The sequence below is a fragment of the Bacillus sp. RC242 genome (genome assembly GCF_044908245.1).
In the GTDB taxonomy this organism is placed as follows: Bacteria; Bacillota; Bacilli; order Bacillales; family Bacillaceae_G; genus Bacillus_A; species Bacillus_A mycoides.
In genome coordinates, this window is sequence record NZ_JBIYCZ010000001.1 from 57,672 (window position 1) to 115,342 (window position 57,671).

General features: G+C 37.5%; 53 protein-coding genes (2 of these 53 cut by a window edge). 6 read left to right on the forward strand and 47 right to left on the reverse strand.

What is annotated here, in order from left to right:
* The 13 genes from ffh to ABH957_RS00380 form a co-directional block, all read right to left on the reverse strand.
* A protein-coding gene (gene ffh / locus ABH957_RS00320; RefSeq protein ID WP_002014519.1) for a signal recognition particle protein crosses the window boundary here: on the reverse strand, nt 1-518 show its start. It extends 832 nt beyond the left edge of the window; only the first 518 of its 1,350 coding nucleotides appear in the window; it begins with the start codon at nt 516-518; its stop codon lies beyond the left edge, outside the window.
* 12 nt (nt 519-530) lie between these two features.
* Nucleotides 531-863, reverse strand: a complete 333-nt coding sequence (locus ABH957_RS00325; protein ID WP_002033794.1) for a putative DNA-binding protein — start codon at nt 861-863, stop codon at nt 531-533.
* 132 nt (nt 864-995) lie between these two features.
* Nucleotides 996-1,985 carry a signal recognition particle-docking protein FtsY gene (ftsY, locus tag ABH957_RS00330; RefSeq protein WP_404457802.1) on the reverse strand — a complete coding sequence of 330 codons (990 nt, stop codon included), beginning with the start codon at nt 1,983-1,985 and terminating at the stop codon, nt 996-998.
* Between the two features lie 14 nt (nt 1,986-1,999).
* Nucleotides 2,000-5,569 (reverse strand): chromosome segregation protein SMC, encoded by a 3,570-nt coding sequence (gene smc, locus ABH957_RS00335; protein ID WP_404457799.1) that lies wholly within the window; start codon nt 5,567-5,569, stop codon nt 2,000-2,002.
* 148 nt (nt 5,570-5,717) lie between these two features.
* Nucleotides 5,718-6,455 (reverse strand): ribonuclease III, encoded by a 738-nt coding sequence (gene rncS, locus ABH957_RS00340; RefSeq protein WP_113936793.1) that lies wholly within the window; start codon nt 6,453-6,455, stop codon nt 5,718-5,720.
* A 58-nt stretch (nt 6,456-6,513) separates the two neighbouring features.
* Nucleotides 6,514-6,747 (reverse strand): acyl carrier protein, encoded by a 234-nt coding sequence (acpP, locus tag ABH957_RS00345; RefSeq protein WP_002014515.1) that lies wholly within the window; start codon nt 6,745-6,747, stop codon nt 6,514-6,516.
* Between the two features lie 69 nt (nt 6,748-6,816).
* The gene (fabG, locus tag ABH957_RS00350) at nt 6,817-7,557 is read right to left on the reverse strand and encodes a 3-oxoacyl-[acyl-carrier-protein] reductase (RefSeq protein WP_002014514.1); all 741 of its coding nucleotides are present in this window, start codon (nt 7,555-7,557) and stop codon (nt 6,817-6,819) included.
* Nucleotides 7,557-8,501, reverse strand: coding sequence for an ACP S-malonyltransferase (fabD, locus tag ABH957_RS00355; protein ID WP_404445060.1), 945 nt, complete (start codon nt 8,499-8,501; stop codon nt 7,557-7,559). The genes fabG and fabD overlap by 1 nt, the downstream gene beginning before the upstream one ends.
* Before the next feature lie 14 nt (nt 8,502-8,515).
* Nucleotides 8,516-9,508, reverse strand: a complete 993-nt coding sequence (plsX, locus tag ABH957_RS00360; protein ID WP_002128828.1) for a phosphate acyltransferase PlsX — start codon at nt 9,506-9,508, stop codon at nt 8,516-8,518.
* On the reverse strand, nt 9,505-10,098 hold the full coding sequence (fapR, locus tag ABH957_RS00365; RefSeq protein ID WP_000747354.1) for a transcription factor FapR: 594 nt from the start codon (nt 10,096-10,098) through the stop codon (nt 9,505-9,507). Before fapR ends, plsX begins: the two co-directional genes overlap by 4 nt.
* An 88-nt stretch (nt 10,099-10,186) precedes the next feature.
* Nucleotides 10,187-12,235, reverse strand: a complete 2,049-nt coding sequence (gene recG / locus ABH957_RS00370) for an ATP-dependent DNA helicase RecG (RefSeq protein ID WP_404491029.1) — start codon at nt 12,233-12,235, stop codon at nt 10,187-10,189.
* A gap of 424 nt (nt 12,236-12,659) precedes the next feature.
* Nucleotides 12,660-14,336 (reverse strand): DAK2 domain-containing protein, encoded by a 1,677-nt coding sequence (locus ABH957_RS00375; RefSeq protein WP_113936790.1) that lies wholly within the window; start codon nt 14,334-14,336, stop codon nt 12,660-12,662.
* A 22-nt stretch (nt 14,337-14,358) separates the two neighbouring features.
* Nucleotides 14,359-14,721 (reverse strand): Asp23/Gls24 family envelope stress response protein, encoded by a 363-nt coding sequence (locus tag ABH957_RS00380; RefSeq protein ID WP_002014507.1) that lies wholly within the window; start codon nt 14,719-14,721, stop codon nt 14,359-14,361.
* 378 nt (nt 14,722-15,099) lie between these two features.
* Here ABH957_RS00380 and rpmB point away from each other — a divergent pair, with 378 nt between their 5' ends.
* Entirely contained in the window at nt 15,100-15,288 is a 189-nt protein-coding gene (rpmB, locus tag ABH957_RS00385; protein ID WP_000124776.1) for a 50S ribosomal protein L28, read from the forward strand.
* A gap of 73 nt (nt 15,289-15,361) precedes the next feature.
* Here rpmB and spoVM read toward each other — a convergent pair whose 3' ends face one another.
* From spoVM to ABH957_RS00470, 17 genes are all read right to left on the reverse strand, one after another.
* A complete protein-coding gene (gene spoVM, locus ABH957_RS00390; RefSeq protein ID WP_001213599.1) occupies nt 15,362-15,442 on the reverse strand; it encodes a stage V sporulation protein SpoVM in 81 nt (26 codons plus the stop codon).
* Between the two features lie 66 nt (nt 15,443-15,508).
* Entirely contained in the window at nt 15,509-16,189 is a 681-nt protein-coding gene (locus tag ABH957_RS00395) for a thiamine diphosphokinase (RefSeq protein WP_002088210.1), read from the reverse strand.
* Between the two features lie 96 nt (nt 16,190-16,285).
* Complete coding sequence (rpe, locus tag ABH957_RS00400) at nt 16,286-16,930, reverse strand: ribulose-phosphate 3-epimerase (RefSeq protein WP_002014505.1); 645 nt, start codon at nt 16,928-16,930, stop codon at nt 16,286-16,288.
* A gap of 2 nt (nt 16,931-16,932) precedes the next feature.
* Complete coding sequence (rsgA, locus tag ABH957_RS00405) at nt 16,933-17,814, reverse strand: ribosome small subunit-dependent GTPase A (protein ID WP_404445049.1); 882 nt, start codon at nt 17,812-17,814, stop codon at nt 16,933-16,935.
* 270 nt (nt 17,815-18,084) lie between these two features.
* Nucleotides 18,085-20,058: a Stk1 family PASTA domain-containing Ser/Thr kinase gene (gene pknB / locus ABH957_RS00410; protein ID WP_404510587.1), complete on the reverse strand. Its 1,974-nt coding sequence runs from the start codon at nt 20,056-20,058 to the stop codon at nt 18,085-18,087.
* Nucleotides 20,059-20,066: 8 nt separating this feature from the next.
* Entirely contained in the window at nt 20,067-20,819 is a 753-nt protein-coding gene (locus ABH957_RS00415) for a Stp1/IreP family PP2C-type Ser/Thr phosphatase (protein WP_002137950.1), read from the reverse strand.
* A 4-nt stretch (nt 20,820-20,823) separates the two neighbouring features.
* The gene (gene rlmN / locus ABH957_RS00420; protein WP_002014500.1) at nt 20,824-21,912 is read right to left on the reverse strand and encodes a dual-specificity RNA methyltransferase RlmN; all 1,089 of its coding nucleotides are present in this window, start codon (nt 21,910-21,912) and stop codon (nt 20,824-20,826) included.
* Nucleotides 21,913-21,916: 4 nt separating this feature from the next.
* Entirely contained in the window at nt 21,917-23,251 is a 1,335-nt protein-coding gene (gene rsmB, locus ABH957_RS00425; RefSeq protein WP_404445039.1) for a 16S rRNA (cytosine(967)-C(5))-methyltransferase RsmB, read from the reverse strand.
* Nucleotides 23,248-24,192, reverse strand: a complete 945-nt coding sequence (gene fmt / locus ABH957_RS00430) for a methionyl-tRNA formyltransferase (RefSeq protein WP_404491031.1) — start codon at nt 24,190-24,192, stop codon at nt 23,248-23,250. Before fmt ends, rsmB begins: the two co-directional genes overlap by 4 nt.
* 22 nt (nt 24,193-24,214) lie before the next feature.
* The gene (gene def / locus ABH957_RS00435) at nt 24,215-24,685 is read right to left on the reverse strand and encodes a peptide deformylase (RefSeq protein ID WP_002014496.1); all 471 of its coding nucleotides are present in this window, start codon (nt 24,683-24,685) and stop codon (nt 24,215-24,217) included.
* Nucleotides 24,686-24,696: 11 nt separating this feature from the next.
* Complete coding sequence (gene priA / locus ABH957_RS00440; protein ID WP_002137952.1) at nt 24,697-27,102, reverse strand: primosomal protein N'; 2,406 nt, start codon at nt 27,100-27,102, stop codon at nt 24,697-24,699.
* The gene (coaBC, locus tag ABH957_RS00445) at nt 27,099-28,304 is read right to left on the reverse strand and encodes a bifunctional phosphopantothenoylcysteine decarboxylase/phosphopantothenate--cysteine ligase CoaBC (protein ID WP_404445033.1); all 1,206 of its coding nucleotides are present in this window, start codon (nt 28,302-28,304) and stop codon (nt 27,099-27,101) included. Before coaBC ends, priA begins: the two co-directional genes overlap by 4 nt.
* Nucleotides 28,305-28,500: 196 nt before the next feature.
* Nucleotides 28,501-28,713 (reverse strand): DNA-directed RNA polymerase subunit omega, encoded by a 213-nt coding sequence (gene rpoZ, locus ABH957_RS00450; protein ID WP_002014493.1) that lies wholly within the window; start codon nt 28,711-28,713, stop codon nt 28,501-28,503.
* 2 nt (nt 28,714-28,715) lie between these two features.
* Nucleotides 28,716-29,333: a guanylate kinase gene (gene gmk, locus ABH957_RS00455; protein WP_002014492.1), complete on the reverse strand. Its 618-nt coding sequence runs from the start codon at nt 29,331-29,333 to the stop codon at nt 28,716-28,718.
* A 13-nt stretch (nt 29,334-29,346) separates the two neighbouring features.
* A complete protein-coding gene (gene remA, locus ABH957_RS00460; RefSeq protein WP_001251456.1) occupies nt 29,347-29,610 on the reverse strand; it encodes an extracellular matrix/biofilm regulator RemA in 264 nt (87 codons plus the stop codon).
* A gap of 67 nt (nt 29,611-29,677) precedes the next feature.
* A complete protein-coding gene (locus ABH957_RS00465; RefSeq protein WP_002088227.1) occupies nt 29,678-30,553 on the reverse strand; it encodes a YicC/YloC family endoribonuclease in 876 nt (291 codons plus the stop codon).
* Nucleotides 30,554-30,652: 99 nt separating this feature from the next.
* Nucleotides 30,653-33,376 (reverse strand): calcium-translocating P-type ATPase, SERCA-type, encoded by a 2,724-nt coding sequence (locus ABH957_RS00470; protein ID WP_002066776.1) that lies wholly within the window; start codon nt 33,374-33,376, stop codon nt 30,653-30,655.
* 105 nt (nt 33,377-33,481) lie between these two features.
* Between ABH957_RS00470 and ABH957_RS00475 the strand changes: the two genes are divergently transcribed.
* Together ABH957_RS00475 and ABH957_RS00480 are read left to right on the forward strand one after the other, a co-directional pair.
* Nucleotides 33,482-35,191: an Rqc2 family fibronectin-binding protein gene (locus ABH957_RS00475; protein ID WP_404445025.1), complete on the forward strand. Its 1,710-nt coding sequence runs from the start codon at nt 33,482-33,484 to the stop codon at nt 35,189-35,191.
* Between the two features lie 370 nt (nt 35,192-35,561).
* Nucleotides 35,562-36,632 carry a M24 family metallopeptidase gene (locus ABH957_RS00480; RefSeq protein ID WP_002128840.1) on the forward strand — a complete coding sequence of 357 codons (1,071 nt, stop codon included), beginning with the start codon at nt 35,562-35,564 and terminating at the stop codon, nt 36,630-36,632.
* Between the two features lie 42 nt (nt 36,633-36,674).
* Here the strand turns inward: ABH957_RS00480 and ABH957_RS00485 are convergent, their stop codons facing one another.
* The 3 genes from ABH957_RS00485 to ABH957_RS00495 form a co-directional block, all read right to left on the reverse strand.
* Nucleotides 36,675-37,016, reverse strand: coding sequence for a YoqO family protein (locus tag ABH957_RS00485; RefSeq protein WP_404491032.1), 342 nt, complete (start codon nt 37,014-37,016; stop codon nt 36,675-36,677).
* Between the two features lie 152 nt (nt 37,017-37,168).
* Nucleotides 37,169-38,299, reverse strand: coding sequence for an RNA-guided endonuclease InsQ/TnpB family protein (locus ABH957_RS00490; protein ID WP_404491033.1), 1,131 nt, complete (start codon nt 38,297-38,299; stop codon nt 37,169-37,171).
* Nucleotides 38,300-39,007: 708 nt separating this feature from the next.
* Entirely contained in the window at nt 39,008-39,373 is a 366-nt protein-coding gene (locus ABH957_RS00495; protein ID WP_016120741.1) for a YoqO family protein, read from the reverse strand.
* Between the two features lie 166 nt (nt 39,374-39,539).
* Here ABH957_RS00495 and ABH957_RS00500 point away from each other — a divergent pair, with 166 nt between their 5' ends.
* From ABH957_RS00500 to ABH957_RS00510, 3 genes are all read left to right on the forward strand, one after another.
* Nucleotides 39,540-40,925, forward strand: a complete 1,386-nt coding sequence (locus ABH957_RS00500) for a hypothetical protein (protein WP_242307897.1) — start codon at nt 39,540-39,542, stop codon at nt 40,923-40,925.
* Nucleotides 40,926-41,089: 164 nt separating this feature from the next.
* A complete protein-coding gene (locus tag ABH957_RS00505) occupies nt 41,090-41,344 on the forward strand; it encodes a YbeF family protein (protein WP_002088235.1) in 255 nt (84 codons plus the stop codon).
* A gap of 22 nt (nt 41,345-41,366) precedes the next feature.
* On the forward strand, nt 41,367-42,044 hold the full coding sequence (locus tag ABH957_RS00510) for an HAD family hydrolase (RefSeq protein ID WP_404510589.1): 678 nt from the start codon (nt 41,367-41,369) through the stop codon (nt 42,042-42,044).
* Nucleotides 42,045-42,084: 40 nt separating this feature from the next.
* Here ABH957_RS00510 and pyrE read toward each other — a convergent pair whose 3' ends face one another.
* The 14 genes from pyrE to ileS2 form a co-directional block, all read right to left on the reverse strand.
* A complete protein-coding gene (pyrE, locus tag ABH957_RS00515) occupies nt 42,085-42,717 on the reverse strand; it encodes an orotate phosphoribosyltransferase (protein WP_404445011.1) in 633 nt (210 codons plus the stop codon).
* A complete protein-coding gene (gene pyrF, locus ABH957_RS00520; protein WP_000083510.1) occupies nt 42,714-43,430 on the reverse strand; it encodes an orotidine-5'-phosphate decarboxylase in 717 nt (238 codons plus the stop codon). Before pyrF ends, pyrE begins: the two co-directional genes overlap by 4 nt.
* Nucleotides 43,415-44,344, reverse strand: a complete 930-nt coding sequence (gene pyrD / locus ABH957_RS00525) for a dihydroorotate oxidase B catalytic subunit (protein WP_404510591.1) — start codon at nt 44,342-44,344, stop codon at nt 43,415-43,417. Before pyrD ends, pyrF begins: the two co-directional genes overlap by 16 nt.
* Nucleotides 44,341-45,120, reverse strand: a complete 780-nt coding sequence (gene pyrK, locus ABH957_RS00530; RefSeq protein WP_002088239.1) for a dihydroorotate oxidase B electron transfer subunit — start codon at nt 45,118-45,120, stop codon at nt 44,341-44,343. The genes pyrD and pyrK overlap by 4 nt, the downstream gene beginning before the upstream one ends.
* Nucleotides 45,117-48,335 carry a carbamoyl-phosphate synthase large subunit gene (gene carB / locus ABH957_RS00535; RefSeq protein ID WP_219303430.1) on the reverse strand — a complete coding sequence of 1,073 codons (3,219 nt, stop codon included), beginning with the start codon at nt 48,333-48,335 and terminating at the stop codon, nt 45,117-45,119. The genes pyrK and carB overlap by 4 nt, the downstream gene beginning before the upstream one ends.
* The gene (locus tag ABH957_RS00540) at nt 48,320-49,417 is read right to left on the reverse strand and encodes a carbamoyl phosphate synthase small subunit (protein WP_002111416.1); all 1,098 of its coding nucleotides are present in this window, start codon (nt 49,415-49,417) and stop codon (nt 48,320-48,322) included. The genes carB and ABH957_RS00540 overlap by 16 nt, the downstream gene beginning before the upstream one ends.
* Nucleotides 49,414-50,700 (reverse strand): dihydroorotase, encoded by a 1,287-nt coding sequence (gene pyrC, locus ABH957_RS00545; protein WP_033707133.1) that lies wholly within the window; start codon nt 50,698-50,700, stop codon nt 49,414-49,416. Before pyrC ends, ABH957_RS00540 begins: the two co-directional genes overlap by 4 nt.
* Nucleotides 50,684-51,598, reverse strand: a complete 915-nt coding sequence (gene pyrB, locus ABH957_RS00550) for an aspartate carbamoyltransferase (protein WP_002128846.1) — start codon at nt 51,596-51,598, stop codon at nt 50,684-50,686. The genes pyrC and pyrB overlap by 17 nt, the downstream gene beginning before the upstream one ends.
* A gap of 147 nt (nt 51,599-51,745) precedes the next feature.
* Nucleotides 51,746-53,038: a uracil permease gene (gene uraA / locus ABH957_RS00555; protein ID WP_404491035.1), complete on the reverse strand. Its 1,293-nt coding sequence runs from the start codon at nt 53,036-53,038 to the stop codon at nt 51,746-51,748.
* A 146-nt stretch (nt 53,039-53,184) separates the two neighbouring features.
* On the reverse strand, nt 53,185-53,727 hold the full coding sequence (pyrR, locus tag ABH957_RS00560; protein WP_001156489.1) for a bifunctional pyrimidine operon transcriptional regulator/uracil phosphoribosyltransferase: 543 nt from the start codon (nt 53,725-53,727) through the stop codon (nt 53,185-53,187).
* A gap of 204 nt (nt 53,728-53,931) precedes the next feature.
* Nucleotides 53,932-54,840 (reverse strand): RluA family pseudouridine synthase, encoded by a 909-nt coding sequence (locus tag ABH957_RS00565; protein WP_002128848.1) that lies wholly within the window; start codon nt 54,838-54,840, stop codon nt 53,932-53,934.
* A gap of 4 nt (nt 54,841-54,844) precedes the next feature.
* Nucleotides 54,845-55,303 carry a lipoprotein signal peptidase LspA gene (gene lspA, locus ABH957_RS00570; protein WP_002128849.1) on the reverse strand — a complete coding sequence of 153 codons (459 nt, stop codon included), beginning with the start codon at nt 55,301-55,303 and terminating at the stop codon, nt 54,845-54,847.
* A 124-nt stretch (nt 55,304-55,427) separates the two neighbouring features.
* The gene (locus ABH957_RS00575; RefSeq protein WP_404491036.1) at nt 55,428-55,757 is read right to left on the reverse strand and encodes a TraR/DksA C4-type zinc finger protein; all 330 of its coding nucleotides are present in this window, start codon (nt 55,755-55,757) and stop codon (nt 55,428-55,430) included.
* A 158-nt stretch (nt 55,758-55,915) separates the two neighbouring features.
* A protein-coding gene (ileS2, locus tag ABH957_RS00580) for an isoleucine--tRNA ligase (RefSeq protein ID WP_016096212.1) crosses the window boundary here: on the reverse strand, nt 55,916-57,671 show its 3' portion. Its footprint extends 1,010 nt past the window's final position; only the last 1,756 of its 2,766 coding nucleotides appear in the window; its start codon lies beyond the right edge, outside the window; its stop codon occupies nt 55,916-55,918.

The following is a 57,671-nucleotide window of genomic DNA, read 5'->3' on the forward strand; positions in this document are numbered from 1 at the left end:
GCAATTTCAACCGGACTTACTTGATCTCCTAAAGAGAAAACAGGCATGTCCAATTGCTTCCCTAATGTTTCAAGCTGTTTAATCGCTGCTGGACGGTAAATATCCGCTGCAACAAGCATCGGTTTACGATTATGCTTTTTACGAAGCAAATTTGCAAGCTTACCTGTCGTCGTTGTTTTACCCGCACCTTGCAGACCAACCATCATTATAACAGTAGGTGGCTTATTAGCAACAGCAATTTTGCTTTGCTCTCCGCCCATAAGTTCTGTAAGTTCTTCCTGTACGATTTTAATTACTTGTTGTCCAGGTGTCAAACTTTTCATTACATCTTGTCCGACAGCACGCTCAGACACACGCTTTATAAAATCTTTTACTACTTTAAAGTTAACATCCGCTTCTAAAAGAGCTAGACGAACTTCTCTCATCATTTCTTTTACATCGGCTTCAGAAACTTTTCCTTTGCCGCGGATTTTTTGCATTGTCTGTTGAAGTCGGTCGGCTAATCCTTCAAATGCCATATTGCCGCCCTCCTAATCTAATTTTTCGATAGCTTCAACAACTTGTTTCATTTCTTCATTCACATGCTCTTCTTCGCTGAGTAGCTGTTTTAGCTTTGCAACAAGTCGCTGTCGCTCTTGAAACTTTTGAAGTAATACTAATTTATCTTCATATTCTTCAAGCATCGCTTCAGTCCGTTTAATGTTATCATACACGGCTTGGCGACTTACATCAAATTCTTCCGCAATTTCACCAAGAGATAAATCATCTAGATAATAAAGCGACATATAACTTCTTTGTTTTTGCGTTAACAACGATTGATAAAAATCAAATAAATAGTTCATTCTCGTTGTTTTCTCGAGCATGTTGGATCATCCTTTGTTAAGTGATTTCCCTTTACATGACTTAGTTTACATGGAGTATAAAAGAGTGTCAAGTTTTTTTCTTAACATCACATATTTTTATAAAAAAAGAAGCGGAAATACCACTTCTTTCACTTACACTTCTTCTGTTTCTACTACGTTCGCAAACAAACCATAAACATATTGTTCTGGATCAAACTGTTGCAGATCATCCATTTGCTCTCCTAGCCCAACAAATTTCACCGGAACATCCATTTCGTTACGAATCGCTAAGACGATACCACCTTTAGCAGTTCCATCTAACTTCGTTAAAACAATACCAGTAACATTCGTTGCTTCACGGAATGTTTTCGCTTGGCTTAAACCATTTTGCCCTGTTGTTGCATCAATAACAAGTAATACTTCATGAGGAGCCCCTGGTACTTCACGCTCAATTACACGCTTCACTTTCTCTAACTCATTCATTAAGTTTACTTTATTTTGTAAGCGTCCCGCTGTATCACATAGCAATACATCCACTTTACGGGCCTTTGCCGCTTGTACAGCATCATACATAACAGCCGCTGGATCAGATCCTGATCCTTGCTTAATTACTTCTACACCAACACGATCGCCCCATACTTCTAATTGCTCAATCGCCCCAGCACGGAATGTATCTCCTGCCGCCAATAGGACAGACTTACCTTCTGATTTAAATTTATGTGCAAGCTTACCAATCGTCGTCGTTTTCCCCACACCATTCACACCAACAAATAAAACTACTGTTAATCGATCCTCTTGTATATTAACTTCATTACTAAAATCGCTGTCACCTTTGTAAATGCCCACTAGCTTTTCAGAAATAACAGCCTGTACTTCTTTCGGATCTTGAATGTTACGACGTTGCACTTCTTCTTTCAACTGATCAATTAATTCCATCACTGTCGAAACTCCGACATCCGCACTAATTAAAATTTCTTCTAATTCTTCAAAGAAATCTTCGTCTATTTTGCGGTAACGGTACACTAAGTCATTTACTTTATCAGCAAATGAATTTCTCGTTTTTTCTAATCCTTGTTTAAACTTCTCTGTTACCGTATCCGTTTGTTTTGAAATTTTTTCTTTTAATTTTTTTAAAAAGCTCATACTTCCCATCCTTCCTATCTACTTGCAACAAGTTCTTCGCCATCATCTAAACGAACAGAAACAAGCTTCGACACCCCTGATTCTTGCATTGTTACACCGTACAATACATCAGACTCTTCCATTGTACCTTTTCGGTGTGTAATTACAATAAACTGCGTTTCATCACTAAATTTCTTTAAATACTGCGCAAAACGAGCAACGTTTGCCTCATCAAGAGCTGCTTCCACTTCATCTAGAACACAGAATGGAACTGGGCGTACTTTTAAAATACCAAATAAGAGCGCAATTGCAGTTAAAGCACGCTCTCCCCCTGAAAGTAAACCTAAATTTTGTAGTTTCTTCCCTGGTGGTTGCGCTACAATATCAATACCCGTATTTAGTAAATCTTCTGGGTTTGTCATTACTAAATCCGCTCTTCCACCTCCGAATAATTCAGAGAATACAGATTGAAACTCTGTTCGAATCCCTTCGAACGTAGTAGAAAAGCGTTTTTTCATCTCTTCATCCATTTCCGTAATAAGTTGATGCAATGTCGATTTCGCTTCTTCTAGGTCATCTCTTTGCTCTAATAAGAATGTATGGCGCTCTGCTACACGTTCATACTCATCAATTGCCCCTAAATTTACTGCGCCTAACTCTTCAATGGATAGTTTAATTAGTTTCACCTTTTTACGTGCATCTTCTGCAGGCATCATCATTGTATACTTAAGTTTTGCTGCTTCAAATGAAATAGTATATGTTTCACGTAAATGTTGCAATCTATTTTCCAGCTCTACATCAAGTCGGTTAATTTTCACTTCTTGATCTTTCAGCATCTCAAGAATATATTTATGTTTACCTATTGTTTCTTTCACACCGCGCTCTAAATGCTCGACTCTTTCTTGCAATGATACGCGTTGTTCACGACGAGAACGAATTAACTCCGAAGTTTGATTACGATCATACGCTTTCTTCTCAATCATATTCGTAATTTGTTCTTCGCCACTTGAATTAGATGTCATCTCTTGCTTTAAGAACGCTAAATCTTCTTTCGTTTTTACAAGCGTCGCATCAGTCTCTTCTTTTTCCTTCGTCAATCGTTCGACTTTTTCTTTTTGATTAGACAATCGTTGTTGTTGTTCAGCAGCTTGTACTTTTAGCTCCGTCATTTCCTTCTGAACTTTTTCTTTTGAAGAATATTGTTCACTTTTTTGTTTCGTTAAAACGACGATTTTACTATCTAATTCCCCAATCTCAGCTTGAAGAGTCGCTAAAATCTTTTCTAACTCTTCTTTGCGCCCTTGCATTTTTACTTGATCTTGTAAAAATCCTTCAATCTCTAAATCGTAAATCGATAAACGATCATTAATACGATGTTCATCTAATTCTAAACGATTAATTTCTTCTCTTAGCTTCTGTTCATCTACACGTTCGGTCTCTACACCTTGGCGTAGCTCTCGTATTTGTACTTCTTTTTCTTGAATCTCTTGCTTTACTGCTTTAACAAAGTTTTCTAGCTTTGTTGTTTTTTCTTCCATGTCAGTTAGTTTTTTAGTCCACTCTTCAAGTTCACGTTGACGTCCCAATAAAGAGGATTTCGCCTGTTTTACAGCTCCACCCGTCATAGAACCACCCGGGTTCACTACGTCACCTTCGAGTGTTACAATACGATAGCGGTATTGCAGTTGTTTCGCTAACTCATTTGCTCCGCGTAAATCTTTCGCAACAACAACGGTACCTAATAAACTTGAAACTACATTCTCATATTTATTATTGTACTGCACAAGTTCTGCCGCTACACCGACAAACGATGGATGCTGATTCACAATGCGTAATTGATCAAATGATAGCGATCGGCTTTTAATAACAGCTTGAGGTAAAAACGTTGCACGGCCATGTTTATTTTGCTTTAAAAATGCAATTGCATTACGAGCATGCTCTTCTGTTTGTACTACGATATGTTGCATCGCTGCCCCAAGGGCGATTTCCATTGCGATTTCATATTCTTTCGGCACAGTCAGAAGTTCTGCAACAGCTCCCTCAATACCTTGTAGTCTATTTTCTCTAGCCTTTAATACTTCACGTACCCCTTGATAGAAGCCAGAGTAGTCCTCTTGCATCTCTTCTAACATTTCTTTCCGAGAGCGCGCCTGTTGCACAAATTGATACGCTTGATACAGTTTCGTTTCATTTTCACTATACTGTGACTTACATTTCCCAAGTGCCGTTTCTGTCTTCTGTATGTTAGAAATAATGTCAGCTATTTTCTCCCTCGCTTGCTCATAACTGTCTACAAGTTTCGCCTTTTTCGCTGTAATTTCCACACGCATCTGTACATACTTTTCATTTTCTTCATCAAGTCGTTCGTTTTTAGAGTTTTGCTGTTTTGATTGTTCTTCAATCATAGATAATTCATTACGAAGACTTGCTTGTTGATTTAAAAGTTCAATATAGTCACCTTTTAAATTCTCAATTTGTTCCTCTAAATTCTCAGCAAAAGTCGCAAGTAATTGCTCGTTATCATGCAATTTCTTCTCCAATTCTTTTACTTGATTCACAAATTGCATTAAAGCTTCTGTACTTGTTTCAATTTCGCCATCATAACTTGTAGTTTTCTCTGTTAACTCAACAATTAGCTTTTCAAGCTGCGCACAATGTGTCGTTGCATTTTGCTTTCTTTCCTTTAACAGCTCGCGTTGCCCTTCTAGTTTTTCTAGTTCTTTACTAGACAGAAGTAGAACTTCTTGTAAGGAATTTACAGATTCATCAACGGCTTGTAATTGCCCGCGTAATTCCTCAAGCTCTTCTTCACTTTTTTGTAAGTTCGCCGACATTTTAGCTTCTTCATCTTTATTATGCCCAAATTGATTTCGAAGCGCTTCCCACTTTTCATGTAATTCTTCAATTTCATGTACAATAAGCGCAGCTTCTACTTTCTCTAATTCTTCTTTTTTCTCAAGATAATCTTTCGCAATAGAAGCTTGTCTTTCTAGTGGTTCTACTTGACTACTTAATTCGTGAATAATATCTTGTACACGATTTAAGTTTTCTTGTGTTTCCGCCAATTTCCCTTCAGCTTTCTTTTTACGAAGTTTGTATTTCAGCACACCCGCAGCTTCTTCAAATACACCTCGACGTTCTTCTGATTTACTACTCAAAATCTCTTCGACTTTCCCCTGGCTAATAATCGAAAAAGCTTCCCTTCCCATACCAGAGTCCATAAATAAATCAATAATATCTTTTAATCTACAAGACTGTTTATTAATATAAAAATCACTATCACCCGAACGAGATACACGACGCGTTACACACACCTCGTTATACTCAATCGGTAAGCGTTGGTCTTCATTATTTAAAGTTAATGTAACTTCAGCAACATTAACCGCTCTTCTCGTATCACTGCCGGCAAAAATAATATCCTCCATCTTTGCACCGCGTAATGACTTTGCAGATTGTTCACCAAGTACCCAGCGAATTGCATCAGTAATATTACTTTTCCCGCTCCCGTTAGGTCCTACTACAGAAGTTACACCTGGAACAAAATCGACAGATACACGCTCAGCAAAAGACTTAAATCCTGCTATTTCTAATCTTTTTAAAAACACGAAAGGCCTTCCTCCTATTCTCCGTTGTTGTAAACGTTGTCTGTACGAAAACAACCTACTATACGGATTTCCCACTCCTTTTATTTATAAATAAAAGGAAAGTTTCATTCTATGCATAAGGAATCCCCCTCATTCAAAGGGGGATTCCTCATGATTGTTCTTTTAATTTTTTCAATGCTTCTGCAGCAGCTTGTTGCTCTGCCTCTTTTTTTGACTTACCACTACCAAGACCTAATGCCTCATTATTTAAAGTTACACGGGACACAAATTCTCGGTTGTGGGCCGGTCCTTTTTCTTGCAAAATTTGATACTCAATATTGCCACTACCATCACGCTGAATCAATTCTTGCAATTGACTCTTATAATCCATCACATGAGAAAAAGCACCTTCATTAATTTTTGGATATACAACTTCTTTTAAGTATCCCCAAACTGTTTCTAGCCCTTGATCAAGATAAAGGGCACCAATAAACGCTTCAAAGACATCCGCTAATAAAGCTGGTCGTTCACGTCCACCCGTCATTTCCTCACCTTTCCCTAATAAAACAAGGCTACCAAATGACATTTCGTTTGCAAAACGAACAAGAGATGGCTCACATACAATAGCTGCACGTAGTTTTGTTAACTCTCCTTCGCTCATTGTCGGATATTTTTGAAACAGATACTGTGATACAGTGAGTTCCAATACAGCATCGCCAAGAAACTCCAGACGCTCATTGTCCTCATGCGGTTTTTTTCGATGCTCATTCACATACGATGAATGCGTAAATGCTTGAATCAATAATTTTTCATCTGTAAACGTAATACCTATCTTTTCTTGAAATACTTTAAAAGCTTCACGATATTTTGCTTCGTATTTTTTTTCTTTATGTTTTCGGTACGGCATAGGTCCCTCCAGATATAAGCCGAGAAGCCCCGTTAAAAAACGGGACTTCACTTAAGCATTATAGATGACTCTCTATGTAAGTCACAGCATCGCCAACAGTAGCAATCTTTTCAGCATCTTCATCAGAAATTTCCATTTCAAATTCATCTTCTAATTGCATTACAAGTTCTACTACATCTAGGGAGTCTGCGCCTAAATCTTCTTTGAAGCTTGCAGCTGGTACTACTTCAGTTTCTTCTACTCCTAAACGATCAACGACAATTTTGGTTACACGCTCTAAAACATCTGCCATTCTATTCACCTCCCCTCAAATATTATATAAAATATTGTCCAAAAAAACTAGGTGAAATCGATTCTTTTATTACATTACCATACCGCCATCAACATTTAACGTTTGACCTGTAACATATTTACTTTGATCAGAAGCAAAAAACGTTACAGTATTTGCGATATCTTGTGCTTCTCCAAACTGAGCTGCAGGAATTAATTTTAACATTTCGGCCTTTATATTTTCATCTAATACATCCGTCATATCAGTCGCAATAAACCCTGGAGCAATTGCATTTACAGTAATATTTCGGCTCGCTAATTCTTTTGCTGATGTTTTTGTTAATCCAATTACACCAGCTTTAGCAGCAACATAATTTGCTTGTCCTGGGTTTCCTGTTACACCAACAACAGAAGCGATATTAATAATACGTCCATGACGTTGACGCATCATATAGCGCGATACTGCTTTCGTACATAAGAAAACACCTTTTAAGTTTGTATTAATAACTGTATCCCATTCTTCTTCTTTCATACGCATTAATAAATTATCTTTTGTTACACCAGCGTTATTTACAAGAATATCAACTTGTCCAAACGTATCTACAGTTTGTTTCACCATTGCAGTAACATCATCAGCATTTGCAACATCTGCTCTTACTGCAATGGCATCTGAACCTAATTTCTTTATTTCATCAACTACTTCATTCGCCTTTTGCTCATTACCAGCATAATTTACTACAACATTTGCCCCTTGTTTCGCTAAATCAATAGCAATCGCACGACCAATCCCACGTGAAGCACCAGTTACTAATGCTACTTTCCCTTTTAACATCAGCTTTCTCCTCTCAAATTTGAAATGGTATCTTTTAATGTCTCTTCATCATATACCGCATATGCTTTCACTGAAGAATCAATCGACTTCATAAGACCAGCAAGTACTTTTCCAGGTCCGATTTCAATAAATGTATCTACCCCTTGATTCACCATATACTCAATAGATGGGTACCATAATACAGGCGAATAGAGCTGTTCAATTAGCTTTTCTTGAATATCTGTACCACGCGTAATAACATCTGCCGTAACATTTGCAATAACAGGAATATTCGTGTCTTGAATTGTAATTTCATTTAAAACACTTTGGAATTTCTCAGCAGCTGGTTTCATAAGCGAGGAATGAAACGGTCCACTTACTTTGAGCGGAATTGCTCTTTTAGCACCATTTTCTTTCGCTCTTTGAGAAGCAAGTTCTACTCCTTGCTTTGTTCCAGAAATAACAATTTGCTTCGTACTATTCATATTAGCAATTTGTACTGCGTATCCTTCACTTGTTACTTCTTCTGTAACTCGTTTCAGCATATCCGGATCCGCACCTAAAATAGCTGCCATTGCACCTTCCCCGCCTGGAACAGCTTCTTCCATATATTCCCCGCGTTTCCTTACAGCATATACAGCGTCTTCGAATGTTAATGCACCAGCAGCTACAAGAGCGCTATATTCACCTAAACTATGTCCTGCGACAAAATCAGGTGTAATATCATACTCCTTCAAAGCTGTTAAAATTGCAAAGCTCGTTGTTAATAGTGCCGGCTGCGCATTTGTCGTTAATGTTAAATTTTCTTGCGGTCCTTCAAAAATCACTTCTGAAAGAGAATCATGCAAAACCTCATCCGCTTTTGCAAACACTTTCGCAACCTCTTTATTATTCTCCGCTAACTGTCTACCCATTCCAACTGCCTGTGAACCTTGGCCCGGAAAAAGAAATGCTATTTTTCCCATTTCAAATCCTCCTCTTATTGAAGCGGCTCCTTCTCCATTACACTTGAAATTGTAGGAATTACTTCTTTCGCTACCATTTCTCTCGTTTGACGGATCGCACTAAATATCGATTGGTCATTAGAAGAACCGTGAGCCTTAATGACAGGAGCTTTCAATCCAAACAACGCCGCTCCTCCATACTCCGAATAATCCATTTTATCTTTCAATACCATAAGTTTTGGTTTTAATACCGCTGCTGCTAATTTGCTCGTAAACGAACTCATTAATTGTTCTTTTAACATAGAAAATAACGCAAGTGCTGTTCCTTCTAATGATTTTAGCGCTACATTACCCGTAAAACCATCACATACAACAACGTCTGCTACACCTTGCAATAAATCTCTTGATTCAACGTTTCCAACGAAATTAATTGGTGCATCCTTGAGCATAGCAAAGACTTGTTTTGAAAGCTCGTTTCCTTTACCATCCTCTGTTCCAACGTTTAAAAGTCCAACGCGTGGATTTTTAATTCCTCTTACCTTCTCTGCGTAAACAGAGCCCATTACTGCATATTGATATAAATGAATTGGTTTTGCATCAACGTTGGCTCCAACATCTAACATAACAAAACCTTCTCCATCAACAGTTGGCATTGTAGGCGATAAAGCTGGTCGTTCAATTCCTTCCATACGGCCAACAACAAACAATCCAGCTGCCATCAAAGCTCCTGTACTACCTGCTGATATACAAGCATCCGCTACGCCGTCTTTTACTTGCTGCGCCGCTAGTACCATTGAAGCTTGTTTTTTTCGACGAACCGCTCTTACTGGTTCGTCTGTCGATTCGATTTTTTCGTCCGTATGAAGTATAGTAATTCGCTCTTCACTCGTTAAATATTGACGAATCCCCTCTTCTTTCCCTACTAACGTAATATGTAAATCTGAGTATTCCTTAATAGCTTTCATTGCTCCTAATACTACAGCCTTTGGTGCATGATCGCCGCCCATTGCATCTATTGCGATTTTCATAAGTTGTTACCTTCCTCACTATAATTACTAGATCGATACATTTCAAAAGTGCCTGTAAAGACAAGTTCTTCTCCAACAAAGCTACGCACTTTGACAACCGTCCGTCCTTTATCATTCTCTACATCTTCAACACGTACTTTTGCAACAACACGCTCTCCTAATTTTACAGGACGAATATATCGAATGGTGGACTTTGCAGTTAAAGCTAATTCTTCATCAATAACCGCAACAGCTAGTGAGTTTGCTTGTGCAAACAAATGATGCCCACGAGCAATTTGATTTCTTTTAAATACATGTTCCACCTTTACTTCAAAGATAGAAATCGCATGTCTATCTAATTCTATATCAATAATTTCTCCGACAACCTCTTCTAACGGTAAAGATTTCACATCTTCTTCATGTTGTTTTGTAGCCACATGCTTAATTCGTTCTCTTAATTCAGGAATAGATAATTCCATACGATCAAGACGAACAGTTTGTATGCTCACTTGAAATTTTTCCGCTAAATCTTCATCCGTTATAAAAGGATTCGTTTCTATTGTTTGTTGTAATAATTCTTGTCTTTCTTTTTTACTTCTTCTTTTTTTCATACCGCACCATCCATTTTTATGACTAGGTACTAAAAGTAGTATATAATCATTAAAAGTAGAATGCAACAAAAACTTTTGCAGACTACTTTTAATCGAGCTTCTCTCCCTGGAACACACCTGTCCCATCAAGATAAGTACGCAGCGAAGCATACTGATCATTATGCCAAAACGCTTCTGAATCAACTAGTATCGCTGCATCTTGTCTTGCTGTTTCTAACGCCCGATAATCATGTACCATATCAGCAACCTTAAATTCTGGTAGACCACTTTGCTTACTTCCAAAGAAATCCCCAGGACCTCGTAACTCTAAATCTTTTTCTGACAATACAAATCCATCATTTGTTTCAGTCATAATGCGCATTCTTTCTTTTCCCGTTTCTGATTTCGGGTCCGCAATTAATAAACAATATGATTGTTCACTACCACGCCCAACACGCCCCCTCAGCTGATGGAGCTGCGATAAACCGAAACGTTCCGCGTCATAAATAACCATAACAGTCGCATTTGGTACATTCACGCCTACTTCAACAACTGTTGTCGACACAAGAATTTGCACTTTATTTTCACTAAACTGTCCCATTATCTCTTCTTTTTCTTGAGATGATAGTCTCCCATGCATTAATCCAACTTGGCATTTCCCTTGATAACGATGAGTCAGCATACTATGTAAGTCGATAGCATTTTGTACATCAAGCTTCTCAGACTCTTCAATAAGAGGGCAAATAACATATGCCTGTCTTCCTTTTTTTATCTCTTTCTCCACAAAGCCGAGGACACGATCTAACATATCATGTTTTGCCCAGTACGTTTCGATTACCTTTCTACCAGCTGGCATTTCGTCAATAATAGAAACGTCCATCTCTCCAAATGCAGTGATAGCTAACGTACGCGGGATTGGGGTCGCCGTCATAAACAATACATCTGGACTTTCACCTTTCTCACGTAAAACCCGGCGCTGCCCCACACCAAATCGATGCTGTTCATCGGTAATAACGAGACCTAACCTATGAAATATAACTTCGTCTTGAATTAAAGCGTGCGTTCCAACAAGGATGTCTACTTCTCCCTGTTCTAATCTCGACAAAATTTCTCGACGTCTCGCACCTTTAACAGAACTTGTTAGCAATTCAACCTTCATACCGAAATGTGAAAACGTCTCCGCGAGCGACTGATAATGTTGCTCGGCTAAAATTTCTGTAGGAACCATCAAAGCACCTTGATAATGAGCCAATTTCGCCGCATAAAGAGCAATCGCAGCCACAACTGTTTTCCCAGAACCTACATCCCCTTGCAATAATCGATTCATTCGGTACGGAGATATCATATCTTTCATTATTTCATCTACAACCCGGCGTTGTGCGCCAGTTAATGGAAACGGAAGCGCATCAGTAAAATCTTGCAATTCTACTAATGAAATTTCCTTTTTCGTCCCTTTCGAGTTTTCCCTTTCCATTTTCCGTAATGTTTGCATTTTCAACTGAAACAAGAAAAACTCCTCATATACAAAACGGCGACGCGCTTGCTTTAAGTCTTCCTGTCCCACTGGAAAATGTAACCCTCTGAGCGCTTCATAGCGTGATAATAATTTATATCGATTTAACAAACCATCTGGTAACACTTCGACTATAGAATCTCCATACTCCTTAAATGCTTGTGCAACAAACCGGCGCATCTGTTTTACTGTCAGTTTTCCTTTCACTGAATATACAGGTTCTACTTCTTGTTGTCGTACAACCGGTCCGAAATTCAGTTCTGATACAGCAATTGTTTGGCGATGCTGATCCCATTTACCAGTAATCGTTACCGTTTCATCTAAATTTAACTTTTGTTTATAGTATGGTCTATTAAAACATACAGCTGTAATTAAATAACGACCGACGAGAACACGAACTGTAAGACGTGACTTCTTCTTCCCATAATATTGCAGTAAAGGAGCACTATGAACTTTCCCCTCAACCGTTACACGCTCGTCATGCTTTACTTCAGCAAGATCTTTCATCGCATAGTCTTCATAGCGGTACGGAAAATGTTCTAATAGATGAGAAACTGTATAAATTCCCATCTCGTGTAACAACTCAGATGTTTCTCCTCCGATTCCCTTTACATCCGTAACAGGAACTTGTACAACTTCATTCAAGATTCTCACGCTCCGTCACATTATTTTCTTTGATTCATTCTATTGATTATCCATTAATATCATTGACATCTGTAATCGCTCTCTTTCACCTTATATATTCTATCATAGGCATTCTAAGAGAAACTACTCTAATCCCTCTATATAAAGTGAAACTATAATCATTGGGGGGTTACGGGCAGTTATTCTCCCACTTAACTTCTTTGCTCCAGCCGAATATAGGAGGTGGAAGTTTTACCACCCACAAATAGCGGGATAAAACAAAGTTGTACAATACGTAAGAAAAGAGCCTCACTATTAGCAGCAAGGCTCTTTTCTATCATCAATATGCTAGCCTTTTGAATAAAAACTAGTAATAAACTTCATATCACTATTTCTTATCCATTAGCAAGTAAGTAACCCATTTATTTTCAAATCGAATCTTTTCTTATTCTACAGAGAAGATGAAAGAATACACCGGTTGGTTCCCTGCATGTACTTCTACTTCTGCATCTTCAAAGTTCTCTTCTACAAACGCAACTAATTTAGCCACTTCTTCATCTGTTGCATCTTCACCTTGTAGAATCGTTACGATTTCAGAATCCTCATCAATTAGCGCTTCTAGTAATTGCTTTGCAGCTCCTACTTTCTCAGCATTTGTAGATACAATTTTTCCATCTGCAATACACATGAAATCATCTTTTTGAATCGCTACACCGTCAATTTCCGTATCACGAACAGCATACGTAATCTGACCTGTTTTCACATGAGCTAAAGCTTCTTTCATGTTTTCTTCATTCTCTTCTAGCGTTCCAACTGGATTAAATGCTAACATTGCAGCCATACCTTGAGGAACTGTTTTTGAACGAATAACAATAACTTCTTGTTCTACAACTGACGCTGCTTGTTCTGCTGCCATCACGATATTCCCGTTATTTGGTAAGATGATGATTTTTTCAGCATTCGCCTCTTCAATCGCCTTCACAATATCCTCCGTACTCGGATTCATCGTTTGGCCACCTTCGATAACTTTCGTTGCACCAATGCTCTCAAATAGAGTTTTAATACCCGATCCCATAGCTACAGTTACAATACCATACGGTTGTTTCTCTATTGGCTGATTCGTTTGTTCAGGTACCATGGTAGGTTCATCTAATAAAGCAGTATGCTGTTCACGCATATTTTCTACTTTGATCTTAATTAGACTACCGTAACGTTGTCCATAGTTCATAGGATCTCCAGGATGTTCCGCATGAATATGAACCTTTACAACCTCATCATCCGATACAACAAGTAGTGAATCTCCGTACACACTAATATCTTCACGGAATTTTTGTTCAGAGAAATTATGTTCCTTCATTTTTTCAGGCTCTAATTTCACCATGAATTCCGTACAATATCCATACTTAATATCTTCTGTACTCAATTGGCTTTGTACACTACGGTGATGTTCTGCACGTACCATGTCATTCATAGATGATTGGGCAGGCATATTAGAAGAAATCGTTTCTCCTTTTAAGTCAGCTAAAAACCCTTCATATACAACAACAAGACCTTTACCACCGCTATCTACAACGCCAACTTGTTTTAATACAGGTAATAAATCTGGCGTACGATTTAACGATGCGTTCGCTTCTTTTACAACGTCTTCCATAAACAAAACAAAGTCGCGCTGTTTTTTCGCAACTGTCACTGCATATTTACCCGTTTCTCTTGCAACCGTTAAAATCGTTCCTTCAATTGGTTTCATAACCGCTTTGTAAGCTGCCTCTACTCCAGCTTCTAAAGCTGCAGCAAAATCAACTGTCGTTAATTCTTCTTTTTGTTCAATGGATTTAGAGAAACCACGGAATAACTGAGATAAAATAACCCCAGAGTTACCACGAGCTCCCATTAATAATCCTTTGGCTAAACTTACACCAACTTTACCAGCATGCTGTGAAGGATTTGCTTTCACTTCACGCGCGCCTGAAGTCATTGATAAGTTCATGTTTGTACCGGTATCGCCATCTGGAACTGGGAATACGTTTAATGCATCAACAAGCTGAACATTATTTGTTAAATTATTGGCTCCTTGAATGATCATTTGTGATAAACGTTTTCCATCAATTTTTTGAATTGACACAGATTTTCCTCCTTAATGCACATTACAAGTTTATTACTTTAACTCCTTGTACGTAGATGTTTACAGAATCTACTGCTAGTCCTACAGTTTGATCTAATGTATATTTCACTTTAGTCTGCACGTTATGTGCTACTTCTGAAATTTTCGTACCATAGCTCACAATAATATACATATCAATATGTACTTCATCTTCATTTTTACGAACAATAACGCCTCTAGTGAAGTTTTCTTTTCGTAAAATTTCTGTTAATCCATCTTTTAACTGATTTTTTGATGCCATACCTACGATACCGTAGCAATCTACTGCGGCACCTCCAGCAATTGTTGCAATTACATCTGTACTAATATCAATTTGACCGTACTTCGTTTTAATTTCAATTGACATCTCGTTTCCCCCTTCATAAATGGTGAAAGTGAGCTAGACTACTTTAGTTACTATCATATAATCTTTTTAAAGAAAATTCCATCGTTCTTTCTTTTTCACTCTCATATTTTATGTTTTAAATTACATTTTTTTATGATGAGCAAAATAGTCCATTGTTATTATACAACATGTACCACTATAATATGTCAAGCAATTTTTCTTGATTTCACCTTTTCTTCATTGACATATAGTGTCAAGTATTTTTTCTTGATTTCTTTTTCCTACGGTGTTGCATTCTCTTTTTAGTTGTGTTAAATTATAGTAGTGTTTTTAGCATCGCATAAAAGGCTAACATTGAAAAATTACGTATGTTACGGTAGTTAAGGGAGGGAAATATAAATGGCTCGTGTTTGTGCTATCACTGGAAGAAAAGCTCGTTCTGGTAACTCTCGTTCTCACGCAATGAACGCTACAAAACGTAAATGGGGCGCTAACCTTCAAAAAGTTCGCGTACGCATCGACGGAAAAGTTCAACGTGTTTACGTTTCTGCTAGAGCATTAAAATCTGGCAAAATCGAACGTGTTTAATAATAAAAAAAAGAGCCGCTAGGCTCTTTTTTTATTATACCATTGGAAAAAGCACCGGTAATAGGTGCTTTTTTTAGTCTTTTTTGAAGGTATTTAACATCGCACGAACAATTCCACCAAGAAATTTAGGTAACTTAATTGTATAAAATCTCATGGTTTCCCTCCTAATCCCCATTACTCCACTTGTTCACTATATGATGCAAGGAGCAAAATTGTTTCTTCAATCAGTGCTTCTTATCATCATTAATATGCCAGAAGTAAATGAAAAATTACCTTTTTCCTCAATGAGTTCATTACTAATACAAAGTGTCGATCCCCACTCTATTGTTTTATTAGTAAGAGGGTACTTAAAACCGTGAAGTGTAATACCTTCTACCCTTTCAGTAACTGGTACAAATGATACGTATGGAAAATGTTCGTTTCCTTCAATTATATACATACCAAACTTTTTCACCATTATTTCATTTTTATTGTCCACAATACACATTTCTATGTTTACTTCTAATCCCTTTAAAAGCATCTGAATATTTGCTAAACCATGATCAAGTCTTCCACCAGTAGCACCAAAAATACGAATTAACTTTGGTTTCTGTTCTAAAGCCCAGCTAATTGCAATTTCTAAATCTGTTTGATCTTTTTCTCGCGGGACAATATGTAATTCATTTGTTTGCTGCCTCATCCATGCTAATTCCTCATCAGTAACTGAATCATAATCTCCAAACGCAACAGCCGGAGTGATCCCTCTTTTCAACAAACGGTACACTCCTCTATCAACGGCCGCCCAAACTACTTCTTCATTTTCATACCGAGAAAAATCTGCGCAGTATTCTGCAGGTCCTCCCGCTAAAATATGAATAATCATTTTTCCTTCCCCTTCTATTGTAAAAAGGCAATCTGCCATTCGGTAGATTGCCTTTCTCCTTATTTGTCACTCTAACATGTATAAATAGTGAAGTCTTAATGAACTAGAAGCTTCACTAGGATAAAGGTTCGTTCTTTATCCGCGAATTACACGAATTGCTTCACCGCGGTCTTTTTGATTGTATACTGCTGATCCCGCTACAAGAACATTCGCTCCTGCTTCAATACAAAGTCTTGCCGTTTCAGCGTTGACACCACCATCAACCTCAATTTCCACTTCTAGATTTCGCTCTTTAACCATTTCTGCAACTTGTTTGATTTTCGGTAATACAGAATGAATAAACTTCTGTCCGCCAAATCCAGGGTTTACTGTCATAAGTAATACCATGTCTATATCTTCTAATACATGCTCAATCGTTGAAACTGGAGTATGCGGATTTAATACAACCCCTGCTTTAATGTCATGAGATTTAATTAACTGAATTGTACGATGTAAATGAGGACACGCTTCTACGTGAACAGTAATAATATCCGCTCCCGCTTTTGCGAAAGTTGGGATATAGTTATCAGGATTTTCAATCATTAAATGTACATCTAACGGTAATGATGTAATCGGACGGATTGCTTCTACAATTAATGGTCCAATCGTAATATTTGGTACGAAATGCCCATCCATTACATCGACGTGAATGTAGTCAGCTCCGCCTTTTTCTACATCTTTAATCTCTTCCCCTAATCTTGAAAAATCTGCTGATAAAATCGATGGTGCAATTTTAATCATGACTAATACCTCGGCTTTCTCTCTCTAATTTCTTCTACGAATTGTTTGTAATTCTTATAACGATATTCGGTAATCTTTCCTTCTTCAACCGCAGCTTTCACCGCACATTTCGGTTCAGCAAGGTGTGTACACCCTCTAAATTTACAGTATTGGCTCGCTTCTTTCAACTCTGGAAAACAATATGTAAGATCTTCTACCTCTATATCTATGAAATCAAGCGAACTAAAACCAGGTGTATCCGCAACAAGTCCGCTTCCAACTGTAATTAATTCTACGTGTCTTGTCGTATGCTTTCCACGTCCTAAATGTGAAGAAATATCATTAGTTTTCAATTCTAAATCTGGACGTAATACATTTAGCATTGAAGATTTCCCAACACCAGATTGGCCTGCAACGACGGAAATACAACCTTCTAAGAATGGTTTCAGAATATCAATACTTTTCGATGTATTTATAGAAGTAAACAACACATCATAACCCATTTCACGATAATCATTTGCATAAGATTCAACAGTTTCTCTCATTTTTTCATCTACTAAATCCATCTTACTAATACAAATAATTGGTTTGATGTTATGATATTCAATTAATACTAAAAATCGATCTAACAGTCCTGGATTAAAATCTGGTTCTACCGCTGAGAAAACAAGAATAGCTTGATCAACATTAGCAATAGGAGGTCTAACAAGTTCATTTTTCCGATCAAATACTTCTAACACATAACCCTCACTCGGATTATCCGCTTGAAAAACAACTTGGTCTCCTACAAGTGGCGTAATTTTATTCTTTCTAAATACACCACGCCCACGACATTGTGTAATCCCCTCCTCATTCTGCACATAATAAAACCCACTTAGAGCTTTTACAATTTTTCCTTCTGGCATATAATTCTCCTTTATTTTGTATAAAATGAAACTGCAATTAAATATGAATAGACTAGCGTTCTTTAAACAATTATTTCAAAGCCCACCAAATATATATCCAGATTCATATATTTAATCTACCATCAAATTTGAAATATTATTTACAACAGTATCACTTTTACAGCTTTTTGAATCATATATTTTTGCCTGTTATACAGTCCACGATGTAGACAGCATAACAGGCAAGAGTAATAAATTCCATCTTCTATATAAGGACGATGGAATTCACTATTATTGAGCTGGATATGGTACTTCCTTGTCCATAATCGTTACTCCATCTCGGACAATTTTATAGTGTCCCTTTGCACCTTCTTGAATTACAAATTCTAAAGAAATAATCGCTGACTCAGTAATTGTTCTCGTTTCAACTGGTTTATCCATTTTTTGCTGCATATCTTCTTTATAAATTTCTATTGTTTGCGGCTTTTTTTCACCTGTTGCAGAAGCTTCATATGGGATAGAAATGTTATCCACTTTTATCGTTTTCGTCACTTTAGGCTTCGGACCATCGGAGATAACAATCGATACTTTATCTCCTTCTTTTAAAGGTGTCCCAGGCTTTGGTAACTGTGAAATAACAAGACCTTTATCAACCGTATCTGAATACTCTCTTTTTATATCAGAAACAAGCTTTCTTTCATTTAAATAACCTTTTACACTATTTTCAGTCCATCCTGAAAAATCACCTGGTCTTATTTGATAAGGTCCTTTACTTACCCAAATTTTCAGTTCTTGTTCTGCCTCTATAACCATTTGATCAGGCGTTGGTATTTGCTCTACAATTTCACCTTTCGGCTTATCATTTTCAATATAATTTATTGTAACTTGTTTATATTTTTCTTCTAACTCAGCTCTTATACTCTCGAAATCTTTTCCTGTCAAATCACGCATCTTATTTTTCTTTTTCCCACCTGATTGATAGATAGTAATTTTAGAGTTTTCTTTCACTACTCTTCCTGCTATAGGATCTGTTTTTATCACTTTTCCGGCTTCAACATCATCTGTATATACAAGATTAGGTTCAGTAACTTCAAAACCTTTTTCAACTAATGTATTTACAGCTGTCGTATATTTCATACCAGCCACATCAGGAACCTTCACATCTTTCGGAATAAAGAAGCCTGGAATAACAGTAAGTGCTAAGGTTATCCCTATCGCTAAAAGTAAAAATGTTGTAATTAAAACTTTCAGCCATTTATTATTTCGCTTTTTCTTCTTACCTGATTTGGTCTCTTCTTTTCTTACTTGTTCATCCACTTTACTTCCTTTTAATACAATCGTTTCATCACTTACATTTTGAAATAGTTGTTCTTGTTGAATAATTGGAATCGCTTTCGTTGCTTCCATATCTTCTGGTATGTAAAATGGTTGTTCATTTATTCGTTCTGGGTATAGTGCTGTTTCAATATCTCGTTTCATCGCGTTAGCAGATTGATATCGATGGAACGGATCTTTCGCAGTTGCCTTTAATATAATATTTTCAACACTTTGTGGAATATTTTCATTCCATCTTTTTGGAGATGGCATTTCATTTTGTAAATGTTTTAACGCAATTGCAACAGCAGATTCACCAGAAAACGGTTGTCTTCCTGTTAACAATTCAAACATAACAATCCCAAGTGAATAAATATCTGATTGTTTATTCGCTATACCACCGCGCGCTTGTTCTGGTGATAAATAATGCACCGAACCGAGCACCGAATTTGTATGTGTAATCGTTGCTGCACTTGTAGCTGTCGCAATTCCAAAGTCTGTTACTTTGACCACTCCGTCATCTCGAATCAAAATATTGTGCGGTTTAATATCACGATGTACAATCTCAAAATGATGGGCGTGTGCCATAGCGGACGTTAACTGCTCCATTATATCAAGAGCCTCTCCTATCGGTAACATCCCTCGATCAATTATGTATTGCTTCAATGTTCGCCCAGGTACATATTCCATTACAAGATAATATATATCATCCTCTTCCCCAACATCATACATATTCACAATATTTGGATGCGACAACGTTGTAACAGATTGCGCTTCTCGATGGAAACGTTTAATAAACTCTTCATTATTTGAATAGTCGAGTCTTAATATTTTTACCGCTACATCTCGACCAAGTATATCATCATGAGCTAAATATACATTGGCCATTCCTCCACCGCCAATCATTTTCAGCAGCTTATAACGGTCATTTAAGCGTTTTCCAATCAGCACGTTGCACTTCACCTACTTTCGTTTGTCGAATCCGTATAATCAATAATAACGAGGGTAATATTATCTTCTCCACCACGATCATTTGCTAATTGAATGAGATGCTCTCCCTTCGCCTCGAGCTGTTCATTCAATTGTAAAATTTGTTGCATATCAGCCATAGGGACTTTGTTAGACAATCCATCAGAGCAAAGAAGCAATTGATCGTCTTCTTCGAGCACCAATGTTTTAACATCTAGTCCGACTTTTTCTTCTGTTCCTAACGCTCTTAACAGAACATTCTTTTTCGGGTGATATTCTGCATCTTCTTTTGAAATTTCACCGTGCCTAACAAGTTCATTTACAAGTGAGTGGTCTTCCGTTACAAGCGATATTTCTCCCTCTGATACCATATAACAACGACTATCTCCTATATGACCTATTGTTACAAAACTAGGTGTACAAATCGCCACGATAACCGTTGTTCCCATGCCATTACATTCTACATGTTGCTGAGAGTAAGCATATATGCGCTCATTAATAATTCCAACGTTAGTATGTAACCACTTTTCTACCTTTTTAGGCTCATTCATATTATGCGTTTGCTTCCAATAATCATGGAATAATTGAATAGCCATCGAGCTAGCTACATCGCCAGCTCGATGACCTCCCATTCCATCTGCTACTACCGCTAAAATATTTCCATCTAAATTGCGAAAAACTCCTGCACTATCTTCATTATGTTGACGAACTTTTCCTTTATCCGATAGAAACACGGCTTTCATCTAGTCACCTCGTCTCTTCTTTGCGCTCCTTTGCACGCAACTGACCGCAGGCTGCATCAATATCATGACCTTGTTCACGGCGAATGGTTACATTCACTCCACGATCTTTTAGCGTCTTTTCAAATAAGAAAATTTGCTCTCGTGGCGTACGTACATAATCACGTTCTGGCACGTAGTTTACCGGAATTAAGTTTACATGACATTTTACACCTTTTAAGAGCGCAGCAAGTTCTTCCGCGTGCTCAACTTGGTCATTTTCTCCTCCAAATAAGCCATATTCAAATGTAATACGACGCCCTGTTCTATTTACATAGTATTTAACAGCTTCCATTAAATCAGGTAGCTTATAAGCACGGTTGATCGGCATTAATTTTGAACGTATCTCTGTATTTGCAGCATGCAATGAAATCGCAAAATTAATTTGCATATCTTCTTCAGCGAACTTATAAATTTTTGGAACAATTCCACTTGTTGAAACTGTCATATGTCTTGCACCAATATGAATTCCTTTTTCATGATTTACAATGCGTAAGAATGACATTAAGTTATCATAATTATCAAATGGTTCTCCAATTCCCATAACAACAAGAGAACTTACACGTTCTTCTGTTTCATCAAGCGCACGCTGAACTTCTACTACTTGCGCTACAATTTCTCCAGCCTCTAAGTTTCGTTTTAACCCACCAAGTGTAGAAGCACAGAACGTACAGCCAATGCGGCAACCCACCTGTGTTGTTACACAAATGGAATTTCCATATTCATGTCGCATTAGTACAGTTTCAATAGAGTATCCATCGTATAACTGGAATAGGAATTTAATCGTTCCATCCGAAGACGTTTGTTTTACTAAAGTGTTTAAAGTAGTAATATCAAAGGAATTCGACAATTTATCGCGCAATCCTTTAGCAAGGTTTGACATATCCTCATAATTTTTTACACGTTTTTTATATAGCCAATCAAAAATTTGTCCTGCACGGAACTTAGGTTCTCCTTGTTCCTTTAACCAATCTTGCATTTCATGAAGTTGTAAAGAATAAATTGATGGTTTCTTTGTTTCTAGATTTTTCTTTTGTTTTTTTACAGTCGTTTCCATGATGCTACACCTTCTTTCTTAAACAAGCAATATAAAAGCCATCTGTTGCAAAATAATGCGGTAAAATTCGTACTTGACCTTCATCAATATACGGATTTAACTTTTCTGGCATGCGATCTTTTATCGTAGTATCCCATTCAAATTCAGGATGCTCTTGTAAAAATTGCTTTATTACTTGTTCATTTTCTATTTTTTCAATTGTGCACGTACTATAAACAAGGCGACCACCTTGTTTTAACAATGGTGCTATTTTTTCTAGTATCGCAAGTTGAATCGTTGATAACCTTTCACTATCGCCCTTATCTTTACCTAACTTAATATCAGGTTTACGTCTAATAACACCAAATCCAGAACATGGTGCATCTACTAATATTTTGTCAAAAGATTCATTTGCAAAATGCTCTTGAACTTTTCTAGCATCTAAAGCCATCGTTTCTATATTTTCTAAACCGAGTCTCTTCGCCTGTTGTTCAATTAAACGTACTTTATGTGCGTGTAAATCAAGCGACATTACCTTACCAGTTCCGTCCAAACGCTCTGCAATATGAGTTGTTTTTCCGCCAGGAGCAGCACAACTATCTAGAACTGTATCTCCTTTTTTCGGTTCTAAAGCACGTGCTACAAGCATTGAGCTTTCATCTTGAATAGAAAGGAAACCTTTTTTGAACGCTTCTGTATGTGCGACATTTCCTCTTTCAATTTGAATTGCATCCTCTGACAATTCGCCACGTTTTGCTTCTATACCCTCATCAGCTAATAACGCAACCGCTTCTTCTACCGTTACTTTATCAACATTTACACGTGCTGTTGGTACAGGTGGCAACATATTTACTTCACACATTTTCTCTGCTGTCTCTAAACCATATTCGGATGCCCATTCTTGTACAAGCCACATTGGATGGCTCGTTGCAATCGCAAGTCGTTCTACTGGATTTTCAATTTCTTCTAACGAAGGTACACCTTCTCGCTGAATTGAACGCAATACTCCATTCACCATGCCTGAAATCCCTTTATGCCCACGACGCTTTGCAATCTCAACTGCTTCATGAATAGCCGCTCTTTCTGGAACTCGGTCTAAATATAGCATTTGATATAGAGATAGGCGAAGCAACACTCTTACCCACGCTTCAACCTTTTTTCTTAAAAATGGTTGTAAATAATAATCTAGTGTGTCACGACGTTGAATTGTTCCATATACCATTTCAGTTAATAAACCAATATCTTTTCTGTCAATTGTATTTTTTTCAATCAAATTATTTAAAAGTAAGTTGCTATATGCACCACTTTTTTCTACTTGAATTAAGCCATCCAGAGCTAACTCACGAACATTTTGTCTCATGCATTTTCTCCTAACTTCGTACCAATTTCAGGTTTTGTTCCACGTAAAAATTGTGAACAACTCATACGCTTTTTACCAGATGGTTGCAATTCAGTGATTTTAACGCCTGCCTCGTTCCCTGTTGCAACAACAAATCCATCTTCTTCAAGAGCTACTATTGTACCTGGTTCAGCTTTCTCTGTAATAGAGACCTTCTCTCCCCACCATACTTTAATAACTTGTCCTGCCAAAGTCGTATAAGCAACTGGCCATGGATTCAATCCGCGAATGTGATTGTATACTTCTTCACCTGTTTTTGTCCAATCAATTATCTCTTGCTCACGTTTTATATTATATGCAAACGTCACTTCAGCTTCACTTTGTTTAATTGGTTCTAGTTTACCCTGAATTAGTAAAGGAACCGTTTTAGATAAAAGGTGTGCTCCTGCTTCGCTTAACTTATCAAATAATGAACCTGTTGTTTCACGCTCTTCAATTTCTACTTCTACTTGCGTTAATATATCGCCAGCATCTAATTTTTCTACCATATACATAATTGTAATACCTGTTTTCTCTTTACCTTCCATGATCGCATAATGAATTGGTGCACCACCGCGAAGTTCTGGAAGTAATGATGCGTGGACATTAATACATCCATACTTTGGCGCTTCTAAAATTTCATTCGGTACGATTTGTCCAAATGCTGCTGTTACAATTAAGTCTGGCTCTAGTGCTAATACTTTTTCATATTCGTCTTTTTCACGAATTTTTAACGGCTGTACTACTGGAATACCATGTTTCTCCGCTTCTACTTTAACAGGAGTAGGTGTTAAAACCTTTTTTCTACCAACTGGACGATCAGGTTGCGTTACAACACCAACTACGTCATATCCGTCCTCGATAAGACGACGAAGCACCGGCACAGAAAAGTCCGGTGTCCCCATAAATACTACTTTCATCATTCAAAAACCGCTCCTTTTAAACCTATTCTAATTCGCCTGCTTCATAATATCTTTTCACTTTAGATGTAAATAAAACACCGTGTAAATGATCGATTTCATGCTGAATTGCACGCGCTAAGAAGTCATCCGCTTCTAATAAAAATATTTTACCGCGACGATTTTGTGCACGTACTTTAATGTAATCTGCGCGCTCCACTTCACCATAAAGTCCCGGAAAGCTTAAGCAGCCTTCGGGACCTACTTGTTCACCACGTTTTTCTAAAATAACAGGATTAATTAATTCAATTTTACCCGTATCATCACCTATATCAACAACAGCAACTTGTAAGCTTACACCCACTTGTGGCGCAGCTAGACCAACTCCGTCTGCAATTAACATTGTTTCATGCATATCTTTTAACAATTTCACTAACTTTTTATCAAAGTTAATTACTCTTTCGCATGGTGTTTCTAACACTTCATTTGGATGCTTTACAATTTCTAAAACTGCCATATTTCCCTCCGCTACATTAACATTGTTGGATTAAAATCAATTGAGATTTGTAGCTCTTTTTGCATTTCTGCTTGATAATGTTCATTTACCATTTTGAGCACGTTCTTTAAGTTTGGTTCCCGTTTGTATTTTATCATGCATTGGTAACGATATCTATCTTTTATCCTTGGAATTGCTGAAGCAACCGGCCCTAACACCATCGTTTGCCTTGAACAATGCGTTCGTAAATGACCGACAATTTTTTCCGTCACTTGGACTGCCTTTAATAATTCCGGATGAGATACAGTTACAAGTACAACGTAGTAATATGGCGGATATTGTCTCATTTGCCTCATTTGCATTTCGTGCTCATAAAATACATCATATTGTTGATTCTTTGCTAATTCTACACTGTAATGTTCCGGCGTATACGTTTGAATTACAACTTCCCCTGGCAATTCATGTCTTCCTGCACGTCCACTCACTTGTGTCAATAGCTGATACGTCTTTTCACTCGCCCGAAAATCAGGTAGATGAAGCATCGTATCCGCCGTTAAAACGCCAACAAGCGTCACCTTCGGAAAATCAAGCCCTTTTGCAATCATTTGTGTTCCAAGTAATATATCTGCTTTCTCTTCACCAAACGCCTTTAATAATTTTTCATGCATTCCTTTACGGCTTGTTGTATCCACATCCATTCGAATGACCCGCGCCTCAGGGAATAGTTTTGTGATTTCTTCTTCAACCTTTTGCGTCCCTGTACCAAAGAAACGAATATACGTACTATTACAAGCAGGACACTCCGTTGGCATATTTTCCTCATGACTACAATAATGACATTTTAAACGATGGTTCATTTTGTGATATGTCAACGAAATATCACAATGCGGACATTGTACGACATACCCACAATCACGGCACATCACAAACGTAGAATGACCCCTTCTATTTAAAAAGAGAACCATTTGTTCTTTCTTTTCTAATCGATCTGCTATTTTTTCATGCAGTGCCTTTGAAAACATTGAGCGATTTCCATCACGAAGCTCTTCACGCATATCAACAATTTCTACAGTCGGCAAAGCTTGTTTGTTCATACGTTTTTCCATTGTAAGCAACCCATAGACACCTTTTTTCGCTCTAGCAAACGATTCAAGTGTCGGCGTTGCACTTCCGAGAACGATTGGACACTTATGGTATTGTCCTCTCCACACTGCTACATCTCTTGCATGATACTTTGGGTTATCCTCTTGCTTATAACTTGATTCATGCTCTTCATCAATAATAATGATTCCTAAATTTTCGAATGGAGCAAAAATAGCTGAACGCGCACCAACTACAACTTTCACTTCTTTTCTTAATATCTTTCGCCATTCATCATATTTCTCGCCAACAGAAAGCGCACTGTGAAGAACTGCAACTTGCGAACCGAACCTACCTTTAAAGCGATCTACCATCTGGGGCGTTAGCGCAATTTCAGGAACAAGCACAATTGCTTCTTTTCCTTTCTCGAGCACCGCTGCTATAGATTGTAAATACACTTCAGTCTTACCACTTCCTGTAACACCATATAGTAAAAATGGATTGTAAGTTTCATTTGTAATTGATGACAAAATCGGTGTAATTACTTGTTTTTGTTCCTCAGTAAGCGGAAATGGTTTCGTTTGTTCAAAATCATCATCGTCATACGGACTCCGGTATACTTCTACATACTTTTCTGAGATTAGACCCTTTTTAACAAGTGCTTTTATTGGAGCATCTGTTATTTGTAATTCTTCTGTTAAATTTTTTAACGGTACACTTTTGTAGTTTTCTACAAAATAATAGAGTACATCTTGTTGTTTTTTACTTTTCAGTTCAAATGCTGCTAATTCCAATTTATCTGCCGGCAACTCCGGTTGAACTACTCTTTGTTTCTTCTTCTGCACTTTATCCTTTACTTGATAAACCACTTCAGTCGTACCATTTTTAATTTCTTGTTGAATAGTGCGATATAGGTGTGGCTGTGCTTCGATAGCTTCCCAATCTATCGTTTCCTTCCCTTGAAATAAAGAAAGAATTTCTGGTGCTACTTCTTCTCGGTTACGAAGTTGCAGACGCTTTTTATATGTTGCTTTGATCGCCGTCGGAAGCATCACCTGAAAAGCTGAAATCATATAACATAACGTTTCACTTGTAAGCCAATACCCAAGTTTTAATAATTCATCATTTAAAACCGGAGTGACATCTAATATTTCATACAACGCTTTTAACTTTTTACTTTCTAGTTCAACCGAATCCTTTATGCCAATAATAAAACCTTGCAATTTCCTCGGACCGAATGGGACTACTACACGCATTCCTGTTTGCACGATATCTTCCCATTTTTTAGGGATAATATAATCAAACGGTCGATCTGTTTGACGTGCAGGTACATCAACAATTACACTTGCAAACTTCATACATAATCATCTTCTAACATCATTTCTATTTGCTTTAATATTTCACGAGCCACTTCTTTCTTCGTTAAAAGTGGCAGCTCAATGATTTCTCCATCTTTTCTATACATTGTCACAATATTTGTATCCGTACCAAACCCAGCTCCTTGCGCTTTCACGTCATTCGCAACAATCATATTTGCATTTTTCTCACGTAATTTTCTCGTTGCGTATTCCTCTATGTTTGTCGTTTCAGCTGCAAAACCGATAAGTAACTGTCGGTCCTTCTTCTCACCTAACGTTTTTAAAATATCCACTGTTCTTTCTAATTCAATTACAGCATCGCCATTTTTCTTTTTCATTTTATTATCATGAACATATTTCGGACGGTAATCTGCAACGGCTGCTGTTTTGATGACAACATCCACACTCTGATAATGCTGAAGGACTGCCTCTAACATATCTTGTGCAGATTCTACTTGTATTGTTGTGACATGTAATGGTGACTCTAATGCTGTCGGTCCTGAAACAAGTATGACATCAGCACCTAAGCTTGCTGCAACTTCTGCGATCGCATACCCCATCTTTCCAGAAGAAAAATTCGTCATAAAACGGACTGGGTCAATCTTTTCACGTGTCGGGCCAGCCGTTATTAATATTCGCTTTCCTTGCAATGGTTTTTGTTCTGAGAAAACCTCTTCTAACCTTCTAATAATCACTTCAGGTTCTTCCAGTCTTCCCTTAGCTACATAACCACATGCTAAAAAGCCTTCGCCAGGCTCAATAAATGTATATCCTAACGCTTTTAACGTCATCATATTTTTTTGAACAATTTTATTTTCATACATATGCACATTCATAGCAGGCGCAATCCAAACTGGAGCTGTAGTAGCCAACAAAGTAGTTGTAATCATATCATCAGCAATACCGCCAGCTAACTTTCCAATGCAATTCGCTGTAGCAGGTGCCACAAGTACAACATCTGCCCAATCCGCTAAATCAATGTGAGCGATAACTGCTGAGTCTTTTTCATCAAACGTATCCGTATATACATCGTGGCGAGAAAGCGCTTGAAATGTAAGAGGTGTAACAAACTTCATTGCCGATTCACTCATCATTACTTTTACAGTAGCACCCGCTTGTGTCAATTTACTCGTTAACGCAGCTGCTTTAAAAACTGCAATGCCTCCTGTTACACATAGAAGTATCTTTTTCCCTTTTAGCATATGACTCGTCCTCTTTCTTTTTCAAACTTATTCTACTGAAATAGAATTTTCAGCTCGTCAGTACCAATATGTTGTTCCACCTTTTTACGATTATTTCTTCCCTATCATAAAAAAATAACAACCTACTTGTAAATAGGTTGTTACCGTTACATAGAAAATTATAAAGTCTATGTTTTAATTTGTCGAAAAGAATGTCTTAATCAATTATTGTGTCATCGCTTGGTACATATTTTAATACTTCTAAATCGATTTCTTCTAATGCTTTACCTACACATTTATAAGAAACAGGCTTTTCAATAACACAATTGTCAGCAATTTGCATTTCACGTGCACGCTTTGCAGCTACTGTTACAAGTGTATATTTAGAATCGATTTTTGTTAATAATGAGTCAATTGATGGATTTAACATAATTATAGACCCTCCGTCATTTCTTTATAGTATTTTGCCACTCTTTCGCGGCGGCAATGTTCACCAACCACAATTGCTTTAATTCGGTCGCAAGCTAATTCAACTTGATCGTTTTCTACAACATAGTCATAAGCGTCCATCATTTCGATTTCTTCTTTCGCTACAGTTAAACGATTTTCAATAACATCTTCAGTTTCTGTACCACGGCCGACAATTCGGTTCTTTAGTTCAGATAAACTTGGAGGTGCTAAGAAAATAAATACACCTGCTGGGAAGGCTTTCTTAACTTGAATTGCTCCTTGCACTTCAATTTCTAAGAACACATCTTTTCCTTCTTGTAACGTTTTTTCAACATAATCAATCGGTGTTCCGTAATAATTACCAACGAACTCAGCCCATTCAAGTAACTTTTCATTACGGATCATTTCTTCAAATTCTTCTCTCTCTTTAAAGAAATAATCCACACCATCTACTTCACCTTCACGCGGTTTACGTGTCGTTACTGAAATAGAGTACTGAAAACGTGTGTCTTCATGGCTAAACAGCTCTTTTCGAACCGTTCCTTTCCCGACACCAGAAGGTCCCGAAAGAACGATGAGCAATCCTCTTCTACTTCTCATAAATATGTAAAACCTACCCTTCCTCACTTAAATCTTCTTTATTATTCAAACGATGTGCAATCGTCTCTGGCTGAATTGGACTTAATACTACATGCCCATCATCCATAACAATAACCGCCCTTGTTTTTCTCCCATACGTAGCATCAAGCAAAGCATTATGTTCACGCGCTTCCTGTACTGTCCGTTTAATAGGAGCTGACTCCGGACTTACAATAGCAATAATTCGATGAGCAGATACAATATTTCCGTATCCAATATTTAAAAACCGCATGGCCATAGTTTGCGCCTCCTAGTAAGTCTATCCGATTTCTCCACCACGTATAACTTTATATATTTTTTGAAAGCTACTCAATATTTTGTACTTGTTCACGAATTTTTTCAAGGTTATTTTTCATTTCTACGACATATTTTGAAATTGTTAAGTCATTTGCCTTAGAACCTATCGTATTAACTTCCCTATGCATCTCTTGCACGATGAAGTCCATTTTCCTTCCAACAGGCTCTGTAATTTGCAGTGCTTCACGAAATTGATCTAAATGACTTTGTAATCGAACTAATTCTTCGTGAATATCTGAACGCTCTGCAAATATTGCTACTTCTGTCAACAATCGTTGTTCATCTAAATCTTGATTATGTAATTCTTTTAAGCGATTTTCTAATCGTTCACGATATTTTTGTGTAACAATTGGTGCATGTGGAATAATTGCATTTACACAATTATGAATCTCTTGCAAACGATATGCTATATCTTTATGTAATCGTTCTCCTTCGCCATCTCTCATCGTTTTCAACATATGAGCAGCTTGGCGAACAGCCTCATATAAACCGGTTTCAAATTGTTCATTTACATTTTCTATTTCTTCAACTGCCGTTACTTCTGGCATTCCCATTAGTTGCCCGAGTGTAATAGAATCTTGTAATTGAAATTTCCCTTTTATATCTTCCATAATGGATTGGTACTGCTTGAGAAGTTCCCAATTCACAGTTAATTTTCTTTCAACAAGCCCTTCACCTGTTATACTAATAGACACTTCAATACGTCCACGGCGAACTTGCTTTGCAATTATTTTACGAATCTTGTCTTCAAACGCCATCATTTGCTTCGGAAGCCGAATACTCATTTCTAAAAAACGATGGTTCACCGACTTCATTTCTACTGTTATTTGAAAAGTATCGTTTTCTACCTTCGATCTTCCAAATCCTGTCATACTACAAATCATCTTTATCACATCCAAGCCATGAAATAACTCAATGAAAAAGGTAATAGAGATGCAACTCTACTACCTTCTGTAAATTATATCATATTTTCATATCATTGACTATTTCAAGTTTAATCCCTTCTTATATAACAGCGGCTTTTTCTTTTTCTCCTTTTTTCTTGTTAATAAGGACCCTACTAATAAGAAGGTCGGAATAGATGATAATCCGCCAATTAACAACCAATCTCGTGCTTGTATCGGCATTGTGCTAAAAATCGGCTGTAATGGTGGATAATATATAACTACAAGCATTAACAGTAAAGAAATAATAACCGCCCCTACTAGATATATATTTCCAAACGGGTTGCGGTGAAATATAGAATGTTCACTACGACAATCAAATACATGAATAAGCTGAGCCAGTACTAATGTTGCGAAGGCTACCGTTTGTGCATACTTCAATTCATTCGGATGCTGGTTAAATGCAATGATAAACGCTACTAATGTCACTGCTCCGATTAGAAAACCACGACTTATAATTTTCCACGCAAGCCCTCTAGCGAACACCCCTTCTTTCGGATGGCGTGGTGTTCTCTTCATCACATCTCCTTCAGCCTTATCCAAACCTAATGCCATCGCTGGTAAACCGTCAGTAACTAAGTTCACCCATAAAATTTGAATTGGAACCATCGGCAATGGCAGTGCAAGTAACATCGCAAATAACATAACTAAAATTTCACCAACGTTAGATGCTAACAAATACCGAATAAACTTCCGAATATTTTCATATATGTTTCTACCTTCTTTAATCGCCGATTTAATCGTAGCAAAGTTATCATCTAACAACACAAGTGACGAAGCTTCTTTTGCAACATCTGTCCCTGTAATTCCCATTGCAATCCCTATATCAGCTGTTTTAATAGCTGGAGCATCGTTCACTCCATCACCTGTCATAGCTACTATATGTCCCTTATTTTGCAGCGCCTTAACGATTTTTAATTTATGCTCAGGAGACACACGAGCGAATACATACGTATCTTCTACAATATCTTCTAATGCCTCTACATCCATATTCGCAAGTTCTACACCTTCAACAACGCGTCCACCCGCCGGTAAAACCCCTAACTGTTCCGCAATTGCCATTGCCGTCACTTTATGATCTCCCGTAATCATTACCGTTCTAATACCAGCTTCCTTACACTCTTTCACCGCTTGCGCCACTTCTAGTCTTGGTGGATCTATCATTCCTTGTATTCCAACAAGCATAAAATCCTGCTCGACTTCTCTTTCATGTTCAATTGAATCTGTAGCTTTTAACGGTTTAAATGCCACCGCAATCGTTCGTAAAGCTTGACTTCCTAAACTATGAATCGCTGCCTGCACTTCTTTTCGATACATTTCACTTAAAGGCTGCTGCTTATTTCCCCACAAAATTGTTTGACTCATTTGCAAAAGAACATCTGGTGCTCCTTTTGTAATAACAAATTTTTTGCCTTCACGATCCCGAACGATAACGCTCATCATTTTTCTAGTTGAATCAAAAGGAAATTCACGAATGACTTCAAACTTTCCTTTAAGAGCTTCACGTGATATTCCCGCCTTCATTGCAGCAGCAACGAGAGCTCCCTCTGTTGGATCTCCATCTAACACATACGTCTTTTTCTTTTGAATAACATTCGCATTATTACATAAACAGCCAAATGTAAGTAGTTGATACAGTGATTTCGTCTTAGTAGGGTCAATTACTGCTTCACCTTTCATAAACGAACCTGTTGGCTCATAGCCTTGACCTGTTACTTTCCACAATTCTCCGCCTGACCACATATGTGTTACCATCATTTTATTTTGTGTCATTGTTCCTGTTTTATCTGAGCAAATAACAGAAGCACAGCCTAACGTTTCTACAGCTGGCAACTTTCGCACAATTGCCCTCTTTTTAATCATACGCTGTACGCCAAGTGATAGCGCAACCGTAACGATAGCTGGCAATCCTTCTGGAATAGCTGCAACAGCAAGCGAAACCCCAGCCAAAAACATGTGATACACTTCATTCCCTTGATATACACCAGCTAGTACAACAAGAGCCGTCAAAATAAGAGCAACAATAATTAAAATTTTTCCAAGCTGTTCTAATCTTCTTTGTAATGGCGTTTCCATTTGCTCAGCATTTTGCAACATATTTGCAATTTGCCCCATAGCTGTATTCATTCCAGTTGCTACGACTACCCCTGTTCCAGCACCTCTCGTTATCATCGTCCCCATAAATGCCATGTTTTTTTGATCACCAATTGAAACATCTTGGCCTTGTAACGCCTCTACCTTCTTTTGTACAGGCAATGACTCTCCTGTAAGAGCCGATTCTTCAATATATAAACTTGAAGATTCCACAAGGCGAACATCCGCGCCAATACGGTCACCACTAGAAAATTTAATAATATCACCTAGTACAAGCGCCTTTGACGGCGCTTTTATCCACTTCCCATTTCTTAGTACAGTAACTTGAGGAGCTGCCAATTCTTTTAAAGCTTCCAACGATTTTTCAGCTTTCCTCTCTTGAAAGAAACCGAGGACACCATTAATAATAACAATTGCAACAATTGCAATCGAATCAATATACTCTCCTAAAAAAGCTGAAATAATTGTAGCACCAAATAAAACAAGTACCATAAAATCTTTAAATTGCGCTAAAAACACCATAAGCGCAGAAGGCCGCTTTGCTTCTTGCAATTCATTTGTACCAAATTTCTTTAATCGGCCCTCTGCTTCTTGCTCTGTAAGACCTACCTCCACATTCGTATTCGTTCTTTCCTCCACTTCATGTGCTCGCATTTCATACCAGTTCATCCTGCCATCGACCTCCTGATTCCAGACATACTCTAATGAAAGCTTATTCAGCCTCGTCCAAAAAAATGCTATAATTAACTTTTAGTTAGAAAGGAGTGTTCATTCATGGCATTCGATGGATTATTTACAAGAGCAATTACACATGAAATTGCAAATTCTCTTCAAACAGGAAGAATTTCAAAAATATATCAACCCTCAAAATATGAAGTTTTATTACATATTCGAGCAAACGGAAAAAACCAAAAGCTAATTCTTTCATCTCACCCTACATATGCGCGTATGCACTTAACAAATCAAAACTACAATTCACCAGCGCTACCGCCGATGTTTTGTATGCTTCTTCGCAAACATTTAGAAGGTGGATTTATTGAAAAAATTGAACAAATTGACTTAGAACGTATTATTCAAATTACAGTCCGCAGTCGCAATGAAATCGGTGACGAATCAGTAAAAACATTAGTAATCGAAATAATGGGACGACACAGTAATATTATCTTAGTAGATACGAAAACAAATGTTATTTTAGATAGCTTAAAACACGTTTCTTTAGCGGTAAACCGACATCGTACTGTATATGCTGGAGCTGAATATGTTGCCCCACCGGCACAACATAAAATTAATCCGCTTCTTATCGAAACAGAAAATGATTTTATTAAACCGCTAGACTTTTTATCTGGCAACATGGACAAACAACTTGTCGGAGCATTCATGGGAATTTCCCCATTATTTGCAAAAGAAGTTGTAAAAAAAGCAGGTATGGCAAATGAAAAAGCATTATCTGAAGCTTTCTTCAGCTTGCAAAAACCTTTGCTAACACATCAGTACGTGCCAGCAATGATAACAGCAAATGGAAAAGAGTTCTTTTACCTATTCCCTCTTTCTCACTTACAAGGAAACGAAAAAACATTTTCATCTGTTAGTGAATTATTAGATCGTTTCTTCTTTGGTAAAGCAGAGCGCGATCGTGTAAAACAACAAGCTCACGATTTAGAACGCTTTATGCAAAATGAAAAAACAAAAAACGAAAAGAAGCTAATTAAACTAGAAAAAACATTACAAGATGCCGGAAAAGCAGATAAATACCAACTATTTGGAGAGCTACTTACAGCCAATATGTACGCTTTGAAAAAAGGTGATAAAGAGATAGAAGTCGTTAACTATTACGACGAAAATGGTGGGACTGTAAAAATCACATTAGATCCTTTAAGAACACCATCCGACAATGCACAACGCTATTTCCAAAAATATCAAAAAGCAAAAAATTCAGTTGTTGTTGTAGAAGAACAAATCGAAAAAACAAATGAAGAAATTCTTTATTTTGATAGCTTACTTCAACAAATGGAGGTTGCTTCTTCAAAAGATATTGAAGAGATTCGTGAAGAACTGGCCGAAGAAGGTTATGTACGTAATCGTAAGAAGAACAACACAAAGAAAAAACCGACAAAACCGGTATTGGACAAATATTTAGCTAGTGATGGAACAGAAATTTTCGTCGGTAAAAACAATAAGCAAAATGATTATTTAACAACGAAATTCTCCCGTCGTGATGAAATTTGGTTACATACGAAAGACATACCTGGGTCCCACGTTGTCATTCGTTCTCTTGAACCTACGGAAGAGACTTTACACGAGGCCGCTAAAATCGCTGCTTATTACAGTAAAGCAAAAGATTCTAGTTCTGTTCCTGTAGATTTCACAAAGGTACGCCATGTCAAAAAACCGAGCGGTGCAAAACTTGGATTTGTTACATATGACAATCAACAAACATTATATGTAACACCAGATGCTGATACAGTAATGAAATTAAAAGCGTAAATATTAAAAAATGCGTTGCTTGCTAGCGACGCATTTTTTATATGGTTTCAATTCAGTTCATATATCCATTCACTCATTCATAACATCTTTCTTCCCTTCAATATTGTCAAAAAAATTGACAGTGTCATTTCACATCTGTATAAATTTTTTTACAGTATGTATATAAAGTGCACCTCCAATCAATATTTTTTCATCCCCCCACTGATTATTGAAGTAATCTTGATTTTATGAACAAACCGCCTCTCACAAATAGCGGGCTAATTTTTCATCTCCCCTAAAACATATGTAGTTCCTACTATCTTTTTTCCTCAAATATATATTTTGGCACGCTATTTGCTTTATTCAATACTGTGAAAAGGGGGAAATTAACATGACTTTAAGAATTAATAAAATCCAAAATCAACTACAAAAATATGAAATTGACGGATTACTTATTACAAAAAAAGAAAATCGCCAATATGCAACAGGCTTTACAGGCAGCGCTGGCGTCGTCTTAATCTCTGCGGATAAAGCGGTTTTTATAACTGATTTTCGCTACGTAGATCAAGCGAAATCACAAATAAAAGACGCTGAAATTGTTATGCATAAAGGAAATTTAGAGAAAGAAGTTGCAAATCAAGTATCGAAATTAAACATTCAAAAACTTGGAATTGAAGAAAATAACATGACATTACAACAATATAAAAACTTACAAAAATACGTACATGCGGAAATGGTTCAAGTGTGCGAAATCATCGAAAATATTCGTATTATTAAAGACATGCCTGAAATAGAAACAATGAAAATCGCAGCTAATATTGCTGACGAAGCATTTCACCACATCCTTACGTTTCTAAAACCAGGAATAAGTGAAAATGATGTACGAGATGAGTTAGAATTTTTCATGCGAAAAAAAGGGGCTACATCCTCTTCATTTCAAATCATTGTAGCTTCTGGTGTTCGTTCTTCACTTCCTCATGGAGTTGCATCAAATAAAATAATCGAACGAGGCGACGTCGTTACATTAGATTTCGGTGCACTTTACGATGGATATTGTTCCGATATAACACGTACTGTAGCAATTGGGGAACCATCAGAAGAATTCAAAAAGATATACAATGTTGTACGAGAAGCGTTAAAACGTGGGACGGAAGCAATTAAACCTGGGGAAACTGCGAAAAGTATCGATGATATAACGAGAGATTACATTACAGAACATGGATACGGTCAATATTTTGGACACTCTACCGGTCATGGTCTTGGGTTAGAAATACATGAACCTCTTCGCCTATCCCAAGAAAGTAAGGCTACTTTAGAAGAAGGTATGGTTGTTACCGTTGAACCTGGTATTTACATACCGAACTGGGGCGGTTGTAGAATTGAAGATGATATCGTCATTACAAAAGACGGATATGAAGTTATTACAAAATCAAATCGGGAACTAATTGTTATCCCTTGTTAAAATCATAGAAAAAAATGCCACCGAATAAGGTGGCATTTTCTTTTATTCATCAGCGAATAGCTTTTCGTTTACTTTTTTAGCGATTACCGCTACCGACATTAATATACATATTAAATATAGCAATTTCGCAATAAATAACCACCCTTGAAACATTACAATTCCATCTATTATCTCATTTCCTTTCAATAACAAAAACGGAATTGTGCTAATTATAATGACAAACTCGATGCTGAAAACAATTTTCTTTTTTCGGCTATATGCTTTCCATTCCTTCCAGCGATACATAGGTGCAAAAATCAATACTCCTATACATAATATAACTGGCACCCATTCACTTTTAAGAAATTGCCCTGAAATAACTGATAATAGTAAACAAACGAGCACACCATAATACCGATACGATAAACTTAACTAAATCTATGCAATTCAATCAAATTTACACAAGTTAGTGCTTCATCGTGTTCTCGCAACCCCGAAGGGACGAGGGGTATAACACTCCACACGAGGCAGTATCGTTACCTCCTATTATCAAGCTTTTATTTTACCCATCTTGATAAATTTATCGAAGCATTTAAATCTCTATCATGATGGCTATTGCACCCAACACAACGCCACTCACGTATTTTTAAACTCCACTGTCCTTCTGGTTGAACTGAATGGTCGTATTTTACTCCGCAACATGAGCAAATCTTGCTTGAGGCGAACCATTTATCAGCTTTTACATACTCAATGCCATACTTCTCGCACTTGTATGACAAACATTGAAAGAAGAAGTTTAATTTTTGAAATAAAAATGCTTTCGATAGTTTTTTGTTTTTTAACAGGTTTGAGATAGGTAAGTCTTCCACAACAATTCTCATTGGTTTGGTTTTCACCAATTTAGCTGTTGCTTGATGGATATGGTTATTTCGGATATTCGTAATTTTCCTAGATAACCGCAGGTGCTCAGTTTTAGCTTTTTCATATCCGGCAGATTGAATTTTTACACCTTTTTTAAATCTCCTAGACATATCTCTTTGCGCTGACTTTTTCCTTTTCAAAAGTTTTTTAACCTTAGCATCTTTGTTTATATTTCGTTCTTTCGTACCATTAGAAGCTACAAACAACTCTTTTAAACCAACGTCCACACCAATCGACTCATTGGTTAGTTCTTGTGGTTCGAATTCTTCTTTGAACCCTACACTAATCCACCAGTGACGACCATCAAATGTAACTCTTGGATTTGATGTTTTTTTGTTTCTTGGTAGTTGTTGGCTTGTTTTCACTTCTCCAATAGACTGAATATGAACTACTTTCTTTCCTATAATCAGTCTTTCATAATTGGCATAAAATCCTTGGATTAAATCTTTTTTGGTTTTATAAGAAGTGTGATAGACATTTTTGTACTTTTTGAACGAATTTTTTCGCGCCTTGTCAAAATCTTTTGAAGCCTGTTTGGGAACTTGTGCGTTGATGTCATTTAACCACTCATATCGCTTTCGCTTCTTGATCTTTGTAAATCGTTTCTGTAAAGCTAACTGTGAAACAGATTTTCCGAATAGCTTATAGTATCTATCACTCATTCTTTTACAATAGTTATAAGCAAACCTTGAAGCTCCAGCATGGTTTCTAAGCACTTTTTCTTGTTCAGGCGTTGGAATCAGTCTGACTTTCTTCGCCAATATCATCAGAATTTAACTCCTTTACTGTGCGATTATTCGGGCACTCACCTTTCGGATAATGAAAGATTTATTCTTCTGAATAGTAGCGTGTTCCACCAGCATTCTCCTGAGACTACTCGGATGCAAACCTGTTAATTCCGATACTTGACTAACTCGTGAAAATTTCATTATTATTCTCACCTCATTGAACCTAACGTGGCACATACGTTCGATAAATTCAATGAAGTTTGATAGATTCAATAAAATTTATCTTGTTCAACTAAGGGCGCAATTCCTTAGCCAGTTCTCTTATGAACTTCTCATGTTTTCACATGAGCGCAGACTATATGTTTATCTACTTAAAGATAGAGGATTTTTCCACCACCATAGGCTTGTGATGTACTCTCGTCAGTTATACGAGATAGTCGTTGAACGTTCATCTTATCAATTTTGACTTAGATGATTCGAGGCGGAAGACCCATTGTTCTAGTGTTTAGGATTTAACCTTGCACGATCTGATTGATTTTTTCTGCTTTCGCGACATTCACGCTCGCCATTTCTAGCCACGTTGTAGTTCAATCAGCTTTAGGGATTGCCCGCAGTTAACCCTCACTACTAGCCAATCACTTGACTAGCAGGGCTTACTGATATATTTAATTAACTTTGGTTATAATTGGTTAAATAAATCGTAACAGTTAGTTACCCTATTTTCTCTCTCATTCGTACTCCCCCATTCTACTTCTCCTTTAATATGTAACTTGCTATTCTTATCATGACTCTTAGAAAAATAACGACTACAATTACAAGATAAAGACCTTTCGCAGAAGACATCCAATCTTGAAAAATAGACATTTTCTCCATTTGCTTTTGGCCCTCTATTAAAATAACCCCTACGACAAATGAACAAACAACAATGATACCTATCATAATTCCAATACTTTTCTTACCATGTTGTTTCATGTCATCCCAACGATATAACAGTATAAAAACAAACCCGAGAACAGGTATGATACTTATCCATTCATTGTTTGTAAGCAGATTTAAAATGATTAATAGACTACAAGATATGATAAATCCCCAAAATCCAATTTCTTTGCGCATAAGACCTCCTTTAATTCCATTTTTAGGATTAATTGTATTTTAACATCCATTTCTACTCCTTACCATTACGATACATGAAATTTCACTTTTTTCTTTTTCCTATACTCACATACCTTCACCGCTTTCATACAATGAACTACACGAACGCCTAAAGGATGTGAATGTTATGGGAGTTGAATTAACGCTTTTACATGCTCTCTATGTTCTTTGTTTACTCACTATTATTACCTTTTTTATTTTTAGAAAAGATACGACGATCATTTGTATCGTTTTTATCTTTTTATTAGCATTAACCGCTACAAGTTCTATCCCTCTTGCCATTAGTGGTATCTTTCAAAGTTTCATTTACGCCATTACCGAACTATTACCAACTATATTAATCATCTCCATTATCGTATCAATGAGCAATCTACTCGTTCATACCGGCATAAATGATACGATGATTTCACCATTTACAAAGATGATTCGTACACCTGCACATGCCTACTGGATTATCGGTCTTTTAATGATGACAATTTCCTTTTTCTTTTGGCCTTCTCCAGCTGTCGCCTTAATGGGGGCCATTTTATTACCAGTCGCTGTACGCGTCGGCCTTCCGCCAATTGGAGTCGCAATCGCTATGAACTTATTCGGACACGGCATCGCCTTATCTGGTGACTTCGTAATTCAAGGTGCACCGAAATTAACTGCAGACGCTGCTGGTCTTCCTGTTTCCAGCGTTGTTTCAGCCAGTGTTCCCCTCGTTATTGTTATGGGTATTGTGACAACTTCCGTCGCATTTTTCTTCTTACGAAAAGAATTTCATACAGGCTTATCTATACAAGAATCTATTCCATCAACTGAGTCTTCTAAAACGCTCACTTCATTATCTTCTCGGACAAAAAAATGGCTCGCTATTGGTATTCCGATCGTATATGCCATAGATATTCTTTGCATGATTCAATTTAAACTACAAGGAAGCGACGCCACTGCACTTATCGGCGGGACGACTGTTATTATGATTATCATCATTTCTCTCATCGCCTACAAAGGTAATGGACTGAATAAAACGACCGATTATTTTATAGAAGGGCTCCAATTTGGATTTAAAATCTTTGGTCCAGTTATCCCAATTGCTGCACTCTTTTATTTAGGAGATAGCGGCTTTGTGAAAATTATCGGGGACTATTTACCGAAAGGTTCACATGGAATCATTAACGACTTAGGAATCGCCTTATCTCAAACTGTTCCTTTAAACCAATATGTATCGGCGGGAACATTAACTATCGTTGGTGTCATAACAGGCTTAGATGGATCTGGATTTTCCGGTATATCACTTGCTGGTTCGATTGCAAACCTTTTCGGAACAGCACTTGGGCATGGAACAGCTACATTAACAGCACTCGGGCAAATTGCAGCAATCTGGACCGGCGGTGGCACTTTAATTCCTTGGGCGCTTATTCCTGCCGCTGCCATATGCAAAGTAGATCCGTTTGAACTTGCACGCCGAAACTTTTTACCAGTTGTGATTGGCTTAATCGTCACCACGATCGTTGCGATGTTTATCCTGTAACGTAAGCAAGATAATACTTGCTTACGCCTTTTTAGGTTAAATATTGAAACATACTAACCTTCAAAAGGGTTTATGTATTACGTAGCGAAATTATATTAAGAGAGTAATTATTTCAAAACGTTTACGAGAAACAGATTACTTCAATTAGAAAAGGGGACATAACTATGAATGAATTGATTTTCGTCTTATTAATTTGTCCATTACTTATCTTTATCGTTTCTGTTATTGGAACACGTAGAACAAAAACGTATTACGTAATGCCGATTGTAACGTTTGCTAGTTTTTTAATAATAGGTGTTATCGCCTTTACTCCAAAATTTTTCTTTTGGGTTGGCATGTATAGCATCTTCTCATTTATTGTTTCTTATATGACTCTATTGTTTGTAAGAGGATATGAAGTTGTAGAAAACGCTAAATAGTTATTAGCGAGGAGATTGTAATATGATTTTCTTTGATGTCGATGGAACTTTACTTGATTATGAGACTGCTGAAAGAAATGGTATTATAGATTTCTTTCAAATATATAATACTATTTTTTCAGGTAATGAATTAGAGGCCACGAAACTATGGCATGAATTATCCGAACAATATTTCAACAAATTTTTATCCAAAGAATTATCTTTTCAAGAACAACAAGGGATGCGAATGTATCATTTATTTAAAACATATGGAGTAAACTTATCACCCGGGGAATCTCAGCACAAATTCAATCAATATATAGAACTATATAAGAACAACTGGGCCGCGTTTGAAGATGTACACTATACATTACAGACCTTGCAGCAAGGAGGGCACTCATTAGGTATCATTAGCAATGGTGACTATGAGCAACAAGTCGAAAAATTAACTGCTCTAAACATTCTACAATATTTCAAATATATATTTACTTCTAGTGAAATTGGTATATCGAAACCAGACCCTGAAATTTTTCAAAGAACTGTATTACAATCGAATCTTGAAATGAAAAATTGCTATTATATTGGCGATCGATTAGAAACAGATGCAATTAGTAGTACAGCAGCTGGAATGCAAGGGATATGGTTAAATCGGGATAACTTGCAACTCAAGTGTGATGTTCCTACTATCTATTCTTTACATGAAATTTTAACAATTATATAAAAAAGACGACCGCGTTCCCCCGCGGTCGTCTTTTTTCGTGTTACGCTGTGATCCAAGCTTCATTAGCTGGATTTTTCCGCCACTCTTGTAATTTTTTCGTTTCAGCTTGTCCGATCATACCTTTTTCTGCTGCAACTTCAGTTAATGCACTGTAATCACTTAAAGAATATGATGCTACGTTTGCTGCTTCTAGTTTCTCTTTTCCTGACTCAAGCTCGTATGTGAAGATTGATGCGATTCCTAATACTTCACAGCCAGCTTCGCGAAGTGCTTCTACACATGTAATTGCACTACCGCCAGTTGAAATTAAGTCTTCTACTACTACTACTTTTTGACCTTTTTCAGCTTTTCCTTCGATTTGGTTCCCTTTACCGTGACCTTTTGCTTTACTACGCACGTAGCACATTGGTAAATCCATACGATCGCTTACCCATGCAGCGTGCGCAATACCAGCAGTTGCTGTTCCTGCAATAACTTCTACAGTTGGGAAGTGCTCTTTAATTAACTCTTCTAATCCAGCTGCAATCGCTTGGCGTACTTTTGGATAAGATAAAGTTAAGCGATTATCACAATAAATTGGTGATTTTATACCAGAAGACCAAGTAAATGGGTCATTCGGTTGTAAAAATACTGCTCCAATTTCTAATAAATGCGATGCGATTTCTTTTTTCATACTGTTACACCTTCCCACTGTTGTTTTACTGTTTTATACGCTTCAAGCGGATTTTCTGCTTTTGTAATACTACGTCCAACTACGATGTAACTTGAACCAAGTTCCCTCGCACGTTTCGGTGTTGCTACGCGCACTTGGTCATTTACATCATCGCTTGCAAGACGAATCCCCGGTGTTACTGTTACAAATTCATTTCCGCATACTTCACGTAATTTTGGTACTTCAAGTGTTGAACAAACAACTCCATCAAGTCCACTTTCTTTCGTTAATTTTGCATAATGAGCAACCGCTTCTTCTAACGTTTTCTCAATGCCAATCTCTTTTTTCATCATAGCTTCCGAAGTGCTTGTTAATTGTGTAACGGCAATACAAATCGGTCTCTCTTTTCCTTCTTGCTTACCTTCCTCTAATCCCTCAATCGCAGCTTTCATCATACTGCTTCCCCCTGCAGCATGAACATTTACCATATCTACATCTAGACTAGCTAGGCTACGCATAGCGCTTTTTACCGTATTCGGAATATCATGAAGTTTTAAATCTAGGAAGATTTTATGTCCTTTTTCTTTTAAGTACGTAATAATTGCAGGACCTTCTTTGTAAAACAACTCCATACCAACTTTGACAAATAACTCTTCCCCTTCAAAGTGGTGTAAGAATTGTTCTACCTCTTGTTTCCCTGGAAAATCTAGTGCAACGATTAACGACTGTGACATGTTTGCTTCCAGCTCCTTCCTTGACATTCCGAAATATGATCAAATCCTAATTCATCTAGTAATGCTGGTAATTCTTCAATAATTGTCGGACATACGAACGGATTGATAAAGTTCGCCGTTCCAACTGCAACCGCGCTTGCGCCAGCATAGAAGAATTCAATTACATCTTCCGCTGTTTCAATACCACCCATTCCGATGATCGGAATGTTAACCGCTTGACTTACTTCATGTACCATACGAATTGCTACTGGCTTAATCGCAGGCCCTGATATTCCGCCCGTACGGTTTGCTAAAATTGGTTTTGCAGTTTTTAAATCTAGACGCATACCAAGCAATGTATTAATCATCGTTAAACCGTCCGCACCCGCATTTTCAATTGCTTTTGCAATTTCCACAATGTTTGCCACGTTCGGTGACAATTTCACATATACCGGTACTTCAGAAACCTCTTTTACTCGCTTCGTTAAATCAGCAGCAATTTCAGGATTTGTACCAAAAGCGATACCACCCGTTTTTACGTTTGGACAAGAAATATTTAATTCTAGCGCATGAACATTAGGTGCCTTTGAAATCGCCTTCGCAACCGCTACGTAATCCTCAGCTTGTGAACCCGCAACGTTTGCAATAATCGGAAGATCAAATTGCTCGAGAAAAGGTAATTCAGAATTCATTACCTTTTCTAATCCAGGATTTTGAAGCCCGATTGCATTTAGCATTCCGCCTGGTGTTTCAGCAACACGAGGCGTTGGGTTTCCATAACGAGGTTGTTCTGTTGTCGCTTTAATCATAATTGATCCAAGTACACTTAAATCATAGAACTGTGCATACTCACGACCAAATCCGAAGCAACCAGATGCTGGGATGATTGGATTTTTTAATGATAACCCTGGTAATTCAACTTGCAATCTGTTCATAGTACAACCTCCCCGATTGGAAATACTGGTCCGTCGCTACACACCTTCTTGTAAGAATGTCCACTCGGATCTGCTTGCAAATGGCATACACATGCGAAACATGCTCCGATACCACAGCCCATACGTTCTTCTAATGAAATGTAGGCTTTTCTCTCCTTATAGCGTCCTTCTAATGCACGAAGCATCGCTAAAGGTCCACATGAGTAGAGAATGTCAAAGTCAATTCCATAGCTATCGATTACATCTGTTACAAACCCTTTTGTACCATGTGTACCATCAACAGTTGCAACATACGTATCACCAAGTTCTGCGAATTTCTCTTCATAGAAGACAACATCTTTCGTTTGGAAACCTAAGATGTGAATAACGCGTACTCCTTTTGCTACAAGACGCTGTGACAATTCATATAGTGGTGGTACACCAATTCCTCCACCAACTAATAGAGCCGTTTGTCCAGATTCCGCTTCTTCTACAGGAAATCCATGACCAAGTGGTCCTAACACATCTACAAGTTCACCTTGTTTTCTTTTCGCTAATGTTTTTGTCCCTTGTCCTTCCGCACGATATAGCATTGTAAATTCGTTCTTGTCTTGATCGACATTACAAATACTAATTGGGCGGCGCAGAAGGGGCGTAATGCCCTCTGCTACCTTAATGTGTACAAACTGCCCTGGATCGTTCATTTGCTGCACTAAATCCCCTTGAAGCACTAATTCGTAAATGTTTTTTGCGATTTCTTTTTGGTTAACGACGATCATATTTTGCTTTTGCATCATGCATGTACCACCTCGTGACGCTTCGTTTGCGTAATTTCTTTCATTGAATGAGCTGAGAATGTCATAGATTCTAATACTCCCAAGATTGCTCTCGTTGTATCAAGTGATGTTAAGCAGGCCACACCATTTTCTACTGATTCACGGCGAATGCGGAAACCATCACGCGCTGGTTGTTTGCCTTTTGTTAATGTATTGATTACAAACTGTGCTTTCCCTTGACGAATAATATCAAGTAAGTTGTAGTCTTCAGAATCAATTTTGTTTACAACTTGCACCGGAATGTTTTGTTCTGTTAGCGATTGTGCTGTTCCTGCTGTTGCTAATAAGTTATAGCCGATTTCATGGAAGCGTTTTGCGATTTCCAGCGCTTCTTCTTTATCTTTATCCGCTACAGTGATGATTACTGATCCGTGCGTTGGAATGTTAATTCCTGAAGCAACAAGTCCTTTATATAATGCTTTTTCAAGCGTTAAATCTTTACCCATTACTTCCCCTGTTGATTTCATTTCAGGCCCTAATGTTGTATCAACTGAGCGTAGTTTCGCAAATGAGAATACCGGTGCTTTTACATACACTTCCTTCTCTTCTGGGTGATAGCCAGTTCCATATCCTTGTTCTACAAGGTTTTGACCTAAAATAACTTTCGTTGCGATATTTGCCATCGGTACGCCTGTAATTTTACTTAAGAATGGTACTGTACGGCTCGCACGTGGATTTACTTCAATTACATACACTTCATCTTTGAATACTACAAACTGAATGTTTAGTAATCCAACAATGTTTAAACCTTTTCCAAGCCCAATTGTATGCTCAATAATTTGTTCTTTTAGTTTTTCAGATAAGCTCTGTGGTGGATATACTCCAATTGAATCCCCAGAGTGAACTCCAGCGCGTTCGATATGTTCCATAATACCTGGAATGAATACATTCTCACCGTCTGAAATTGCATCTACTTCAATTTCTTTACCAACCATATAACGGTCGATTAATACTGGGTGATCTGCGTGAACTTTAACCGCATTTTTCATGTAGTGCAGTAATTCTTCTTGACGATATACGATTTCCATCGCACGTCCACCTAGTACGTAAGATGGTCTTACTAATACTGGGTAACCAATTTTGTCAGCGATCGCTACTGCTTGCTCTACAGTCGTTGCTGTTTTACCAACTGGTTGCGGGATACCAAGCTTTGTTAAAGCTGCTTCAAACTTATCACGATCTTCTGCACGGTCTAAATCTTCAAGTGATGTTCCTAAAATTTTCACACCGTGTGCTTCTAATTTAGCCGCTAAGTTAATTGCCGTTTGTCCACCGAATTGGACGATAACACCTTCTGGCTTTTCTAAATCGATAATGTGCATTACATCTTCGATTGTTAATGGTTCAAAGTATAATTTGTCAGAAATACTGAAGTCTGTTGAAACTGTTTCTGGGTTGTTATTAACAATGATTGCCTCATACCCAGCTTCTTTTATTGCCCATACAGAGTGAACTGTTGCATAATCAAACTCAACACCTTGACCAATACGGATTGGACCAGATCCTAGTACAACTACACTCTTACGATCTGTTACAATCGATTCATTCTCGTCACCATATGTGCTGTAGTAGTATGGTGTTGCAGATTCAAACTCTGCCGCACAAGTATCTACCATCTTATAAACAGGAGTCATATTGCTTTCTTTACGCATATCGTAAATTTCACGCTCTGTTTTGTTCCAAGCATTGGCGATGTAATGGTCACTGAAGCCCATTTCTTTCGCAGATTGTAACACTTCCATATTTCCTACATTCGCTTTTACTTCGCGTTCCATGTTTACGATATTTTCAACTTTTTGTAAGAAGAAGAAGTCCATTTCACACCATTCGTTGATTTCTTCTTTCGTTACACCTTGACGGATCGCTTCTGCTACAACGAACAGACGCTCGTCATCAGCTTTTATAATACGCTTTTTCATAGTTTCTTTATCAAGCTCTTTTAAGTGGTCTAACTCTAGGTGATAAACGCCAAGCTCTAAAGAACGGATCGCTTTTAATAATGATTGTTCTAAGTTACGTCCAATTGACATAACTTCACCAGTTGCCTTCATTTGTGTACCAAGTGTTCTGTTTGCTGATTCAAACTTATCAAATGGCCAACGTGGAATTTTTGAAACAACATAGTCTAATGCTGGCTCGAAGCAAGCGTATGTTTTTTGTGTTACTGGGTTTATAATTTCATCTAATGTTAAACCAACTGCAATTTTCGCCGCTAGCTTCGCAATTGGATATCCAGTTGCTTTAGATGCTAGTGCAGACGAACGACTCACACGCGGGTTTACTTCGATTACATAGTATTGGAAGCTATGTGGATCAAGTGCAAGCTGAACGTTACATCCACCTTCAATTCCTAATGCACGAATAATTCTTAATGAAGTGTTTCGTAACATTTGATACTCACGGTCACTTAATGTTTGGCTCGGTGCTACAACGATAGAATCACCTGTGTGAACCCCAACCGGATCGATATTTTCCATGTTACATACTACAATCGCGTTATCATTCGAATCACGCATTACTTCATATTCAATTTCCTTACAACCGGCAATACTCTTTTCTAATAAACATTGTGTTACTGGACTATGTTTTAATCCACCTGATACGATTTCAATTAGTTCTTCTTCATTATTACAGATTCCGCCACCTGTTCCCCCCATTGTAAATGCTGGGCGAACAATAACTGGATAACCAATTTCTTTTACAAATTCATGTGCTTCTTCCAGCGTATGAATAATCGTGCTAGATGGAATTGGTTCATTTAATTCCTGCATTAATGTACGGAATAAATCACGATCCTCGGCTTGCTCGATTGCTGATAATTTTGTTCCTAAAATTTCAACTCCGCACTCTTCAAGTATGCCTGATTTCGCAAGTTCAACAGCCATGTTTAGGCCTGTTTGACCACCTAATGTTGGTAAGAGTGCATCTGGACGTTCTTTACGAATGATACGGCTTACGAATTCTAATGTTAATGGTTCTATATATACTTTATCTGCTGTTGCAGTATCTGTCATAATTGTTGCTGGGTTAGAGTTAACAAGGATTACTTTGTAACCTTCTTCTCTAAGAGATTGACAAGCTTGTGTACCAGAGTAATCAAACTCTGCTGCTTGCCCAATTACAATTGGTCCTGATCCGATTACTAAAATTGTGTTAATGTCTAGGCGTTTTGGCATAACTCTTCCCCTTCTTTCTTGAAGTTTTCAATCATTGCTAAGAAATCTTCGAATAAATCATTTGCATCTTCTGGTCCTGCAGAAGCTTCTGGATGGTATTGCACTGTAAATGCTGGGAACTTCGTATGACGAAGACCTTCTACTGTTCCATCATTTAAAGCAACATGTGTAATTTCCAGTTCTGTATTTCCAACTGATTCTTCTTCTACTGCGTAACCATGGTTTTGAGATGTAATTGCCACTTTTCCAGTTGCAAGATTTTTTACTGGATGATTTAAACCACGGTGACCGAATTTTAACTTACTTGTATTCGCACCAGATGCCAGGGCGAACAATTGATGTCCTAGGCAAATCCCGAATAAAGGAACTTTACCAATAATTTCTTTTAACATTTCAATTGCTTCTGGTACATCTTTCGGGTCCCCAGGTCCATTACTTAACATAATTCCATCTGGGCTAAGGCGTAGAATTTCTTCTGCTGTTGTATTGTAAGGTACAACAATTACATCACAATCACGCTTATTTAATTCTCGTAAAATACCATGTTTCATTCCGAAGTCTACAAGTACAACTCGGTGTCCACGGCCTGGACTTGGATATGGATCTTTTGTTGATACGCGTTTCACATGATCTGTAAAGACAGTTGCTTTCAATTGGCTAACGATGTCCTCTACATCCACATCCATATTGCAAAGACGTCCGCGTAAAGTTCCATATTGACGAATTTTTCTTGTTAATTTTCTCGTATCAATTCCTGCTAATCCTGGGATATTTCTTTCTTTCAAGTAATCATTTAGCGAAATTTCATTACGGAAGTTTGATGGGTGATCACAAATTTCGTTTACGATTAAACCATTTACAGATGGGTGAATTGATTCAAAATCATCACGGTTAATGCCGTAGTTTCCGATTAATGGATACGTAAATGTTACGATTTGACCACAGTATGATGGATCAGATAAAGTTTCTTGATATCCAGTCATCCCAGTTGTAAATACAACCTCACCTGACTTTTCGATTTCTCCTCCGAAACCTTTTCCAATTAATACTGTTCCATCTTCTAAGATAAGTTGTCTTTTCATACTAATGCACTCTCCTTTTGCCATGCGATCTTACCACCAACGATTGTCATAACCGGCCAACCTTGGCATTTCCAACCTGCGAATGGTGTATTTTTTCCTTTTGATAAGAATGTTGTTGGATCAATTTCTTCTTCTTGTTCTAAATCGATAATTGTAATATCAGCTGTTCTACCTTCTGTTAGGCGCCCTGCTTCTAAACCGAATGTGTCAGCCGGTTTTTCTGTTAAGAATTGAATCAGTTGCTCTAATGTAATGATTCCTTTTTTCACAAGGTTCGTATATAAAAGCGGGAATGCTGTTTCAAAACCAGTAATTCCGAACGGTGCTCTTTCAATCCCTTGTGCTTTCTCTTCTGCAGTATGCGGTGCATGGTCAGTTGCGATCATATCAATTGTTCCATCTAATAGTCCTTCAATTAACGCTGCATGATCTTCTTTTCCTCGAAGCGGTGGATTCATTTTAAAGTTAGGATCAGCCGATGGGATATCATCTTCACATAATACTAAGTGATGCGGTGTTACTTCTGCTGTCACCTTAATTCCAGCACGTTTCGCGTCACGGATTACACGTACAGATCCTTTTGTACTTACGTGACATACGTGGTAGTGACAATTTGCAGCTTCCGCAAGTAAGATGTCCCGGGCAATATGTACGGATTCACATACTGATGGGATACCGTTTAATCCATGTTTCTCAGAAAACTTCCCTTCATGTACACAACCTTTATTAATAAGTGTGTTCTCTTCACAGTGTGCAACAACTGCCATATTTAATTTCGATGCACGCTTCATTGCAGCTAACATCATGCTTGCATCTTGCACGCCTACGCCATCATCAGTGAAAGCAAACGCTCCAAGTTCTTTTAACGTTTCAAAATCGGTCATTTCAGAACCTGCTTGACGTACTGTAATTGCTCCATATGGTAATACATTTACATGTGCTTTTTCTTTAATACGCTTTTGCAGGTCTTCCATATGTTCTTTACAATCTGGTACTGGGCGTGTGTTTGGCATTGCGCAAATTGTAGTAAATCCACCTTTTGCTGCTGCAAGTGTTCCTGTTTCAATTGTTTCTTTATGTTCACCACCTGGTTCACGAAGATGAACGTGCACATCTACTAATCCAGGTGCGATTAACTTTCCATTTACATCGATTACTTCAGCATTATCTGCCGTAATATTTTCTGCTACCTTCGCAATTTTACCGTCTTGTACGAGAAGATCTGTTGCTACAATTGTTCCTTCTTCATTCATATAACGACCATTTTTAAACAAATAATTCATGTTTCATTCCTCCTAATACATTTGGTAATGCGCGTTTTAGTACAGCCATTCTTACGTAGACCCCGTTTTCCATTTGCTTGAATATGCGTGAGCGTTCACACTCGACAAGTTCACTTGCAATTTCAACATCACGGTTTACAGGGGCTGGATGCATAATAATGCTTCCTTCTTTCATACGTTTTTCTCTTTCAACTGTTAACCCATGTTGCTCGTGATACTCTTTCATAATGTCTGTTTCATAATGGTCATGACGCTCATGTTGTACACGAAGTAACATCATCACATCCACTTCTGGAACAAGTTCATCTAAACTCTTGTACGTTCCAAATGTGTTCTCTTCATCTTTCCACTCTTCTGGGCTTGCAAAGTAAATTGTCGCGCCCAGTTTCGTTAATGCTTCTGCATTAGAACGTGCTACTCGGCTATGACGAACATCCCCAACTATTGCAATCTTCAAACCTTCAAATCTTCCAAACTCTTGTTTAATTGTTAGAAGATCGAGTAGACATTGCGTTGGATGATTTCCACATCCATCTCCAGCGTTCAAGATTGGGATATTCACCTGATCTTTTAATTCATCGAAGTAACGATCTTGCTCATGGCGGATGACTACCGCTTTTGTTCCGATTGATTCTAGTGTTCTTATCGTATCGTATAAAGTTTCTCCTTTTTGTACGCTAGATGCATCTGCGGAAAAGTCTAATACTTCAAGTCCTAATCTCTTCTCAGCAACTTCAAAGCTAAATCTCGTCCTCGTACTATTCTCAAAGAACAAGTTCGCAACAAATGTTTGCTCTGTCGTTTTTCTCTCTTTTCCATTCGCGAAATCTTCTGCGTCTTTTAGGATTTCTGAAATTTCTTGTTCCGATAATTCACTCATCGTTAACAAATGGCTCATCGTCATCCCTCATCTTTCTGTTTTTTATGATAACACCATTGAATTTATATAACAATAACTGTATAAAAATACCCTAGTCTTTGAGACTAGGGTGCGTTAAAGTAGCCACCCTTTTCTATCTCACAGGACTGAATTAAAAGGTTATTTTTATGAAGCAATCTGCTTAGATTGTTTTGTTTTATTTGTTTGTTTTGTCTCTGGTAGTAGTAGATTTAATAGTACACCTACAATTGCTGCTAACGCCATTCCTTCCACTTGGAACGATTCACCTACGTGCAGTACCGCTCCGCCAATACCGATTACTAGTATAACTGATGCAATCATTAAGTTTCGTTTGTCACCTAAGTCTGTTTTATCGTCTACCATCATACGTAAACCACTTGATGCGATTACACCGAAGAGTAAGATTGATACACCACCCATAACTGGTGTTGGAATCGAATGAATCAGTGCTGAAATCTTCCCGATAAATCCAAACATGATTGCGAACACTGCTGAACCGATGAATAAGTATACACTGTATGCTCTCGTAATTGCTAGCACACCGATGTTTTCACCGTACGTTGTATTCGGTGGTCCTCCTATTAGTGATGCGATCAATGTTGCTATCCCATCACCGAAGATTGAACGATGTAAACCTGGTTTTTCAATTAAATCTCTTTTAATAATATTTCCAAGTACAATTTGATGTCCGATATGTTCTGAAATTGTTACAAGTGCAACTGGCACCATTAAGAGTACAATTTTCCATGAAAACTCCGGAGTATATGTTACAAACGGTACTGTGAAGTCTGGTATGACAAACCATTTTGCCTCAGCTACTGGCTTTAAATCTACTAGCCCTTGGAAGTAAGCGAATATATACCCGCCGATGATTCCAAGTAGCACTGGTATGATACTGAAAAATCCTCTCCCGAATATGGAGCAAATGATTGTAATTGCTAATGTTACTAATGCTACTGAAAAGTGTGTAATGCTATACTTACCATCCGCACCGTTCATCGCCATGTTCACTGCTGTATGTGCTAAAGATAAACCGATTACCATTACGACTGGCCCAACTACGATTGGCGGAAGTAATTTCATAATCCATTCTGACCCAGATTTCTTAATTCCGAGTGAGATTAAGATGTAAACAAGTCCCGCAAGCATTCCTCCAAGCATCGCTGCTCCAGGTCCACCTGCTGTTTTTGCTGTAATAATTGGTGCAATAAAGGCGAATGATGATCCTAAATATGCTGGTACTTGACCTTTCGTTATTAGAAGAAACGCTAGCGTTCCTAATCCACTTGATATTAAAGCTACTGATGGATTCAGTCCTGTTAAAAACGGAACAAGCACTGTTGATCCAAACATCGCGAACAAATGTTGTATACTTAATAATAACCATTTTCCCGGTTTCGGTACTTCATGAATGTCTAACACTGGCTTTTGCTCCATTGTTACATCCTCCTTCAGTTTTAATTTTTGCAATAAAAAAACTCTTTGTGCCTGTGCACAAAGAGTCCTACACTTTCGTATGCCAAATTTGACATATGAAAGCCAAGACCCTTTGGCAGCCTCACAGGACTACATTTAAAAGGGCTTTACTTATCGTATATGCTTACTCGATCTTGTTGATCTGTCTCTTGCAGATCAACTTCGATACGCTCTTCACTAGATGTTGGAATGTTCTTTCCTACATAATCAGCGCGAATTGGTAATTCACGATGACCTCTATCAACAAGAACAGCCAATTGGATTTGTGATGGTCTACCTAAATCCATAAGAGCATCCATTGCTGCTCGAACTGTTCTACCTGTATATAACACATCATCCACAAGGATAACTTTTTTCTTCGTAATATCTACAGGAATATCAGAACCTTTTACAAGTGGTTCTTTATGTTTCGATTGTAGTGTTAAATCATCACGATATAACGTAATATCTAACTCTCCTACTTCCATCTCTTTTCCTTCAATTTGACCAATTCGTTCTGCCAAACGTTGTGCAATAAAAATTCCACGTGTTTTTATTCCGACAAGAACACAATTATCGACACCTTTATTTCGTTCCACGATTTCATGACTAATTCGTGTTAAAGCGCGGCGAATCATTTGGTCATCTAAAACGACAGCTTTCTCTTGCATGCTCTACACCTCCAAGCTTTTTTTCTTGCGTGAGAGTAATGGTATAAAAAAAGTCCTCTCAGCGTGTGCGAGAGGACTTTTGAAAAAAGGGTACAACATACCCTAAGTATTTCAAACCGTTACCTTCTCAACCTCACGGGGCTGTGTTAAAGGATCATTATTTAACTGTTGTCAGTATCTCAGTTTTCTTATGATTTGTCAATACTATTTCCGTAAAACATTTAGCGCTTCTTCAAACACTTCTGGAATCGGTGCCTCAAACTCAATATATTCACCAGTACGAGGGTGATCGAAACCTAAAATCCCTGCATGAAGTGCTTGTCCATTCATATCTAATGTTTTCTTCGGACCATACTTTGGATCTCCTGCAAGTGGATAACCAATATATTTCATATGAACACGAATTTGGTGTGTACGTCCCGTTTCTAAGCGGCATTCTACAAGTGTGAAATCCTTAAATCGCTCTAACACTTGGAAATGTGTAACTGCATTCTTACCATTTTCATCAACAGTCATACTTTGACGTTCTTTTTTATCACGACCAATTGGAGCGTCAATTATTCCTTTATCATGTGGAATTACACCATGTACAATCGCTTTATAACGTCTTGTTACCGTTTTTGCTACAAGTTGATTTACAAGTGATTCATGCGCCATATCATTTTTAGCAACCATTAATAATCCAGATGTATCCTTATCAATACGGTGTACTATACCAGGACGCATTACACCGTTAATACCTGATAGGTCTGTACAATGATGCATAAGTCCGTTTACAAGCGTACCCTTCGTATGCCCTGGTGCTGGATGTACTACCATGCCACGCGGCTTATTTACAACTAGTACATCGGCATCTTCATAATAAACTTCTAAATTCATATCTTCCGGTTGAATATCTAACTCTTCTGGCTCGGGAATTGTTACTGTAATTTCATCATTTCCTTTTACTTTATAATTCCCTTTAACTGATTTCCCATTTACTGTCACAACAGCATCTTTAATCCATTGCTGCACTTGTGAACGTGACCATTCACTGTTTATTTCTGCAACGAATTTATCAATTCGCTCGCTTTTTTGTTCTTCTGCAACTGTTACTTGTACTACTTCACTCATTCAATTACTCCTTCGCTTTCTTTCCTTCTAATACTGTTTGAATAATAATTAATACAACTCCAATACATAATGCTGAGTCAGCTATATTGAATACCGGATAATTGTACGAGAAAATATACACGTGAATGAAATCCACTACTTCTTGTCTAAATACACGATCAATAAAATTGCCAATTGCTCCGCCTAAAATTAGACCTAATGAAATACCTAGAAGCTTGTCCGTTTTCGCATATTTTTTCATATAAAATACGATAAATGCTACGAAAATGACTGTAATAATGTAGAAAAACCACATTTTATTTTCTAAAATACCCCAGGCAGCTCCTCTATTTCGATGAGATGTTATGTATAATACATTATCGATAATCGGAATGCTCGTACCCAATTCCATGTTCTTTACAATTAGCCACTTCGATATTTGATCGATGGCAATGACAAATAACGCTATTACATAATATATCATTTTCATTTCCCCCACAAAGACAGTGTACCTCAAAATTTTAGCATAGCTGCTACCTTTTCACAATGAACCTTTGTAGAAGAATAAAATAAATTAAAAAAAGGTAACATAATATCGTTGTGCGTATTCATACATTTACCTTTTCATAGAAAAATTCACGAATAGTACGAGCAGTCGGCATTGTTTTCATTTGCTTTGTAGAAATCGCTCTTCCAGTTTCTTCACAAATACCGTACATATCTATTTCCATTTTAAACAATGCACGTTCTACATCTTTTAAATCCTCTTTTATATCATGTAATAGCAATTTTTTCTTTGTCTCTTCCTTTATTTCGTATCCAAGTTCCTGCCCAAATTCCATATAGTATGTGTGCATTACTTCTTTAGCCAGTCTATCTTGCAACTCTTTTCTCATCAATTGCAATTCTTCTTTTATTTCCATATAAATTTCATTCACGTGTACATTCCTCCCAGCTGCAATGTACAATTAGTGTGTCCGAAATTTCCACGCTTACCTCACACACATTTTTCCTTCATAGGAAAGAGAGTGAAAGTTATTTCGATATATCATCAACAAAAAACTGACTGCTATTATGAGCAGTCAGCTTTTTTTCATTATTTTACATAATTTTCTTTAACAACCGTTGCACAACGCTCACATAATGTTTCATGTTCTGCATCTTTACCAATTGTTTCTGAAACAACCCAACAACGTTCACACGTCTCACCTGTCGCCTGTGCTACAACTACAGCTGTATGCTCATACTTTGGTGCTTCTGTTGGCGCTTCTTCAATTGTACCACCAAGTTTATACTCAGAGACGATGAATAATTGCTTTAAGTCTTCGCTAATAGACTCTAACATAGCCTTCATTTCTGCAGTCGGATATAGCGTAATGCTCGCATTTAATGACTTACCAATTACCTTCTCATTACGAGCTACTTCTAACGCTTTTAAAACGTCATCACGTAATGTCATAAATGCATCCCATTTTGCTCTTAACGCTTCTGAACCCTCTACTTCTGTAGCTTCTGGCATATTAGTTAACTGTACGCTTTCTTCTTCTGCACCAGGAACATATGGCCATACTTCATCAGCTGTATGAGGTAAGATTGGCGTTACAAGTTTCGTTAATGCAACAAGAACATCATATAATACAGTTTGAATTGCACGACGATCCGCGTGATCTGCACCTTCAATGTATAAAATGTCTTTTGCAAAGTCTAAGTAGAATGAACTTAGATCAATTGTACAGAAGTTGTGAATTGCATGATATACAGCAGCAAAGTCATATGTTTCATATGCATCTTTTACTTTTGTAATTAGGTCATTTAACTTCACTAACATGTAACGATCTACTTCACGAAGTTCAGCTACCGCTACTGTATTTTCACTTGGATTAAAATCATCTAAGTTTCCTAATAAGAAACGGAATGTATTACGAATTTTACGATACACTTCTGCTACTTGTTTTAAAATATCATCTGAAATACGTACATCAGATTGATAGTCAACAGAAGATACCCATAAGCGTAAAATGTCTCCGCCTAATTGATCCATAATTTTCTTCGGTACGACGATGTTTCCAATCGACTTACTCATTTTACGTCCGTCACCATCTAGTACGAAACCATGGCTTAGTACGCCTTTATATGGAGCTTTACCAGTTACAGCAACTGCTGTTGATAATGAAGAGTTAAACCAACCACGATACTGGTCAGATCCTTCTAAATATAAATCAGCTGGACGTTGTAAGTCTTCGCGCTCTTCTAATACCGCTTGGTGAGAAGAACCTGAATCGAACCATACATCCATGATGTCTGTTTCTTTACGGAATTCACCATTTGGGCTACCTGTATGTGTAAATCCTTCTGGTAATAAATCTTTCGCTTCACGCTCGAACCATACGTTAGAACCGTGCTCACGGAATAAATCTGCTACATGATTAATTGTTTCATCTGTAATAATTGGATCACCATTTTCTGCATAGAATACAGGAATTGGCACACCCCATGCACGCTGACGAGAAATACACCAGTCACCACGGTCACGAACCATATTATGAAGACGAGTTTCTCCCCATGCTGGTACCCATTTTGTTTCCGCAACAGCTTCTAATAATTCTTTACGGAACGCTTCAATAGATGCAAACCACTGCGCTGTCGCACGGAAAATAATTGGTTTTTTCGTTCTCCAATCATGTGGGTATGAATGCGTAATGAATGTTAGTTTCAGTAACGCGCCTACTTCTTCTAATTTTTCCGTAATTGGCTTGTTAGCTTTATCATAGAATAAGCCTTCAAATCCAGGTGCTTCATTTGTTAATACACCTTTATCATCAACTGGGCAAAGTACTTCTAAGCCATACTTT

What these genes read in the sequence shown, in the direction of transcription:
- pyrE (WP_404445011.1), bottom strand. Translation starts at nt 42,717, where the DNA reads ATGAAAAAAGAAATCGCATCGCATTTATTAGAAATTGGAGCAGTATTT.
- ABH957_RS00495 (WP_016120741.1), bottom strand. Translation starts at nt 39,373, where the DNA reads ATGCGCAAAGAAATTGGATTTTGGGGATTTATCATATCTTGTAGTCTA.
- pyrK (WP_002088239.1), bottom strand. Translation starts at nt 45,120, where the DNA reads ATGATGCAAAAGCAAAATATGATCGTCGTTAACCAAAAAGAAATCGCA.
- ABH957_RS00395 (WP_002088210.1), bottom strand. Translation starts at nt 16,189, where the DNA reads ATGGCAGATTGCCTTTTTACAATAGAAGGGGAAGGAAAAATGATTATT.
- rncS (WP_113936793.1), bottom strand. Translation starts at nt 6,455, where the DNA reads ATGCCGTACCGAAAACATAAAGAAAAAAAATACGAAGCAAAATATCGT.
- lspA (WP_002128849.1), bottom strand. Translation starts at nt 55,303, where the DNA reads ATGATATATTATGTAATAGCGTTATTTGTCATTGCCATCGATCAAATA.
- ABH957_RS00510 (WP_404510589.1), top strand. Translation starts at nt 41,367, where the DNA reads ATGATTTTCTTTGATGTCGATGGAACTTTACTTGATTATGAGACTGCT.
- plsX (WP_002128828.1), bottom strand. Translation starts at nt 9,508, where the DNA reads ATGAAAATCGCAATAGATGCAATGGGCGGCGATCATGCACCAAAGGCT.
- fabD (WP_404445060.1), bottom strand. Translation starts at nt 8,501, where the DNA reads ATGGGAAAAATAGCATTTCTTTTTCCGGGCCAAGGTTCACAGGCAGTT.
- pyrC (WP_033707133.1), bottom strand. Translation starts at nt 50,700, where the DNA reads ATGAATTATTTGTTTAAAAATGGTCGTTATATGAATGAAGAAGGAACA.
- ABH957_RS00325 (WP_002033794.1), bottom strand. Translation starts at nt 863, where the DNA reads ATGCTCGAGAAAACAACGAGAATGAACTATTTATTTGATTTTTATCAA.
- ABH957_RS00540 (WP_002111416.1), bottom strand. Translation starts at nt 49,417, where the DNA reads ATGAAAAGACAACTTATCTTAGAAGATGGAACAGTATTAATTGGAAAA.
- gmk (WP_002014492.1), bottom strand. Translation starts at nt 29,333, where the DNA reads ATGAGAAGTAGAAGAGGATTGCTCATCGTTCTTTCGGGACCTTCTGGT.
- fabG (WP_002014514.1), bottom strand. Translation starts at nt 7,557, where the DNA reads ATGTTAAAAGGGAAAGTAGCATTAGTAACTGGTGCTTCACGTGGGATT.
- pyrR (WP_001156489.1), bottom strand. Translation starts at nt 53,727, where the DNA reads ATGCAAGAGAAAGCTGTCGTTTTAGATGACCAAATGATTCGCCGCGCT.
- fmt (WP_404491031.1), bottom strand. Translation starts at nt 24,192, where the DNA reads ATGATGAAAGTAGTATTTATGGGGACACCGGACTTTTCTGTGCCGGTG.
- carB (WP_219303430.1), bottom strand. Translation starts at nt 48,335, where the DNA reads ATGCCAAAACGCCTAGACATTAACACAATTTTAGTAATCGGATCAGGA.
- rsgA (WP_404445049.1), bottom strand. Translation starts at nt 17,814, where the DNA reads ATGCCAGAAGGAAAAATTGTAAAAGCTCTAAGTGGGTTTTATTATGTG.
- acpP (WP_002014515.1), bottom strand. Translation starts at nt 6,747, where the DNA reads ATGGCAGATGTTTTAGAGCGTGTAACCAAAATTGTCGTTGATCGTTTA.
- rlmN (WP_002014500.1), bottom strand. Translation starts at nt 21,912, where the DNA reads ATGGAAACGACTGTAAAAAAACAAAAGAAAAATCTAGAAACAAAGAAA.
- ABH957_RS00465 (WP_002088227.1), bottom strand. Translation starts at nt 30,553, where the DNA reads ATGATTTGTAGTATGACAGGATTTGGAAGATCGAAGGTAGAAAACGAT.
- ABH957_RS00505 (WP_002088235.1), top strand. Translation starts at nt 41,090, where the DNA reads ATGAATGAATTGATTTTCGTCTTATTAATTTGTCCATTACTTATCTTT.
- spoVM (WP_001213599.1), bottom strand. Translation starts at nt 15,442, where the DNA reads ATGAGATTTTATACAATTAAGTTACCTAAATTTCTTGGTGGAATTGTT.
- ftsY (WP_404457802.1), bottom strand. Translation starts at nt 1,985, where the DNA reads ATGAGCTTTTTAAAAAAATTAAAAGAAAAAATTTCAAAACAAACGGAT.
- ABH957_RS00500 (WP_242307897.1), top strand. Translation starts at nt 39,540, where the DNA reads ATGGGAGTTGAATTAACGCTTTTACATGCTCTCTATGTTCTTTGTTTA.
- ABH957_RS00415 (WP_002137950.1), bottom strand. Translation starts at nt 20,819, where the DNA reads ATGAAAGCCGTGTTTCTATCGGATAAAGGAAAAGTTCGTCAACATAAT.
- fapR (WP_000747354.1), bottom strand. Translation starts at nt 10,098, where the DNA reads ATGAAAAAAAGAAGAAGTAAAAAAGAAAGACAAGAATTATTACAACAA.
- ABH957_RS00475 (WP_404445025.1), top strand. Translation starts at nt 33,482, where the DNA reads ATGGCATTCGATGGATTATTTACAAGAGCAATTACACATGAAATTGCA.
- pyrD (WP_404510591.1), bottom strand. Translation starts at nt 44,344, where the DNA reads ATGAACAGATTGCAAGTTGAATTACCAGGGTTATCATTAAAAAATCCA.
- uraA (WP_404491035.1), bottom strand. Translation starts at nt 53,038, where the DNA reads ATGGAGCAAAAGCCAGTGTTAGACATTCATGAAGTACCGAAACCGGGA.
- rpmB (WP_000124776.1), top strand. Translation starts at nt 15,100, where the DNA reads ATGGCTCGTGTTTGTGCTATCACTGGAAGAAAAGCTCGTTCTGGTAAC.
- remA (WP_001251456.1), bottom strand. Translation starts at nt 29,610, where the DNA reads ATGGCCATGCGGTTTTTAAATATTGGATACGGAAATATTGTATCTGCT.
- rpoZ (WP_002014493.1), bottom strand. Translation starts at nt 28,713, where the DNA reads ATGTTAAATCCATCAATTGACTCATTATTAACAAAAATCGATTCTAAA.
- ABH957_RS00490 (WP_404491033.1), bottom strand. Translation starts at nt 38,299, where the DNA reads ATGATATTGGCGAAGAAAGTCAGACTGATTCCAACGCCTGAACAAGAA.
- pyrF (WP_000083510.1), bottom strand. Translation starts at nt 43,430, where the DNA reads ATGTCACAGTCGTTAATCGTTGCACTAGATTTTCCAGGGAAACAAGAG.
- rpe (WP_002014505.1), bottom strand. Translation starts at nt 16,930, where the DNA reads ATGATTAAAATTGCACCATCGATTTTATCAGCAGATTTTTCAAGATTA.
- ABH957_RS00380 (WP_002014507.1), bottom strand. Translation starts at nt 14,721, where the DNA reads ATGTCAATTGAAATTAAAACGAAGTACGGTCAAATTGATATTAGTACA.
- rsmB (WP_404445039.1), bottom strand. Translation starts at nt 23,251, where the DNA reads ATGAGACAAAATGTTCGTGAGTTAGCTCTGGATGGCTTAATTCAAGTA.
- coaBC (WP_404445033.1), bottom strand. Translation starts at nt 28,304, where the DNA reads ATGCTAAAAGGGAAAAAGATACTTCTATGTGTAACAGGAGGCATTGCA.
- ABH957_RS00565 (WP_002128848.1), bottom strand. Translation starts at nt 54,840, where the DNA reads ATGAGTGAAGTAGTACAAGTAACAGTTGCAGAAGAACAAAAAAGCGAG.
- priA (WP_002137952.1), bottom strand. Translation starts at nt 27,102, where the DNA reads ATGAAGTTTGCAAGTGTAATTGTTGATGTACCTGCACGTCAAACAGAT.
- ABH957_RS00480 (WP_002128840.1), top strand. Translation starts at nt 35,562, where the DNA reads ATGACTTTAAGAATTAATAAAATCCAAAATCAACTACAAAAATATGAA.
- ABH957_RS00470 (WP_002066776.1), bottom strand. Translation starts at nt 33,376, where the DNA reads ATGAACTGGTATGAAATGCGAGCACATGAAGTGGAGGAAAGAACGAAT.
- def (WP_002014496.1), bottom strand. Translation starts at nt 24,685, where the DNA reads ATGGCAGTTTTAGAAATTGTAAAGCATCCAAATGAAGTGTTAGAAACA.
- pyrB (WP_002128846.1), bottom strand. Translation starts at nt 51,598, where the DNA reads ATGAGCCATTTGTTAACGATGAGTGAATTATCGGAACAAGAAATTTCA.